The sequence below is a fragment of the Streptomyces sp. NPDC048352 genome, from assembly GCF_040651895.1.
In the GTDB taxonomy this organism is placed as follows: Bacteria; Actinomycetota; Actinomycetes; order Streptomycetales; family Streptomycetaceae; genus Streptomyces.
Genome location: NZ_JBEZKZ010000068.1, coordinates 1 through 41,431 on the forward strand (window position 1 = coordinate 1; position 41,431 = coordinate 41,431).

General features: G+C 75.1%; 35 protein-coding genes and 1 pseudogene. 14 read left to right on the forward strand and 22 right to left on the reverse strand.

Annotated features, from left to right (window positions below):
- Positions 1-154 precede the first annotated feature (154 nt).
- From AB0D45_RS27235 to AB0D45_RS27250, 4 genes are all read right to left on the reverse strand, one after another.
- Complete coding sequence (locus AB0D45_RS27235) at positions 155-646, reverse strand: hypothetical protein (protein WP_362463737.1); 492 nt, start codon at positions 644-646, stop codon at positions 155-157.
- A gap of 88 nt (positions 647-734) precedes the next feature.
- The gene (locus AB0D45_RS27240) at positions 735-1,652 is read right to left on the reverse strand and encodes an ABC transporter permease (protein WP_362463740.1); all 918 of its coding nucleotides are present in this window, start codon (positions 1,650-1,652) and stop codon (positions 735-737) included.
- On the reverse strand, positions 1,649-2,536 hold the full coding sequence (locus AB0D45_RS27245; protein ID WP_362463743.1) for an ABC transporter ATP-binding protein: 888 nt from the start codon (positions 2,534-2,536) through the stop codon (positions 1,649-1,651). The genes AB0D45_RS27240 and AB0D45_RS27245 overlap by 4 nt, the downstream gene beginning before the upstream one ends.
- Complete coding sequence (locus AB0D45_RS27250; RefSeq protein WP_361611375.1) at positions 2,533-2,922, reverse strand: GntR family transcriptional regulator; 390 nt, start codon at positions 2,920-2,922, stop codon at positions 2,533-2,535. The genes AB0D45_RS27245 and AB0D45_RS27250 overlap by 4 nt, the downstream gene beginning before the upstream one ends.
- Before the next feature lie 136 nt (positions 2,923-3,058).
- On the opposite strand from AB0D45_RS27250, the gene AB0D45_RS27255 reads away from it, so the two are divergent.
- Entirely contained in the window at positions 3,059-4,033 is a 975-nt protein-coding gene (locus AB0D45_RS27255; protein ID WP_362463746.1) for an LLM class flavin-dependent oxidoreductase, read from the forward strand.
- Between the two features lie 24 nt (positions 4,034-4,057).
- Here AB0D45_RS27255 and AB0D45_RS27260 read toward each other — a convergent pair whose 3' ends face one another.
- The 13 genes from AB0D45_RS27260 to AB0D45_RS27320 all read right to left on the reverse strand — a co-directional run bounded on the left by AB0D45_RS27260 (position 4,058) and on the right by AB0D45_RS27320 (position 18,777).
- Positions 4,058-5,062 carry a DUF4872 domain-containing protein gene (locus AB0D45_RS27260; protein WP_362463749.1) on the reverse strand — a complete coding sequence of 335 codons (1,005 nt, stop codon included), beginning with the start codon at positions 5,060-5,062 and terminating at the stop codon, positions 4,058-4,060.
- A 28-nt stretch (positions 5,063-5,090) separates the two neighbouring features.
- Positions 5,091-5,822, reverse strand: a complete 732-nt coding sequence (locus AB0D45_RS27265; RefSeq protein WP_362463752.1) for a DUF6766 family protein — start codon at positions 5,820-5,822, stop codon at positions 5,091-5,093.
- Between the two features lie 81 nt (positions 5,823-5,903).
- Positions 5,904-6,353 carry a hypothetical protein gene (locus AB0D45_RS27270; RefSeq protein WP_362463755.1) on the reverse strand — a complete coding sequence of 150 codons (450 nt, stop codon included), beginning with the start codon at positions 6,351-6,353 and terminating at the stop codon, positions 5,904-5,906.
- Between the two features lie 230 nt (positions 6,354-6,583).
- Positions 6,584-7,843 carry a cytochrome P450 gene (locus AB0D45_RS27275; protein ID WP_362463758.1) on the reverse strand — a complete coding sequence of 420 codons (1,260 nt, stop codon included), beginning with the start codon at positions 7,841-7,843 and terminating at the stop codon, positions 6,584-6,586.
- Positions 7,844-7,951: 108 nt separating this feature from the next.
- Positions 7,952-8,614 (reverse strand): spherulation-specific family 4 protein, encoded by a 663-nt coding sequence (locus AB0D45_RS27280; protein ID WP_362463761.1) that lies wholly within the window; start codon positions 8,612-8,614, stop codon positions 7,952-7,954.
- The gene (locus AB0D45_RS27285) at positions 8,611-9,546 is read right to left on the reverse strand and encodes an NAD(P)-dependent oxidoreductase (RefSeq protein WP_361610137.1); all 936 of its coding nucleotides are present in this window, start codon (positions 9,544-9,546) and stop codon (positions 8,611-8,613) included. The genes AB0D45_RS27280 and AB0D45_RS27285 overlap by 4 nt, the downstream gene beginning before the upstream one ends.
- Positions 9,547-9,553: 7 nt before the next feature.
- Positions 9,554-10,267, reverse strand: coding sequence for a nucleotidyltransferase family protein (locus AB0D45_RS27290; protein WP_361610136.1), 714 nt, complete (start codon positions 10,265-10,267; stop codon positions 9,554-9,556).
- A 52-nt stretch (positions 10,268-10,319) separates the two neighbouring features.
- A complete protein-coding gene (locus AB0D45_RS27295) occupies positions 10,320-11,321 on the reverse strand; it encodes a GDP-mannose 4,6-dehydratase (protein ID WP_362463764.1) in 1,002 nt (333 codons plus the stop codon).
- A 93-nt stretch (positions 11,322-11,414) separates the two neighbouring features.
- Entirely contained in the window at positions 11,415-12,830 is a 1,416-nt protein-coding gene (locus AB0D45_RS27300) for a hypothetical protein (protein WP_362463767.1), read from the reverse strand.
- A complete protein-coding gene (gene pelF / locus AB0D45_RS27305) occupies positions 12,827-14,464 on the reverse strand; it encodes a GT4 family glycosyltransferase PelF (RefSeq protein WP_362463770.1) in 1,638 nt (545 codons plus the stop codon). Before pelF ends, AB0D45_RS27300 begins: the two co-directional genes overlap by 4 nt.
- Before the next feature lie 92 nt (positions 14,465-14,556).
- A complete protein-coding gene (locus AB0D45_RS27310) occupies positions 14,557-16,704 on the reverse strand; it encodes a hypothetical protein (RefSeq protein ID WP_362463773.1) in 2,148 nt (715 codons plus the stop codon).
- A gap of 416 nt (positions 16,705-17,120) precedes the next feature.
- Positions 17,121-17,645, reverse strand: a complete 525-nt coding sequence (locus tag AB0D45_RS27315; protein ID WP_361611818.1) for a hypothetical protein — start codon at positions 17,643-17,645, stop codon at positions 17,121-17,123.
- Positions 17,646-17,922: 277 nt separating this feature from the next.
- Positions 17,923-18,777: a methyltransferase domain-containing protein gene (locus AB0D45_RS27320; protein WP_362463776.1), complete on the reverse strand. Its 855-nt coding sequence runs from the start codon at positions 18,775-18,777 to the stop codon at positions 17,923-17,925.
- Positions 18,778-18,883: 106 nt separating this feature from the next.
- Between AB0D45_RS27320 and AB0D45_RS27325 the strand changes: the two genes are divergently transcribed.
- Positions 18,884-19,471: a TetR family transcriptional regulator gene (locus AB0D45_RS27325; RefSeq protein WP_362463779.1), complete on the forward strand. Its 588-nt coding sequence runs from the start codon at positions 18,884-18,886 to the stop codon at positions 19,469-19,471.
- A 154-nt stretch (positions 19,472-19,625) separates the two neighbouring features.
- A pseudogene (locus tag AB0D45_RS27330) lies at positions 19,626-20,264 on the forward strand (phosphatase PAP2 family protein); the annotation flags it as partial.
- Between the two features lie 39 nt (positions 20,265-20,303).
- Here AB0D45_RS27330 and AB0D45_RS27335 read toward each other — a convergent pair.
- The 4 genes from AB0D45_RS27335 to AB0D45_RS27350 all read right to left on the reverse strand — a co-directional run bounded on the left by AB0D45_RS27335 (position 20,304) and on the right by AB0D45_RS27350 (position 26,051).
- Positions 20,304-20,999: a response regulator transcription factor gene (locus AB0D45_RS27335; protein ID WP_362463781.1), complete on the reverse strand. Its 696-nt coding sequence runs from the start codon at positions 20,997-20,999 to the stop codon at positions 20,304-20,306.
- On the reverse strand, positions 20,996-22,468 hold the full coding sequence (locus AB0D45_RS27340; RefSeq protein ID WP_362463784.1) for a histidine kinase: 1,473 nt from the start codon (positions 22,466-22,468) through the stop codon (positions 20,996-20,998). Before AB0D45_RS27340 ends, AB0D45_RS27335 begins: the two co-directional genes overlap by 4 nt.
- 51 nt (positions 22,469-22,519) lie before the next feature.
- Positions 22,520-24,694, reverse strand: a complete 2,175-nt coding sequence (gene helR, locus AB0D45_RS27345) for an RNA polymerase recycling motor ATPase HelR (protein WP_362463785.1) — start codon at positions 24,692-24,694, stop codon at positions 22,520-22,522.
- A gap of 112 nt (positions 24,695-24,806) precedes the next feature.
- The gene (locus AB0D45_RS27350; protein ID WP_362463788.1) at positions 24,807-26,051 is read right to left on the reverse strand and encodes a glycosyltransferase; all 1,245 of its coding nucleotides are present in this window, start codon (positions 26,049-26,051) and stop codon (positions 24,807-24,809) included.
- A gap of 341 nt (positions 26,052-26,392) precedes the next feature.
- On the opposite strand from AB0D45_RS27350, the gene AB0D45_RS27355 reads away from it, so the two are divergent.
- The 4 genes from AB0D45_RS27355 (at position 26,393) to AB0D45_RS27370 (ending at position 32,337) form a co-directional block, all read left to right on the forward strand.
- Positions 26,393-26,806 (forward strand): hypothetical protein, encoded by a 414-nt coding sequence (locus AB0D45_RS27355; RefSeq protein WP_362463791.1) that lies wholly within the window; start codon positions 26,393-26,395, stop codon positions 26,804-26,806.
- Between the two features lie 204 nt (positions 26,807-27,010).
- Complete coding sequence (locus AB0D45_RS27360) at positions 27,011-28,840, forward strand: VanW family protein (RefSeq protein ID WP_362463793.1); 1,830 nt, start codon at positions 27,011-27,013, stop codon at positions 28,838-28,840.
- A gap of 125 nt (positions 28,841-28,965) precedes the next feature.
- Positions 28,966-31,638, forward strand: a complete 2,673-nt coding sequence (locus AB0D45_RS27365) for a SpoIIE family protein phosphatase (protein ID WP_362463796.1) — start codon at positions 28,966-28,968, stop codon at positions 31,636-31,638.
- Positions 31,639-31,647: 9 nt separating this feature from the next.
- Entirely contained in the window at positions 31,648-32,337 is a 690-nt protein-coding gene (locus tag AB0D45_RS27370; RefSeq protein WP_362463798.1) for a M15 family metallopeptidase, read from the forward strand.
- A 14-nt stretch (positions 32,338-32,351) separates the two neighbouring features.
- Here AB0D45_RS27370 and AB0D45_RS27375 read toward each other — a convergent pair whose 3' ends face one another.
- Positions 32,352-32,699: an antibiotic biosynthesis monooxygenase gene (locus tag AB0D45_RS27375; protein ID WP_361611315.1), complete on the reverse strand. Its 348-nt coding sequence runs from the start codon at positions 32,697-32,699 to the stop codon at positions 32,352-32,354.
- A gap of 269 nt (positions 32,700-32,968) precedes the next feature.
- Between AB0D45_RS27375 and AB0D45_RS27380 the strand changes: the two genes are divergently transcribed.
- The 7 genes from AB0D45_RS27380 to AB0D45_RS27410 form a co-directional block, all read left to right on the forward strand.
- Complete coding sequence (locus AB0D45_RS27380) at positions 32,969-35,314, forward strand: Orn/Lys/Arg decarboxylase N-terminal domain-containing protein (protein ID WP_362463801.1); 2,346 nt, start codon at positions 32,969-32,971, stop codon at positions 35,312-35,314.
- Between the two features lie 234 nt (positions 35,315-35,548).
- Entirely contained in the window at positions 35,549-36,577 is a 1,029-nt protein-coding gene (galT, locus tag AB0D45_RS27385) for a galactose-1-phosphate uridylyltransferase (RefSeq protein WP_362463803.1), read from the forward strand.
- Positions 36,574-37,734 (forward strand): galactokinase, encoded by a 1,161-nt coding sequence (gene galK, locus AB0D45_RS27390; protein ID WP_362463806.1) that lies wholly within the window; start codon positions 36,574-36,576, stop codon positions 37,732-37,734. Before galT ends, galK begins: the two co-directional genes overlap by 4 nt.
- A gap of 102 nt (positions 37,735-37,836) precedes the next feature.
- On the forward strand, positions 37,837-38,226 hold the full coding sequence (locus AB0D45_RS27395; protein WP_362463808.1) for a hypothetical protein: 390 nt from the start codon (positions 37,837-37,839) through the stop codon (positions 38,224-38,226).
- Positions 38,227-38,409: 183 nt separating this feature from the next.
- Entirely contained in the window at positions 38,410-39,240 is an 831-nt protein-coding gene (locus tag AB0D45_RS27400; RefSeq protein ID WP_362463815.1) for a ribonuclease BN, read from the forward strand.
- A 191-nt stretch (positions 39,241-39,431) separates the two neighbouring features.
- A complete protein-coding gene (locus AB0D45_RS27405; protein ID WP_362463810.1) occupies positions 39,432-40,799 on the forward strand; it encodes an AMP-binding protein in 1,368 nt (455 codons plus the stop codon).
- A gap of 372 nt (positions 40,800-41,171) precedes the next feature.
- Positions 41,172-41,431, forward strand: a 260-nt coding sequence (locus AB0D45_RS27410; protein WP_362463812.1) for a TetR-like C-terminal domain-containing protein, incomplete at its 3' end; no start/stop codon positions are given.

Consider the following 41,431-nt stretch of genomic DNA (forward strand, 5'->3'; position numbering starts at 1 on the left):
GGCGGCGGCCGTCACCTGAGCCGGCGCAGGGTGCGGCCGTCGGCGGAGCGGTGCAGGTGCCGGCTCGCGGCCGTCTGTCGTACGCGTGCAGCGTCGCCGCGTCGAGGGCCGGCCGCGCGTCCGCGTCCCGGCCCGGCCCGTGCGCCCCCCCCTGTCACACCGTGTGCTTGTGGAGCACGGACAGGTGGAAGCGGTCGCGGTGGGGTGCGGGTTCGTCGCTGCCCGGGAGGGCGAACACCGCGCAGACGTCGGCGGGGCGGGTGAGGATGCTCGACTGTTCGCCGAAGGCCAGGACCGGGTTGGCCTCGTGCCGGCACCGCGCGGCGTCGAGGGCGGCGATCAGGTCCTCGCGCAGGACGGTCGCCTCGTACTCCCCGGCGTTCGCGAGGACGAGGGGCGGCAGCCTGACCGGCGCACCCGGGCGCAGCCGTATCCAGATCCCGCTGACCTTCCGCTGCGTGACGACGAGGTCCAGCCCGTCCCAGGAGTGCGGGTAGCCGTCGAAGTCGGGGCCCTTCATCCGGATGACGGGGTGCGGGCGTCCGGGGCCGAGGAGCGCCTCGGCCCCGGACAGGGGCATCCCGCAGTGGAGCGGGCCGATCCGGCCGGTCGAGGCGAAGTCCACCAGCAGGTTCATCAAGGTCACGCCGGTGACTGTGGCATCTCCCCCGGCGGTGCGCACGCCGTTTTCATCCGTGTGGGCCGGGCCCGGTGCCCGGCCCACACGGCGGGTCTCAGCCGCGCCGGGCGCGCAGGAGGCGGAACGCCGCGTAGAGGGCGGCGGCGGAGAGGGCGAGGACGAGGGAGGTTTCCATGAGTTGCGTCGGCCAGTAGTGCGACGCCGGGTGGAACTCGGCGTAGCGGGCGGTGACGTGCAGGTCGGCGAAGCATGCGGCCGCGTCGTGCTTCCGCTCGATGCAGGTGTGCGCGGGCAGCCGCCCGCCCGTGGCGGTGAGGAAGCCCACGTCCGTCAGGAGGGCGTCGTGCGGTACCAGTCGGGCCGGGTTCCCGGACAGGGGCATGGTGGCGGTCTGCGTGGACAGGACCGACCAGCGCAGGGAGCCGAGGCCCAGCAGCACCAGGCCGGTGAGGAGGCCGGTGACCGCCATGGCCGCGAGGGTGCGCCGGACCAGCTGCCCGACGAGCGCTCCGAGGGCCACCCCGAGCAGGCAGTACGCGACGAGCACCGGGCCGGTGGCCTCGTACGTTCCCCGGTCGGACCAGGCGAGCTGGTAGGTGCCGGCCACCCGGTCCCAGCCGAGGCGGTACACCGCGACCAGCGCGGCCGATCCGAGGGCCGCCACCACGGCGGCGACCAGGACCTTCGCACCGAGCCAGGCCCTGGGGGTGGTCGACTGGGTGAGGGCGAGCCGCCAGGTGCCGCTCTCCAGTTCGCGGGCCGTCATGGGACCGGCCACGAAGGCGCCCACGAGCACCGGCAGGAGCAGCAGGTAGGTGCCGCCGAACTCCATGAAGAGCCGCAGTACGTTGTACCCGCGGTTCGGGTACGGGATGCCGCGGGGGCCGGCCCACATCCGCAGGGCGACGACCAGGGCCAGTCCGGCGGCGATCAGGGCGGGCACCGCCCACGCCGCGCGCCGGTGCTGGCGGACGGTGGCCCAGTAGGGGCCCTTCAGCGTCAGCGTGCTCATGCCCGCACCCCCGCGGCGGCGAGGGAGTCGGCGGCGGCGAACGACGGGGCGTCGGGGGAGCGCAGGTGCGCGAGCAGGAGTTCCTCCAGGGACGGGTGGGCCACCTGCCAGGTGCGGCCGTCGACGGGCCCGCCCGGCCGCACGAGCGCGGTGAGCTGGCGGCCCGTCGTACGGCTCTCCACGACGGTGTGGCGGGCGAGTTCGGCGGCGGCGCCGACGGGGCCGGTGAGCAGCCGGTGTGCCGCGCCGATCTCGTCGATGGGGCCGGAGAGGCGGATCCGGCCGCCGTCGGCGAGGAGGAGGTGGTCGCAGGCCCCCTCCAGCTCGGTGAGGATGTGCGAGGACATCAGCACGGAGGTGCCGTTCTCGGCGGCGTCGGCCATCAGCACGCCCATGAGCTGGTGCCGGGCGAGCGGGTCGAGGTCGGCCATCGGCTCGTCCAGGAGCAGCAGGCGGGGGCGCTTGCCGAGGGCGAGGGCCAGGGCGACGCGGGTGCGCTGGCCGCCGGAGAGCGTCCGGATCCGGCGGTCATGGCCCAGGCTCCCGCCTTCCACGATGCGTTCGGCCGTCTTCGCGTCCCACCGGCCCGGGTTGAGTTCCGCGCCCAGGCGCAGGGTCTCGCCGACGGTGAGCTGCGGGTAGAGGGGCTTGTCCTGCCCCACGTAGGCCAGTTCCTCGCGCGGCGCCGTGCGCAGGGTGCCCTCGGTGGGGAGGGCGAGCCGGGCCGCGAGCGTCAGCAGGCTCGACTTGCCCGCCCCGTTCGGGCCGACGAGTGCGCAGATCCGGCCTTCGGGCAGCCGGAACGAGCACGCGCGCAGCGCCCACTCCCCCCGGCGTCCGTAGCGCAGGCCGAGGCCTTCCGCCTCGATCACGATGTCCGTCATGCGGTGTCGTCCCCCTTGAAGTGCTGGTCGAGTACGGATGCGAAGAGGGCGGCCACGTCGTCCCGTTCCATCCCGGCGGCTCCGGCCCGCCGTGCCCAGTCGGCGAGTTCGTCGTGCAGCGGAGAGCCGGCCGGGGCACCGCCCAGGGACTTCCGGATGAAGGTGCCCATCCCCCGCTTCGCCTCGACGAGTCCTTCGCGTTCCAGTTCGCGGTAGGCCTTGAGGACGGTGTTGGGGTTGATGGCGGTGGCCTCCACGACCTCGCGCGCGGCCGGCAGTTTGTCGCCGGGCTCCAACAGGCCCAGGCGCAGGGCCTGTTTGGTCTGCTGGACGATCTGCAGGTACGTGGCGATGCCGCTGCGCCGGTCGATGCGGTATTCCAGCACGCCCCATCACCACCCTTTCACTAGGCAAGTAGTGAAAGGGTCGGGCAGAGGGGCACCTCCTGTCAACTGCCCGCCCCCTGGCCGGAAAGGAATCACGGCGGGCGTCCCCCCGGTGCCCGCTCCCTATGCTGACGACATGATCGACATACCTCTCTCGGCGCTCGAAGTGGCGATGGTCCAGACCGGCACCCGGGCGGTGGACACCCTGCGGGACACCGCGGCCTTCGCGCAGGAGCTGGAACGCCTGGGCTACCACCGGATCTGGTACGCCGAGCACCACCACTCCCCCGCGATCGGGGCCTTCCCGCCCGTGGTGCTGACCGCCCACGCCGCGGCCTCCACCTCCGGCATCCGCCTCGGCTCGGGCGGCGTGCTGGCCCCCAACCACGCACCCCTCACCCTGGCGGAACAGTGGGGAACGCTGGCCGCGCTGCACGAGGACCGCATCGACCTGGGCATCGGCCGCGGCCCCGGCACCTTCGACGAAGCCATCGCACGGGCGCTGCGCCGCGGGGCCGGGCCGACGACGGACGCGGAGTACCGCGACGACGTGGCCGCGGTCCTGGCGTACCTGGTGGACGAGGTGGCCCTCGGCCCGCTGCCGGAGCCGTGGCTGCTGGCCTCCAGCAGCGAGGGGGCCGCTCTGGCCGCGGAGCTCGGGCTGCCGGTCGCCCTCGCGCACCACATCCGGCCGGAGAACACCCGCGCGGCCCTGGAACGCTACCGGGCGGCGTTCACCCCCTCCCGCTGGTGCGAGCGGCCCCGGGTGCTGCTGTGCGTGGAGACGGTGTGCGCGGAGACGGAGGAGGAAGCCCAGTGGCGCGGCGGCCCGATGAACGTCGTCAAGGCCGGGCTCCTGAAGGGCGTGAGCGACATGCCCTTCCCCACGCCGGCGCAGGCGGCCGCCCACCCCTTCACGGAGCAGGAGCAGCAGGCGCTGGCCGGCTTCCGCGCGCAGCAGGCCGTCGGCACCCCGGAGACCGTCGTGCGGCGGCTCGCACGACTGGCCGCCGAGACCGGGGCGGACGAGCTGATGCTGACCACCCCCGTCTACGACCTCCGCGACCGCGTCCACTCGTACGAGCTCGTCAAGAAGTACTGCGGGACCTGAGAGGGGGGCGGGGCCGCTCGGGCGCTACTTCTCCAGCGCCCGCACCGCCCGGCGCTCCAGGTCCACGCAGCGGTCGACGCGTTCCGCGCAGGCGTCGAAGAGCGCCCGGCGTTCCTGCGCGCCGGCCTGCGGGTCGGCGTCCCGGGCGAGCAGGGCCAGTTCCGACCACTGGCCGGCGGACTCGCGGAACAGTCCGGCGGCCTCCGGACGCCCGGCGAGGTCGAGGAAATCGGCGTACAGCGGCCGGGTCGCGCCCGGGGCCGTCCACTCCTCCTCCAGGCAGGCGTACAGCCGTCCGGTGCCGGCGCGCAGGGCCTCCGGCGAGCTGCCGAACCGGTGCTCCCAGCCGGCCGGGGTGGTGCCGTCGCGCAGCTGGGCGGCGAGCTTCTCCATGCCGCTGAAGCCGAAGTTCACGTCGAACTCGTTCCCCAGCACGGGCCCGGTGAGGTGCGTGACGGTGGAGGCGATCGCCCCCGCCACGTCCGGTTCGCCCTCGGGCGGCCCGGTGGGCACGATCAGCTGGTGGCGGCCCTTGCGGTGCGCGGTCCAGGCCGCGCCGAACTCCTCGCGGTCGATCCGGTAGGGCGTCTCGGCGCCGTCCTCGACCAGCAGGTCGTCGCCGTCGTAGCCGGCGATGACGACGGTGTAGGGGTCGGTGCCGGTCATCGCGGCGTCCGGGTCGGCCGCGTGCCAGGGCAGCGAGGAGCGTTCGACCACGCAGAACGCCGGCTGCCCCTGGTCCAGGGCGGCGCGTACCCGGCCCCAGCGCGGGTTCATCGCGCGGGTGGCCTCGTACGGGACGCGCAGGCGGCCCAGCGCGACCTGCACCCAGGGCTCGGGATGGGCCTGGGCCACGATCGAGAGGATCGGCAGCCGCCCCTCGTACTCGAAGACGAAGTACATGAAGCCGATCCCACCGGCCAGGCCGGCCACCAGCTCCTCGTCGTGGACGCTGCCCAGGGCGTGCCTGATCAGCGAGGCTTCCCGGTGGCGTCCGGTCCCGAAGTCTTCGTATACGAGCACAGTCATGGGCCGAGCCTAACCGTACGGGACGGCCTCAGCCCTCGACGCCCGTGGCGGTGTGCGGGGCGCCGACCGGCTTGGACTCCGGGGAGCCGCGCTGGCGCAGGTACACGGACAGGATCGCCATCGACGCGACGGCCAGCAGCTCCGACTGCCAGTTCTGCAGCGACCGGTTCCAGAAGTCGGCCGAGGCCAGGTAGGCGCCCCAGCCGACCGGGTCCTGGAGCTGCCGCAGCTGCTCGGCGTCGTACGCCGCGACGCCGGTGACGGACTGGGTGAACCAGGACAGCAGGAACAGCACGGCCATCACCGTGCCGAGCGAGCGCGCGTACAGGTGCTGGCGCCAGTCCCCGGTGCCCGCCCAGCGCGGCGAGTCGGCGCGGGCGTGTCCGCCCATGCGCTGGTCGCGCTCGCTCTCGGGCCCGGCCTTGTGCAGTTCCTTCGACTCCGGGGAGCCGCGCTGGAGGAGGTACACGGTTCCGAAGATGTAGAGGAAGAACTGCAGGAACTCCGACTGCCAGTTCTCGGTGACGTCGACCGCGAAGTCGGAGGACATCAGGTAGGGCCCGAAGCCGACGCTCTCCAGTCCGTCGACGGCGAGCGCCTCGTTGAACTCGGCGTGCCCGGCGATCGCCTGACCGGCCAGTACGAGCAGGAACGCGGCTCCGAAGGCGAGCGTGAGGCTGTTGTCGCGCCAGAAACTCCGCCGGCCGCCGCGCCCGCCGCCCTCGTCCTTGCCGTCGGTGTCGTCGGCGGCCGCGCTCACCGGTGCATCACCCCGATGGCGAGGAAGTAGCCGAGGCCGCCCAGGATGAGCGTGAGACAGCCGGCGAAGAGACCTTTCATCTCATTCTCCCTTCAGCGTGCACTGGTACGGCCGGTCCGGGCGCGGCGTACATCCCGCGGCCACCACCTTCCAGCCGCCGTGGAACTGCGACAGGAACAGCGTGTCGTCCGTCAGCCGCAGCATCGCCTGCCTGCCGTACACCTCGGTGCCCCGTACGGGGCCTCCGCGCGGCAGGTCCTCACCGGACAGGGCCTCGGCGCAGGAACGCTTCTCCTCCTGCTCCAGCTGCTCGCGGGTGGCGGGCGCCAGCAGTTCGCACGCCCCGGCGTAGTCGGATGCGGTCAGGGCCCGCTCGAAGGCGGCCGCCGCGTTGCGGGCCGCATCCTGCCGGGGCGCCGGAGCCCCGCACCCGGCCAGCAGCGCGGCCCCGGCGGACCAGCCGAGTACGGCCGCCAGGGTGCGGGCGGTACGGGGCGCGGGGCGGGTACGCGGAGGTGGGGTGGTGTCCAAGCTGCTCCTCCTGCTGCCGGGCCGCGGGCGCACCCCGGGGTGCGCCGCCGTCCGGGGAGGGTTCCCCGGCGCGGGCCGTCCATCCCCCGCCGGAGGGGGAAAAGCACCCGTGTGCGGTACGGCCGGAAGCGACGGTTCACCCGGTCGGCCACGGGCGCGGCGGGCGCCGGCCGCCGCCGAACGGCCGCGCACCGCACGGCCGCTCACCGCACGGCCGTGCGCCCGGGGCCTCAAGGGCCGCCTGGGGTGAAGGTCACCGGGAGGCGCTGGGGGCCGCGCAGGCCGCCGGGGCGCCACGGGATCTCGTCCGGCGGGACGGCGAGGGCGAGCCCGGGGAGCCTGCGCAGGGCCGTACCGATGGCGATCTGCCCCTCCAGCCGGGCCAGCGGTGCGCCCAGGCAGTAGTGGATGCCGTGCCCGAACGCCAGGTGGGCGTTGTCCTGCCGGGTGATGTCCAGGCGGTCGGGGTCGGGGAACCGCGCCGGGTCGCGGTCGGCGATGGCCGAGGCGATGAGCACGGTCGAGCCGCGCGGGACGGCCACCCCCGCGATCTCGACGTCCTCGCGGGCGAACCGGGCGATGCCGGGGCTGACCGGGCCGTCGTAGCGGAGGAACTCCTCGACGGCGCCCGGCAGGAGCTCCGGGTCGCGGCGCAGCCGGTCGAGCTGGCCGGGGTGGGCCAGCAGCATCACGAGGCCGCCGCCGATCAGGTTGACCGTGGTGATGTAGCCGGCGGCCAGCAGCAGGAAGACCATGGCGATCAGCTCGTCCTCGGTCAGCCGCTGCTCCTCGTCCCGGGCGGTGACGAGGCCGCTGAGCAGGTCATCACCGGGGTGGGAGCGCTTGTCCTGGATGAGCGCGGTCACGTAGGCGCGCATGTGCTGCCACGCCTCGTTCACCACGGCGGGGTCCGGCGGCTCCTCGCCCCGGGTGATCAGGCGGTCCGTCCAGTGCTGGAAGTCGTGGCGGTCGTCCACCGGCACCCCCAGCAGTTCGCTGATCACCGCGACCGGCAGCGGCAGCGCGAAGTCCGCGACGAGGTCGGCGCGCCCGGCCGGGAGGACGGCGTCCAGCAGCCCGTCGGTGAGGGCCTGGATGCGGGGCCGCATCGCGGCCACCCGGTGGGCGGTGAACGCCTTGGAGACCAGGCGTCGCAGGCGGGTGTGGTCGGGCGGGTCGCTGCGGAGCATGTTGCCCAGCATCGCCTCGCGCTCCGCGCCGGGCAGCTGCCGCAGGAGGCGGGTGTCCGTGGCGTCGCGCACGTCGCTGCTGAGGCGGGGGTCGGACAGCGCCGCGAGCCCGTCCTCGTAGCGGGTGACGAGCCAGGCCTCCAGCCCGCCCGCGATGACGGCGCGCCGGACGGGGCCCTCCTCGCGCAGCCGCCGGTACAGCGGGAAGGGGTCCGCGACGAACGCCGGATCCGCGTAGGGCAGCAGTACCGGTGGCTCGCTCGTCCCGTCCCGGGGGGCGTCGCCGGTTTCCGTCGTCACCCGGCCATGATGCCGGGCGGAGCGGTCCCGCGGCGGCAGCGCCACGGCCGCGCGTACGACCGCCGGGGAAGCAGCCGCGCACCGCCGTCGGGGCTCGCGGGGCCGGCGTCAGGGTGGCGGGGCGGTGAGAGCCGGGGTCGGGCGGCTCCAGGGGTTGGGGAGTTCGCCGGTGACGGGGCCGCAGACGGCCGCGCCCCGGTCGTGGGCGGTGCGCACGGCGAGGGGGACGAGCGCCTCCGGGACGGCGTGGACCAGGTGGCAGAAGCGCTCGGGCGGATGACGGGCCGTCCACCCGGGCCGGCTGAACCGCGTGACGTACGTGGACCAGTCGCCCTCGAAGGTGACGACCAGGTCGGCGAGGCGCAGGTACCCGGGCGCGGGGTGGACGCCCGGGTTCAGGACGACGGTCCCCGCGCCGAGCCGGCGCAGCGAGCGGACCAGGCGGCGGCAGCCGCGCAGCCCCTCCACGCCGGCGCTCACCCGGTCGAGGAAGCAGCCGTCGGCCCCGTACCACTCCTGGTACCGGAGCATCTCGTAGTGGGCCTCCGCCGCGTCCCGGGCCCCGTAGGCGGTGTCGACGTAGCCGAGCAGCCGGGCGCCGGCCGCGCGCAGGGCGGCGGCCGCCGCCGTGAACGCGGGATCGGGGCGCGGGCCCGGACCGCTCGCGGGGTTGAGCACCACCGCGTAGGTCCGGGACGCCGCTCCGATCAGCAGGGCCCAGGCACCCGGGTCCTCCGCCGGATGGACGTACAGCGGCACGAGCAGGCTCATGGCACGCGGCTGCCGTCGCGGGCGGCCGCGCGGCCACCGCGGCCCGCGTCCCACAGCGAGGCGAGCATCTCGTCCAGCCGCCGCTGCGGGCGCCACCCCAGCGCCCGGGCCGCGGCGGTGATGTCGGAGCACTGCCACGAGACCTCGGCCGAGCGGGCGGAGCCGGCCGTGCCGCCCGGGTCCTCCTCGATCCGCCCCCGGAAGCCCGCCCGGTGGGCCAGGCCGTGCACCAGCTCGCGCACCGGTACGGCCTCGCCCGCGCCGATGTTGAGCACCGGTGGCAGCGGCCCGGGCACGGTCGCCGCGAGTGCGGCCGCGCGGGCCACGTCCCGTACGTCGACGAAGTCGCGGTACGCGGACAGGTCTCCGAGGCGCAGCACCGCCCGCGGGTCCTGGCCGGCCGCGCCCAGCAGGGCGGTGATCCTGCCGGGCAGACCGGTGGCCGGCGCGCCGGGCCCGACCGGGTTGCCCACGCGCAGCACCACCGCGTCCAGGCCGGATGCGGCCACGGCGACCGTCCCGGCCAGCTTCGTGACGCCGTACGGGGTGACCGGGGACGCGGGGGCGGACTCCCCCACCCGGACGCCGAAGGCGCCCGGGCCGTACTCGGCGGCCGAGCCCAGGTGCACCAGGCGGGCCGCCGGGGCGGCCTCGCCGAGGGCCGCGCACAGGACGGCGGGGCCGCGGGCGTTGGCCTCGGCGAGCGCGACCGGGTCGCCCGCGGTCGCGCCCGCGCAGTTGACCACGGCGTCGGGGGCCGCCGCCGCGAGGGTCTCGGCCAGCCGCCCGGTGCGGTCGGCGGCGAGGTCGATGCCGTACTCGGCGCCGGGCGAGCGCCCGCCGTGGAGGACCCGTACGTCCGCCAGGGCGCGGAGCCGGCGTGCGACGTGGGCTCCGAGGTAGCCGGTGGCTCCCAGGACGAGGATGCGCATGAGGTGCTCAGGCTCCCTTGAGCAGCAGGGACTTGCGGCTGGTGAACTCGGCGTTGGCCCGGTCGTAGTCGTCGGGGCGTCCTATGTCGAGCCAGTAGCCGTCGAACTCGTAGGCGTGCGGCGGGTTCTGGGCCCCGAGCAGGTCGAGGACGAGCTCGTCGAAGCCGAGCGGCAGCCCGGGGGTGTAGCCGTCGAGGGTGTCGCGGCTCAGACCGTACACGCCCATGGACACGCGGTAGTCCATGCTCGGCTTCTCGGTGAAGCCGACCACGCGGCTGGCGTCGGTGGTCAGCACGCCGAAGTCGATGCGCACCTCGCGCGCGTACGTGGCGATGGTCAGCGGCGCGCCGGAGGCCTCGTGGCGGCGCAGCACGTCGGCGTAGTCGAGGTCGGTCAGGACGTCGCCGTTCATCACCAGGAAGTTCTCCGGGAGTCGGTCCCGGAGGTTCAGCAGCGGGCCCATGGTGCCGAGGGGGCTCTCCTCGGTGGCGTAGTCGACGCTCATCCCCCACTGGGAGCCGTCGCCCACGTAGGCGCGGATGATCTCGCCGAGGTGGCCGATGGCGATGGTGCAGCGGGTGAAGCCGGCGGTCGACAGCTGGCGCAGCACGATCTCGAGGATGGCGTGCTGGTCGCCGATGGGGACGAGGGGCTTGGGGAGGGCAGTGGTGTAGGGGCGCAGCCGGACGCCCTTGCCGCCCGCCAGGATCACTGCGTACACGGGTTCCTCCATGGGGTGATGAGCCGGTGGGACCTGGGGTGGGAGGGGCGGGTCAGACGTTGTAGATGCCGGTCTTGTAGCGGGCGAGGTTGGCCGGGTCGCGGAAGAAGGCGACGGTGTGGGCCAGGCCCTGTTCCAGGGTGTGCCGCGGTTCCCAGCCGGTGGCGGCGGTGAGCCTGCTCGCGTCCGCGACGAGCCGCATCACCTCGGAGGCGGCCGGCCGCAGCCGCTCGGCGTCCTCGCGCACGTCGAGGGGGACCTCCATCACCTTGCCGATCAGCGCGACCAGGTCGCCGACGGAGATCTCGGTGCCGGTACCGGAGTTGAAGGTGCGGCCCACCACCCGTTCGGCGGGCGCGGTGCCGACCGCGAGGAAGGCCTGGGCGGTGTCCTCGACGTAGCTGAAGTCGCGGGTGGGGCGCAGGTCGCCGAGGGTGATGACGCGCTCCCCGGCCGCCACCTGGCCGATGACGGTGGGGATCACGGCGCGCATCGACTGGCGCGGTCCGAAGGTGTTGAAGGGCCTGAGGGTCACCACCGGGGTGCCGAAGCTGGCGTGGTAGCTGTCGGCGAGCCGGTCGCCCCCGGCCTTGGAGGCGGCGTACGGGGACTGGGTGTTGACGGGGTGGTCCTCGGTGATGGGGACGGTCCGGGCGGTGCCGTACGTCTCGCTGGTGGAGGTGTGCACCAGGCGGGGCGTGCCGAGGGCGCGGACCGCTTCGAGCACGTTGAGGGTGCCGGTGACGTTGGTGTCCACGTAGCTGTGCGGGGCCTGGTAGGAGTACGGGATCGCGATGAGGGCGGCAAGGTGGTAGGCGGAGTCGGCGCCTTCGAGCAGGCCGCGGACGGAGCCGGGGTCGCGCACGTCGCCGAGGACGATCTCCACCTGGTCGAGGACGTCGGGGGCCAGGGTCTCCAGCCAGCCGTAGGAGGAGAAGGAGTTGTACTGGACCATGGCCCTGACCCGGTGGCCGCGGGCGACCAGGGCTTCGGTGAGGTGGGAGCCGATGAATCCTTCGGCGCCGGTGACGGCTGCGAGCGGTGCGGAGGTCAACCGACCTCTCCTTTCGGTGGACGGGACGGTACGGGTACGGATGCGGTGGTGCGGCTGGGGCCGGCCGGGCGCCGTCGGGCGCCGGCCGGGTCGTCAGGCATGGGCGGCCGGCCGGCCGAGGAGCCGCAGCGCGCACCCGGTGAGGCACAGGGCCGCGCCCGCGCAGCAGAGCGGGAGGGCCGGCGGCCCCGGGAGCGGGCCGGACAGGGTGAGCGCGCCGGCGGTGACCGCGGCCGCGAGGCAGATCAGGGCGGGGGGCCAGGCGACTCCGAAGGCCTGGAGCAGCAGGGCGGTCCACAGGGTGGCCGCGAGCAGGGGCAGGGTGGCGGGGCCCGCTCCGGTGAACAGGGCGGCGGGCAGCAGCGGGAGGGCGTAGCCGAGCAGGCACAGGGCGAGGACCCCGGCCGAGCGGAGCCGGAAGGCGGCGGGGGTCGCGGACGCGCCGAGCGCGGCGGCCGACAGGCCCCGGTAGCGGTAGAGCAGCCATTCGGCCGGCCCCATGCTGACGGTGAGCACGATCACGGCGTACGGCTCCCGGCGGCCGGCCAGCAGCACGAGCAGGGCGGCGGCCAGCCCGAACAGGCCGTAGGGCAGGGAGCGCAGCAGCGGGGGTCCGGCGCCCTCGCCCGCCGCGCCCTGGCCGGCGTATTCGGTGCGCAGGGCCCGGCCGGCGGCGGCGGCGGTGGCGGCCAGCGCGGTGACGACCGCTCCGGTGCGCAGCGCGGGCCCCGGTTCCCACCAGGGCAGTGCGGCCGCGCCCGCGGCGAGCGGGGCGAGGGCGGCCAGCAGCAGCGGCTCCCGTCCCAGGACGAGCAGGACGCCGGCGGCGGCCAGGTACAGGGACTGCGCGGCCGCCGCCCAGATCACCGGGGAGCCCTGGGCGGGGATCGCGGCGGCGGCCGTGGCGAGCGCCGCGCCGAGCGGGGCCCCGCGCAGCAGGGTGCGGGCGGCCTCGCGGCGGCCGGCCGCCATCCTCAGGTAGGCGCGGTGGCCCAGGGCCTGGCCCCACGCCCAGGAGAGGACGCCCGCGGTGACGAGCGCGGCGGCGTGCTGTCCGGGCCGCCACAGGGGTGCGGTGAGCAGGTAGGCGAGGGCCGGCAGGGCGAACAGCACCCCGCGCAGCAGGCAGCGCAGGTGGTCGGGGCGCCAGGGGTCGGCCGCCGGGGGCGGCTCGGGGAAGGTGCGGGGCACCCGTTCGTACAGCGCGGCGGCGAGGGAGAAGATGTCGGGGTGGCCGTAGCGCCGGCGGATCGTGTCGGCGGACAGGCCGTCCGCCTCCAGCAGCGCGGCCACTTCGTAGGGGTGTACGGCCGGTCCGACCCGGTCGGCGAGTTCGGCGGCCAGCTCGCTCACGGCCTCGTCGTAGCCGTCGGCTCCGGGCGGCGTCAGCCCGAGGGTGACGGGGCCGGCGGGTTCCCGCGGCGGGGCCGGCCGCTTGGGCACGGCCAGCCGCAGCGCCAGGGTGTCGTCCTGTCCGCGGCGCGGTTCGAGGTCCAGGGGCCCGCTCATCCGGCGAGGCTCCCCGTTCCGGATACCGCCGCGGTGGCGGTGTCCTCGGGCGAGGGGCCGTCGGCCTTGGCCCAGGAGGGCACGGGGCGGGGCGGGCGGGCGCCGGCCGGGGCGGGTACCCGCGCGACCGGGGTGTCCGCGGGGGCCTCGTGCGCCGCCGCGAGGAGGCGGGGCGGGAGCGCGGGGGCCTTGGCGAGCAAGGGCAGTTCCAGGTAGACGGACCGGAAGGTGTCGATGGTCTGGCGCAGCGTGAACTGGTCGACGACCCGCAGCCGGGCCGCCTGGCCCATCCGCGCGCGGCGGGGGGTGTCGGCGAGCAGTTCCAGGGCTGCGGCGGCCATGGCCTCCGGGTCGCGCGGGGGGACCACCAGTCCCGTGTCACCGACGGCTTCCCGTACGCCGCCCACGTCGGTGGAGACGGTCGCGCGGCCGCACGACATGGCTTCGATGAGGGTGAAGGGGAAGCCTTCGCTGATGCTGGAGAGCATGACGACGTTGCCCGCCGCGTAGGCGTCCTTGATGTCGTCGACCCGGCCTTCGAAGACGACGGCTTCCGCGTGTCCGAGTTCGCGGGCGAGGCTCTCGCAGCGTTCCCGGTAGGCCTCCCCGCCGCGCGGGGTGCCGCCGAACAGGCGTAGCCGGGCTTCGGGGACCTCGCGCCGGACCAGGTCGAAGGCGCGGATCAGGGTCTCCAGGTCCTTGATCGGGTCGACCCGGCCCGCCCAGCTGAGGGTGGGGACGTCCGGCTCGGGTCCGGCGGCGGGGAACGCGGCGGGGTCGACGCCGTTGTACACGGTGCGTATGGAATCGGGGTGGGCGCCGCCCTCCTCCTCCCAGAGCCGGTTGTAGCGGTTGCCGGGGGTGATCAGGGCGGCCCTGCGGTAGCTCTCCTCGGCCAGCAGCCGGAAGAAGCCCAGCACGACGGCCTTGACGGGCCAGCGGTAGGGCGCGGTCCGGTAGCCGAGGTAGCGTTCGCGCAGGTAGACGCCGTGTTCGGTGAGCAGCAGCGGGACGTCGTGCCGGTCCAGTGCGGCGAGCCCCGGCAGGACGGCGACGCCGCCGCTGACGGCGTGTGCGACGCCGTGTTCCGGCGGCGGGGCGGCGAGCGGGCGCAGGGCGTGCTCCAGCAGGGTGGTGGCGGTGAGCGCGTCGCGCAGGGTGGGGCGGGACTCGCGGACGGCCAGTCCCGGCCGGTTCCACGCGGAGGCGAGGATGGAGACCGCGCGGTCGGCCCGCAGGAAGGGGCTCAGGTGCCCGTCCGCCGCGGCGCGCGCCATGGTGTACAGCGCCGGGGCGAAGCCGGCTTCGGCGAGCGGGTCGAGCAGGGCCGTGACGAAGCGCTCGTACGCGGCGGCCAGGCGCCGCTCGGCGCGCCCGCGCGGGCGGCGGCCTTCGGGCGGCGCTCCCCACATGGGAACGGAGCGGACCCCGAGGACGTGCGCGGGCAGGTCCCAGGCGAGGGACTCGCGGCCGGTGCCGGTGACCGCGATGACGTCGAAGCCGATGTCGGGCATGCCCTGGACGAGTTGGTCGCACCAGACGCTGACGCCGCCGTGGCTGTGCGGGTAGGTGCCTTCGGTGAGCAGGGTGACACGCGCCGCGACGGAGGGCCGCGCGCCGTGGTGAACGTGCATGGGTGGGCTCCACGGCCGGAGTGTGGGGTGGCGGAAGGGTCGGCGCGGCGGGTCCCGGCCGCGCAGGTGCGGCCGGGACGCGCGTACGCCGGTCAGCCCCGGGGGGCGGTGGAGCTGCGCTCGCGCACGCCGTCGGGGACGTGGGTGCGCGGGGCGGGGAGGGTCCCCGGGGCGGTGGCGGCCACGCCGCTCCGGTCGCCGGTGCCCGCGGTGGCGGCGGCCGCGGATGTCGGGAGGGTGAGGGCGATCGGCGTACCGGCCGCGGCCGTCCAGCCGGAGACCCGTCCCGCGTACGGGGTGCCGAAGGCGGCGGCGCCCTGGCGGGTGCCGGCCGGCAGGGTCGCCGGGGTGGCGAGGCCGTTCGGGGCCTCGACGGTGGCGGTGTCACCGATGCGGTACGCGGTGACGCGCCCGGCCCGGACGGCGTCCTTCCAGGCCGCGCGGCGCTGGAGTTCGACGCCGATGTCCTTCATCCGCGGGTTCTCGACGGGCGTGTTGTCCGCGAAGAGGGCGCCGTACCCGTCGAGGACCCCGTTCAGGACGGGGTAGGCGATGCGCTCCTCGGCGAGGTTGGACTGGTGGATGAAGTGCGGCTTCGGGTCGTTGGACAGCACGTGGCCGAGGGTGGTGCGGACCTCCTGCGGCACGATGTGGGCGGCGTACCCGGTGGCCGTGTCCAGCGGCGCGGGCAGGCAGGTGGTGGTGTCGGCGTGGTCCTCGCAGATGCCGCTGCCGCCCTGGGAGCGGCGCGTGTAGATCCAGTTGTACTCGTCGGTCTGCTCGACGGCCCGGCCCGCGTTGTAGAAGACGTTGATCGGGTAGCGGGCGACGGTGGCGGCCGGGCCGACGAGCCGCTGCTCGGGGTCGCGGGAGTTGTCCGAGGCGAGCCACTTGACGCCGTTGTCGGCGAGGGCCGGACCCAGGTTGGGGTTGTCCTGCGGCTGCTGTGGGAGCAGTTTCGTCCCCGAGTGCTCACCGGTGACCAGTTCGTCGTCGTGGAGGGGCAGTCCGGCGCTGTGGCCCCAGACGCGGTTGAGTGCGATCTCGTCGCCGATGGCGGTGCGGCTCACCCACTTGGTGGCGCCGGCGGGCGTGGTGGCGCACTTCCAGGGCACGGCGCTGACGTCCTGCTCGCAGCCGAGGTAGGCGTGCGTGTAGGTGTGGTTGACCCAGCGGAAGCGGTCGCGCTGGGCGAGGAGGACGTCGGCGAGCCCGTCGGCGCCGTTGTTGTCCTCGCGCTGGTCGAGGCTGCCGGCGCCGTTGTAGACCATGTCGAGGGTGAGGCCGCGGGCGCTCTGCCAGTCGGCGGCGTAGGCGGCGTCCTGGCCCGTCATGCGGATCGGGTTCGGGGTGCCGGCGCCGTTCGCGCAGTCCACGTCTCCCGGCGTGCAGTTGAGCACGCTGTCCCAGCGGTCGTCGGCGGCGAACACGTCGTCGACGTGGACGGCGAAGTAGTTGCGGGCCGCGCCCAGGTGGACCCCGCCGGTCATCCACTCGACGATGCCGCGGGCCAGCAGGCGGAACTGCTGCTGGTAGCGGTTGTAGACGAAGGTGACGACGAGTTCGCGCCGCCCGTCGTGGCGGTACTCGCCGACGAGGGAGCCCCGTCTGGGCGTGCCGGGTATGGGGGCGTCGACGTAGGTGGTGAAGTCGGCGCCGGGGGCGGGCTGGGCGAGGTAGGCGTAGCTCTCCCCGATGGCGGGCGCGTTGTCCTCGAAGGGCACGGCGCCGTCGAGGTAGCCGAAGGGGCCGCCGAGACCGGCCGGGGTGACGCCGGCGCGCACGCCGTCGAGGCTGCCCGCGTAGCCGCCGGAGGCGAAGTACTGGAGGCCGACCTGCGGGCGCGAGTAGGTGTACGCGTCGACCTGCGGGATGCCGTACGTCCGCTCGTAGGCGGTCAGGGCCGCCATCTCGGCGGAGCCGGCCGGGAAGGGGTTGTCGTTGGGCAGGACGACGGCCTGGTACCTGGCGCGCGGCCGGCCGTCGACGGTGTCGGCGAGGAAGGCGGTGTCGATCTGGGGCCGGCCCGCCCGGGTGAGGTCGACCTCGGTGTACGGGGTGCCCGCCGAGTCCAGCTCGGCCGCGATGGCCGCGGTGGTGGGCCCGCCGTCGGTCACGACGAGCACCCGTAAGTCGGTGCGCTGTGCGGGGGTGTCGGCCTGCGCCGCCCCCGTCGGCAGACCGAGTGCGGCGATGAGCGCCCCCGCCGTGACCACGGCCGTGCGAATGTTCCGCTTCATGCGGTGAAGTCCCCTCCCAGGCAGGGGTGAGCACGGCTCGTCACGAGCGGACGCACCCCCTCGCGCGACGCCGGCGCCCCCTCAGAAGCCAGTCGTCGACGCATCCGTCGCGTCACATGGTGATGTCTGTGTGTAGCGTTTGTGAGGGTGTCGCAAAAACCGGCGCAAAAGAGCGGGCGCACAAGGGGGGCGCACGCGGGGGACGGCCCGGCGGCGGTGTGCGCCGTGCGCCCGGACGCACGCGGGGCCCGGCGGCGCGCAGGGAGTTGCGCGCTGGTCCGGGCCCCGGGTGGGATGATTCGGCGGACCTCGGCGGTCCGCGCTCCGGGCTCCGGGCTCCGGTGGCGGCTGCCCCCGGTGACCGGTCGACGCTTATTTCAGGCCATCGCCGGACGGGACGGTGGCCGGGCGGTGCCTCAGGCGCACAGGACGCGCGTCTCCGGTGTGAAGACGGGGCCGCCGGTGGCGTTGCTGCTGTCGCTGAACTCCGCGTAGTAGTAGCTGTAGAAGCCGATGTTGCCGTTGCAGCCGGAGTCCGCGGCGATCTGCAGGGTCAGCGTGACGGTGCGGCTCTGGCCGGGCGGGATGGTGGCGCCGTAGTTGCCGCCGAGGTTGGCCGGGCCGGTGCCGGAGCAGGCGGTGCTGCCGGAGGCGGTGGCCACGGAGCAGCCGGTGAAGGCGTACTTCAGGTCGGGGCGCTGGGTGGTCAGCCAGGTGGGGTCGATCGTCTGGTAGACGAACCAGACGTCGTAGCTCTTGTTGTTGGTGAGCGTCATCGACAGCTGCACCGTGCCGCCCGGCGTGGTCGTGGCACTGCTGGTGCTGAACGTCAGCGCGGCCGGCGCGGGGTCGGCGCTCGCGGCGGGGGCGAGGCCGAAGACGGCGAGGACGAAGGCGAGGACGGCGGCGAGGCCCAGGCGGCCCGTCAGAGGTGATCTCATGGCCCGGGAGGCTAGGCAGAACATCCGTACGGCGTCTGCCCCGTGGGGGAAGAGCCGGACGGGGATCGGCCGGAAGTGCTCCTCCTGCGAAGGTCCCGCGGGGATCCCGTGAAGGAAGATCACACACCGTATACGGGCAGCCTACGCGCCGTACCGGAACGGAAACCCGCGGCGGGCCGCGCTGCGGGGGCCGATCCGCCTCTTTGGCTCGCACCTGACGGGTGAACGCGTCGGGCGCACCCTGCGGGGGCCCCGGGCGCCGTGGAGGCGGTACGGGTCAGGCGGCGCGGGTCGCCGTCAGCAGCCGGCCGGTGCTGCGCAGCCGGACCGCGCCCTCGGCCTCGTACGCACGGAAGGTGTCGGCCAGGCGGCGGCGGGCGCTCGCCCGCGCGTCGGCGCCGACGGCGTTCAGCAGGTGCCGGCCGGGGCCCGAGTCGAGGAGGAAGTCCGCGGCGTCGCGCGCGGTGCGGCCCCAGACCCCGTGCGCCGTCACGCGTTCGGCGCGGACCTCGCACAGGCCGGCCGCGCGCAGCAGGCCGGTCGCGGTGTCGGGGTCGGAGAGGGAGAACATGCCGGGCCCGCCCGGGGATCCGAACCCGGCCGTCGGCAGGACGTCCGCGAGTGCGGTGAGCGCCGTCAGCCAGTCGTTCCCCTCGGGCTCCGCCGCGCACAGGAAGGCGACGCGGCCGCCCGGCTTGAGGGCCCCTGCGATGCGGGCGAAGGCGGCGGCGGGGTCGGAGAAGAACATGATGCCGAACCGGCTGATCGCCACGTCGTAGGCGGCGTCCGGCAGCGGGTGGGTCTGGGCGTCGCCGTGGACGAAGGAGACGTTGGCGAGGTGTTCCCGTGCGGCGGCCGTACGGGCCTGGTCGAGCATCGGACCGGAGAGGTCGAGGCCGAGCGCGTGACCGCGGTGGGCCTGCCGGGCGGCCAGCCGGGTGGTGGCGCCGGCCCCGCATCCGATGTCGAGGACGCGGTCGTCGGGCCGGATCGCCGCGGCGGCGAGGAGGGGCCCGTCGAAGCCGGCGTTGACGGCGTTCCAGCGGTCGTGGTGGGCGGCCCAGTGGGAGCCCTCGTAGCCGTTCCACGCCTCGGCCTGGGCGGGGTTGGCGGTGTGGATGGCGGGCTGCATGGCGAAGGACCTCCGTGGGAGCGGGTGCACCCCTAGAATGGGCGCACGCCCAAACAGTATGGGCAGGTGCCCATACTGGCAATCCCCTGACGTCGGAAGGATGTTGATGTCACCTCGAGGTGTGGCCATCGAAGGCCTGCGGGAGAGGCTGTTCGCGGCGGCGGACCGCGTCCTGGCCCGGGACGGGGCTGCGGCGCTGACCAGCCGGGCCGTCACCGAGGAGGCGGGGTGCGCCAAGGGCGTGCTGCACACGCACTTCGCCGGCCTGGACGAGTTCGTCGCCGAACTCGTCCTCTTCCGCTTCGGGACCGCCGCCGCGCTGTGGCGGGAGCTGCCCTCCAGGGCCGGCGCGGGCGAGGTCGCGGACCACCTCGCGGACGTGGCGGCGGCGGTGCTCTCCCTGGACCCGGGGCTCGTGGGGCTGGCCGTGACCCGGCCGGCGGCGGCGCGGCGGATCCGCGAAGCCTGGGCGGCGGGCGCGCCGGGATTCGCCGCCCTGGAGGACGCGGTGAGCGGCTATCTGCGCGCGGAGCAGGGCCTCGGGCGGGTCGCGGCCTCGGTGGACGCGGAGTCGGCCGCGCTGGCGCTGGTGGGGACGCTGCACCACCTGCTGATGACCGGGCCGCCGGACGCGGTTCCGTCGTCCGCGGCCCGGGTCCGGCGCCTGGTCCGCGCGGTGCTGGGCACGGCCTGATCCGCGGTCCGGTCCGCGGTCCGGTCCGCGGTCCGGTCCCGCGCGCGGGGACCCGTCACAGCGCCCGGGCGACGTCAACCCGGACGTTCGTCGGGGGTGCCGGCCCCCCGATCGGCCAGGGCGGGCGGAGCGCGGTGTTCTTACTGTCGGCGGTATGGATGCGATCGAGCGATGGACATGGGGGCGGCGCCTGCCCGCGGCAGCCGCCTCGGCCGGTGCGGGGGCGGCGGCCGTGGTCTGGGCGGCGCCCGGCGCGACCCCGGGTACGAACGGGCCGGCGCGCGTCACCGCGGGCTGGTCGGCCGGCGCCTACCGGACGCTGACCGGGAGCGTGGCGGACGGCCCTTCGTGGTCCACGGCCTTCGTGGAGGCGGCGAGCGAGGGCACCGTACTGGTCCTCGGCCTGCTGCTGGCCTGGGCCGGCTGGGGCGCCCTGCGCCGCCGGGACGCGCCCGGCCTCGCCGGGCTGGTGGCGGCCGCCCTCGGGACGGTCACCGCCTACGCGCTCAGTGAGGCGGCCAAACTCCTCGTCGACGAGGAACGCCCGTGCCGCGCCCTGGCCGGGGTCCCGGCCCTGGCGCCGTGCCCCGGGCCGGGTGACTGGTCGTTCCCCAGCAACCACGCCACCCTGGCGGCCGCCCTGGCCGTCGGCCTGGTCCTCATACGACCCCGGCTCGCCGCCCTCGCGCTGCCGTTGGCCGCCGCGGCCGCCCTGCTGCGGGTGCTGGCCGGGGTGCACTACCCGCACGACGTCCTGGCCGGCGCGGCCCTCGGCGCGGCCGCCGCGGTCGCCGTACCGCTGCTCGTACGGCCGCCCGCCGAACGGGTGGTGTCAGCCCTCCTCGTACGGCGGCCGGCCGGACGGCACCGGGAGCACGCCGGCCTCGTGCGCGACCACGGCCGCCGCGGCCCGGTTGTCGACGCCGAGGCGCGCGAGGATCGAGCTGACGTGGGCCTTCACCGTGCCCTCCGCGAGGCCCAGGCGGCGCGCGATCTGCCCGTTGGCGAAACCGGACCCGAGGAAGCCGAGCACCTCCCGCTCCCGGCCGGTCAGGGCTTCGACGCGGGCCCGCGCCACGGCACGGCGCCCGGCTCCCGCGCCCGCACCGCCGGCCGCCAGATGCGCGACGACCCGGGCCGCGACCCGGGGTGACAGGTAGGCGGCGCCGTCGGCGACGGCCCGGACGGCGGCGACCAGCTCCTCCGGCTCGCCGGACTTGGTCAGGAACCCGGAGGCTCCCTCGGTCAGGGCCCGCAGGATGTACTCGTCCTCGCCGAAGGTCGTCAGCATCACGACCCCCGTCGAGGGCACGGTCCGCCGTATCTCGGCGGCGGCTTCCAGCCCGCCGGTGCCGGGCATCCGGACGTCGAGGACGGCCACCTGCGGGCGGTGGGACTGGACGAGTTCCACCGCCCGGCGGCCGTCGGCCGCCTCCGCGACGACGGTGATGGCGGGATCGGTGGCCAGGACGGCGCGGACGCCCGCGCGGCTCATGGGCTCGTCGTCGGCGATCAGGACCCGGATCATCGGACGCCCTTTCCCGTGTAGGAGTCGGTGGAGACCAGCCGCCCGGCCCGGAAGCAGAGCCGGTAGAGGTCCCCCGAGCGGTCGTCGAACGGGTCGCCGGTCTGTACGTAGAACTCGCAGACCGCGTCCTGCGGCGTGGGAGTGGGCGCCGCCGGGCGGCGGGTCGTCTGGCGCTCGGGCAGGTACGGGACCACCTCCGCGCGCGGTTGGCCGAGGCGCAGGCGGGCGTAGTCCCCGGGCGAAAGGACCGATTGACGTGCCGTCACCGTGTCCCAGGCGCGCACCCCGCCGATCAGCAGCGCGCAGGTGGACAGCGGTACGAGGACGGCCGCCGCGGCGGTGCGGCCCAGCCGGCGGCGTGCACGGCGGTGCTCGGGCGGCAGGGCGCCCGCCGGCCCTCCGGGCGGGGCGGGCACGCCCTCGGGGCGGTGCGGGAGCGTGGCCCGTACGGCGAATCCGTCTCCCTCGGGGCCGGAGGTGAAGGCGCCGCCGGCCAGCCGGACCCGTTCGTCGAGCCCGATCAGCCCGAAGCCGTGGGGCTCCGCGGGGCGGCCGGCGGGGTCCCGGGAGGGGACGGCCGCGCCGGGCGCCGGCTCGTCGGTCACGCCGACCACGGTCCGGTCCCGGCCGTGGCGGACGTGGACCGTCGCGCGGTGCCCGGGCGCGTGCTTGGCGACGTTCGTCAGCGCCTCCTGGACGACCCGGTGGACGGCCCGCCCGACGGCCGGGGGCGGATCGCCGGGGACGGGGTCCCCCTCCACGCGCAGCCGTACGTCGAGGCCCGCCCCGGCCGCCCGGTCCACCAGTCCTCGCAGCTCGCCGAGCCCGGCACCCGGCCCGGAGCCCGGGACCGGGTCCGACGGCTCGCGCAGGACGCCGATCACCTCCCCGAGCCGGTCCACGGCGGCGCCCGCCCTGGCCCGGATGTCCTGGGCCGCGGCCCGGTGGGCGTCCGGCAGGCCGGGGGTCAGCTTCAGCGCCCCGGCCGACAGGGCGATCAGGCTGAGGTCGTGCCCGAGGAGGTCGTGCATGTCCTGCGCGATGCGGGTGCGCTCGCGCAGCCGGGCCTGCTCCGCGACCAGCCGCTGTTCCCGCTCCAGCCGCGCGGCCCGTTCCCAGCCCGCCCGGACCAGTTCGCGGTACTGGCGCAGGAACCGGCCCGCGAACCACGGCAGCATCGCCGCCACGAGCAGCAGCCCGACGAACCGGCTGGCCCACCCCAGCCACGCCGGCACCAGCAGTACGGCGACCACGGCCGCGGCGAGCACCGCGGCGAGGGCCGCCGCGGCGCTGCGGTTGCGCCCCGGCTGCCGGCCGCCGAGGAAGGCGCAGACCGCCGCCGGCAGGCCCCACCACAGGGTGGAGACGCCGGTGCCGACTCCGGCGACCGCGCCGACGAAGAGCCCCGCGGACAGTACCGGTGCCGGGACGGGTACCGGCACCCGGGAGGTGATGGCCGTTCTTCTCACGGAGGCGACCCTACGGAACCGCACCGGGTGCGCGGCACTGCCGAAAGTCCACTACCGCCCGCCGGGTCCGGTGAGGATGACGAGCTGGCGGGTCGCACGGGTCATCGCGACGTAGCGGTCGACGGCGCCCTCGACGCCCGTACCGAACCCCTCGGGGTCGACCAGGACGACCAGGTCGAACTCCAGTCCCTTCGACAGCGTCGGGGTCAGCGACCGGACGCGGGGCCTCGCCCGGAACCCGGGAGCGCCGATGACGCAGGCGACCCCTTCGGCGTGCTCGGCGAGCCACGCGTCGAGGAGCGGGTCCAGCTCCTCGGCGGATCCGTGGACGACCGGGACGCCGCTGCTGCGGACGGAGACCGGCACGTTGGCGTCCGGGAGCGCGGCCCGGATGACCGGCTCGGCTTGCGCCATCACCTCTTCCGGCGTGCGGTAGTTGATGCTCAGGGAGGCCATGGTGATCCGGTCGAGCCCGATCCGCTCGAGCCGTTCCCGCCAGGACTCCGTGAACCCGTGCCTGGCCTGGGCCCGGTCGCCGACGATGGTGAAGCTGCGGGACGGGCAGCGCTGGATCAGCATCTGCCACTCGGCGTCCGTCAGTTCCTGGGCCTCGTCCACGACGATGTGCGCGAACGGGCCCGCGAGCAGGTCCCGGTCGGCGCGGGGCAGGGCGCTCTCGTCGACCAGGCTGTCCTGGAGGTCCTTGCCGCGCAGCATCGTCACGGCGCCCTCACCGTCGGCGTCGGCGGCGAGCACGCTGTCGATGACCCCGGCCATCCGCTCGCGTTCGGCAGCGACGGAAGCCTCCTGCCGGCGCGTGCGCAGGGAGGCGTGCGCATCGCCGAGCCGCAGCCGTGCCGCGTCCAGGAGCGGCAGGTCCGACACCGTCCACCGCTCCGTGTCCTCGCGCTGGAGCCGCTGCACGTCCTCGCGGCTGAGCCAGGGCGCGCACCTGCGGAGGTAGGCGGGTACCGACCACAGGTCGGCGACGAGGTCGGTCGCCTCGAGCACCGGCCAGGCGCGGTCGAGGGCCGCGTTCAGCTCCCTGTTCTGCCGCAGCGACCGGCGGAACAGCTCGGGCGACATGTCCTCGTCGCCGTCGCCCTCGGCCTCGTGCTTGTCGAGCAGGATCGTGACCAGTTCCTCCCAGATCTGTTCGCGCGCCTCGTTGTGCGGGGTGCCCGGTTCCACCGCCTCGAACGCGGCGGCCCAGTCGTCGGCGCTCAGCCGGATGTCCGACCAGTGGGTGGTGACCGTCATCCCCTTGGCGGGCGGCTCCTCGTAGAACCTGACGGCCGCCTCGACGGCCTTCACCAGGTCCGCGGACGACTTCAGGCGGGCGACCTCCGGATCGCTCTCGGCCGCGGCCGCGGCCCCTTCGGCGACGAGGTCCCGGACGGTGCAGGTCTGTACGCCCTCCTCGCCGAGGCTGGGCAGGACGTCGGCGACGTAGGCCAGGTAGGGGCGGTGGGGTCCGACGAACAGCACGCCGCCGCGACGGTGGCCGAGACGGGGGTCGGAGTAGAGCAGGTGTGCGGTGCGGTGCAGGGCGACGACGGTCTTGCCCGTACCGGGCCCGCCGTCCACGACGAGGGCGCCGCGGGAGCCGGCCCGGATGATGGCGTCCTGGTCCGCCTGGATGGTGCCGAGGACGTCCCGCATCCGGGAGGAGCGGTTGCCTCCGAGGCTGGCGATGAAGGCGGACTGGTCGTCGAGCGCGGCGTGCCCGTCCAGCCCGTCGGCGGTGAAGACCTCGTCCCAGTAGTCGCCGATCCGGCCACGGGACCAGCGGTACCTGCGGCGGCTCGTCAGACCCATCGGGTTGGCGTGGGTGGCGGCGAAGAACGGCTCGGCCGCCGGGGAGCGCCAGTCGACGAGCAGCCGGCGGCCGTCGTTGTCGGTGAGGCCGAACCGGCCGATGTACAGGGGCTCGGGGTCGTCGGCGCCGACGATGCGGCCGAGGCACAGGTCCAGGCCGAAGCGGCGCAGGAGGCGCAGGCGGGCGGTCAGGCGGTGGATCTCCGCGTCCCGGTCCATCGCCTCCCGGCCGATGCCGCCGGGCGCCCTGCGCTCGGCGTCGAGCCGCTCGGACACCTCGGCGATCGTCTGGTCGAGGGTCTGCGCGATGGCCGCGAAGTGCTGCTCGTCCGTGGCGACCAGGGCGGGGTCGGCCTTGGCGGAGAGGCGGTCGGGAAGGTCAAAGACGCTGGTGGTCAGCGGGGGCACGGATGCGGCTCCGATCTGCGGCCGCTCGTCGGCGGCCTTGGTGTGCGGTGGGGGTGGCGGGGAGGGTGGGCGGGGCGGGCGGCGGGTGCGGCGGGCCGGCGGCCCGCCCGGTTCACGCGGAGGCGGCGGCCGGCGTCCTGTTCCGGCCGGCCTCGTCCAGCAGCAGCCGGGCCGCCACGGTCGTTCCGTCGCTGCGGACGGTGGCGGCCACGGCGGCGGCCCGTTCGCGGACGCCGGGGGCCAGGGCGGCCGTCAGCGCGGCCGACAGGGAGTCGGCGGTCGGGGCCGGACCCTCGTGTTCCGTACCGATGCCGAGGCCGGTCACCCGCCCGGCCCAGTACGGCTGGTCCGCCCCCTGGGGTACGACCACCTGCGGCGTCCCGGCCAGGGCGGCGGTCGTCGTGGTGGACGCGCTGCCGTGGTGGACGACCGCGGCCACCCGGCGGAACAGGGCCTGCTGGTTCACCTCGCCCACGAGGAAGCAGTCGTCCCCGTCGTCGGGCAGGGCCAGCCCGGCCCAGCCGCGCGAGAGGACCGCGCGGCGGCCCTGGGCCCGGATCGCCCCGACGGCCGCCCGCGCGACGTCCCCGGCTCCGGTCATGGGCATGCTGCCGAAGCCCGCGTAGACCGGCGGCTCGCCGGCGTCCAGGAACGCCGCCAGATCGGCGGGCAGGGGGCGTTCGTCCGGAAGGATCCACGCGCCGGTCTGCACGACGTCGAGCCCGGTCGGCTGCCACGGCGCGAGGACCGGGTCGGCGGCGAGCCACGGCCGGTCGCCGAAGGCGTAGTCGCGGACGTTGTCCACCGGCGGCAGGCCGGCGTGCGCGCGGTGGGTGTTGAGCATCTCGCCGAACATCGTGTGCGCGATGCGGGCGTCCTCGTCCCACAGGGTCCGGTTCTCGATGTCCTGCGACGGCACCGGACGGCCACGCCGGACGGGCGGCCGGTGGTGCGGCGACGGCAGGGCGACGGGCTGGTGGCCGGCGTGCACGTAGCGGATGCCCAGCAGGTCGGCGACCGACCGGGCCGCGGCCGCCACCGGCAGGGGACCGGTCACCACCAGCGCGTCACACCCCCGGGCCGCCTCGGCGACCGCGCCGAACTGAACGGCCATCAGGTCGGACGCGCGCTGCGCCAGGCCCGCGGCCGACCCGGGGGTCACCGTCGTCACCAGCGGGCGGACCGGCTCGCCGGCCGGCAGCATCTCCAGCCCGACCTCGGCCAGCCGCTGTGCGAACTCCTCGTCCGGCGGCGCGCACACCCGCACGTCGGCGCCCAACTCCCGCAAGCGCACCGCGAGTGCCACGATCGGCTCGACGCTCCCACGCGACCCGTAGGCCGAGAACAACACGCGCATGCCTGACTCCCCCGTCTTGATGATCTTGGCTTAGGCCGGTGATTCTGCTGCATCACCCGGGCCTTGCGGCAAGCCCCCCGGTGCGTTATAACTTGAGCATGGCAAGGAGCCGGTCTGCTCCTTGCCTTTGTTGTTTTCCGCCCTCGTCGGCGGATGCCGCGCCCCACCGCGGCGCGCATCGACGCACTCCGGCCCCAGGGCCGTTGAGAGCAGGCCTTCGCCACGGCGGCGCCCCGGGCACCGGCTTCAGCATCGACGCGGCGTCGGGCCGAGGGGGCGGATCCGCAGCCGATAATGGCAGCGCCCCCTCTGCCCGCACTGCTGCGAGGAACGAAGGATCCATGACGCTCGAGGAAGGCCGGCGTGTGACGCTGGCGGTGGACATCAGACTGGCCGGCGAGTTGGCGGCGGACATCGGCCCGGCCGACGCGCCGGCGGTCCCGGTGGCCGGGTTCCTCGCGCTGGCGGCGGGCGCGGCGGGGACGGTCGAGCGGGTGGACGAGCAGCAGCGGCAGGAGAGCCGCGAGGTGCGCGAGTACGAACGCCTCACCTCGCTCCTCGAGTCCTTCGGGCGGGACATGCCGCCGGAGAGCAAGCGGCGGCTGGAGGAGCAGGTGGCCTCCCTGGAGCCGGCGTGGGCCGCCTTCCAGGAGCAGCGGCCCGGCTCGACGGTCCGCGTCCGGTTCGACAACGGGTTCGTCCTCGACGGCGCACCCGAGGACGCCTTCACCGCCTCGGCCGGGGAAGGGCGCTGACCCGGGTCCGTCCGGCGGCGGGCCGGTTCCCCGCCGCAGCGGCCGGCGCCAGGAGCCCTTTGCCCGGTTTGTGAGACCCGTTACCTTCTCTCCCGAATGGCACGTCTCCAGGGTCATCATGGGTGACCGGAACTGTCATCTACGCGCCTCCCCGCCGCGGCCCGCGTGCCGCCCGGCGGGCCGTCGGCGCCACAAGGGAGAGCCGTGCGACCTGCGGGCAGCTGGACGGGGAAGAACTGGCGCATCGCGCTGCCGGTGGCGGCGGGCGCCGTCGTACTCGGCGTGGGCGGCCTCTACGCCGCCGGACTGGCCGTCGGCGACGACGTCGCCTCCGGCACCCGGGTGCGGGGCGTCGACATCGGCGGCATGAGCCGCGCGGCGGCGGAGCGCACCCTGGTGCGGGAGCTCGGGCCGCGGGCCGGCGCCCCGATACCGGCGCAGATCGGCGACCGCGTCGAGCAGGTCGACCCCGCCTCCGTCGGGCTGTCCCTCGACGCCGCCGCGACCGCCGCCGGCGCCTCCCGTACGGGCTACGGGCCGGTCAGCGTCATCGGGCGGCTGTTCGCCCCGGGCGACCCGGACGTCGAGCCCGTGATCCGTACGGACGAGCGGGCCGCCCGCACCGGGATCGGCCGGCTCGCCGCGGACACCGGGCAGCCGGTCCGCGACGGATCGATAGCCTTCGACGCCGGCAAGCCCGAGGTCGTCACCGCGCGGACCGGCGTCAGCCTCGTCCCGGACCGGGCCCTGGAGACCCTCCGGGACGCCTACCTGCGGCCGCGCCCGGCCGCCGCCCCGGTCGTGCTGCCGGTGCGGCGCACCGAGCCGCGCGTGGGGGCGCAGGAGACCGGCCGGGCCCTGCGGGAGTTCGCGCAGCCGGCGGTGTCCGGACCGGTGACGCTCACCGTGGCGGGTACGCGGATACCCGTCAGCCCCGTCGTCCTGGGCGAGCACCTGAAGATGGAGGCCGACGCCGGGGGCCGCCTGGTGCCGGCCCTGGACTCCGGCGGCCTGCTCGCCGATCCCGCCGTCGCCGCCCCCCTCACGGAGGCCGCCGCGGAGCCCCGCGACGCCGCGCTCGCCACGGGCGCGGACGGCCGCGTGGTGGTGGCGCGGTCCAGCCGGACCGGGCGGCAGGTCACCGAGGAGTCGCTGGGCCGGGCCGTGATGCCCCTGCTGACCCGCAAGGGCGCCGCCGGGCGCAGCGCCGAGGTGGCCACCACGGACGTCCAGCCGCAGCTGACCGACGCCGAGGTCCGGCGCCTCGGCATCAAGGAGCAGCTCTCGTCCTTCACCGTGCGGTTCCCGGCCGCGCCGTACCGGTCCACGAACATCGGCCGCGCCGTGGAGCTGATCAACGGCTCCCTGGTGATGCCGGGGAAGCAGTGGAGCTTCAACCGCACGGTCGGTGAGCGCACCAAGGAGAACGGCTTCGTCGACGGAATCATGATCAACGACGGCCGGTACGTGAAGTCGCCGGGCGGCGGGGTCTCGGCGGTCGCCACCACGATGTACAACGCGATGTTCTTCGCCGGCCTCAAGCCGCTGGAGCACGGGGCGCACTCCTTCTACATCGAGCGCTACCCGGAGGGCCGCGAGGCCACCGTCGCCTGGGGCAGCCTCGACCTGCGCTGGCTCAACGACTCCGGCCACGCCGTCTACGTGAAGGCCGAATCGACCGACACCTCCCTGACGATCACCCTCCTCGGCACGAAGAAGTACGACGAGATCCGGGCGACGAAGGGCCCCCGCACCCACGTCAAGCCGCCCGCCAAGGTCACCGGCACCGGGCCGGCCTGCGAGGTCCAGACGCCCCTGGAGGGCTTCGACGTCACCGTCGGCCGGGTGTTCGTCAAGGGTGGCAAGGAGGTCAGGCGCGAGGAGCACACCACGCACTACACCCCGCGTGACGAGGTGACCTGCGAGCCGCAGACCCCGCCGGCCGCCACGCCGAGCGGGGCTCCCACGGCCGGTGGCGCCGCGGCCGGCGCCCCGGCGGCGGCCGCCCCGGCGGGTGCCGGAGAGGGCCGCTAGGGGGAAAGAGCCGTCACCCGAGGTGACCGGCGGCGCGCAGCTTGCGCCCGTCGGGGGCCGGAGGGCGCCGGAAGTGCTACAACTGGGGACGTGACCCTTCCTCGCCAGCCGTCCCGGGCCATTCGGTGCGGTCACCCCTGAGCAAGGGATTCAAGAGCGTCGCCGGACAGGTGTTCGTCCTCCAGGTGGCGATCGTGGTGTTGCTCGCCGCCGGGGCCCTGCTCGCGCTGCTCCTGCAGTCCCGCCACGACGTCGACCGGGAAGCGCGCAACCGGTCGATCGCCGTCGCGCAGACCTTCGCCCACTCCCCCGACGTGCGGGAGGCGCTGCGGACCCCCGACCCGTCCGCCGTCCTCCAGCCGCTCGCGGAAGCCACCCGGAAGGCCGCCGGGGTCGACTTCATCGTCGTCATGGACACCCACGGGATCCGCTACAGCCACCCGCAGCCGGACCGCATCGGCAAGCGCTTCGTGGGCACCATCGAGCCCTCGCTCGCCGGCCGGGTCCACACCGAGAGCGTCCAGGGCCCGCTCGGCAAGGAGATCCAGGCCGTCGTGCCGGTCACCGCGCCGGACGGCCGGGTGGTGGGGCTGGTTTCCGCGGGCCTGACGGTGGAGAACGTCAGCGGCGCCTTCGACCGCCAGCTCCCGGTCATCCTGCTGTCCATGGCCACGGGCCTGGCCCTGGCCACCGCCGGCACGGCCCTCACCAGCCGCCGGCTGCGCCGCCAGACCCGCGGGCTCGGCCCGCAGGAGATGACCCGGATGTACGAGCACCACGACGCGGTGCTGCACTCCGTCCGCGAGGGGGTGCTGATCACGGACGGCGACGGACGGCTGGTCCTGGCGAACGACGAGGCCAAGCGGCTGCTCGGGCTGCCGGAGGGCGCCGAGGGCCGCCGCATCGGCGACGTGCCGGGCCTGGACAGCCGGATGGCCGACCTGCTGCTGTCGGGCCGGGTGGCCACCGACGAGGTGCTGGAGACCGGGGACCGGATGCTGGTGGTCAACCAGCGGCCGACCCACCCGCGCGGCCGCCCCGAGGGCGCCGCCGTCACCATCCGCGACTCCACCGACCTCCAGGTGCTCACCGGTCGCGCCGAGGCGGCCCGCAAGCGGCTCAGGCTGCTGTACGACGCCACCGGGGACATCGGCACCACCCTCGACGTGGAGCGGACCGCCCAGGAGCTGGCCGACGTCGCCGTCCCCCGCTTCGCGGACTTCGTCACCGTCGACCTGGCCAACCCGGTGCTCGACGGGGAGGAGCCCGGCCCCGAGTCCGACATGCGACGCACCGCCGTCAGCGGCATCCGCGCCGACCACCCCCTGTACCCGCTCGGGCGGCTGATCGGGTTCAAGCCCTCCACCCCGCAGGCCCGCGGCTACGACACCGGCGAGACGGAGCTGGTGACGGACCTGTCGGACGCGCCGGGCTGGCGCGTGCAGGATCCCGGGCGGGCCTCCGACATCGTCGACTACGGCATCCACTCGCTGATCGCGGCGCCGCTCAAGGCCAGGGGCGTCGTCCTCGGCGTGGTCAACTTCTGGCGGGCGGGCAAGCCGGAGCCCTTCGACGAGGACGACGTCTCGCTGGCCGAGGAGCTGGTCGCCCGCGCCGCCGTCGCCATGGACAACGCCCGCCGCTACACCCGTGAGCACAACCTCGCGGTCACCCTCCAGCGCAGCCTGCTGCCCCGCGGCCTGCCCGAGCAGAGCGCCGTGGACGCGGCCCACTGCTACCTGCCCGCGCAGTCCGGGGTGGGCGGCGACTGGTTCGACGTCATCCCGCTGCCGGGCGGCCGGGTCGCCCTGGTCGTCGGGGACGTCGTCGGACACGGCCTGCACGCCGCGGCCACGATGGGCCGGCTGCGTACGGCGGTGCACAACTTCACCTCCCTCGACCTGCCGCCCGACGAGCTCCTCGCCCGCCTCGACGACCTCGTCCAGCGCATCGACGAGGACGACACCGACGGGGGCAGCGGCGTCCTCGGAGCGACCTGCCTGTACGCCGTCTACGACCCGGTGTCCCGCACCTGCACCATGTCCCGGGCCGGGCACCTGCCCCCGCTGGTGGTCGCCCCGGACGGCACCACGGAGATCGTCGACCTGCCGGCCGGCCCCCCGCTCGGGCTGGGCGGCATGCCCTTCGAGACCAGCGAGCTGCACCTGGCGGAGGGCAGCCAGCTCGTGCTGTACACGGACGGGCTGGTGGAGCAGCGGACCCGGGACATCGAGGAGGGGCTGGAGATGCTGCGCGCGGCGCTGAGCCACCCGGACCGCGCCCCGCAGGAGAGCTGCCACGCCGTCCTGGAAGCCATGCTGCCGTCCCGGCCCACCGACGACGTGGCGCTGCTCATCGCCCGGACGCGGATCCTGGGGCCCGACCGGGTCGCGGAGTGGGACGTACCGCCGCGGGCAAGCGGTGTCGGCGTCGTGCGGAACCTGGCCGTGGCAAAGCTCGAGGAGTGGGGGATGGAGGAGCTCGCCTTCACCACCGAGCTGATCCTCAGCGAGCTGATCACCAACGCCCTGCGGCACGGCAGCCCGCCGGTCCGGGTGCGGCTGCTCCACGACCACACGCTGACCTGCGAGGTGTGGGACGGCAGCAGCACCGCCCCGCACCTGCGGTACGCCGCCACCACGGACGAGGGCGGGCGCGGGCTGTTCCTCGTGGCGCAGCTCAGCGAGCACTGGGGCACCCGCTACACCGCAGCGGGCAAGGTCATCTGGTCGGAGCAGTCGCCGGCGGGCTCCCCGGACGGCCTACCCCTGGAGGTCTTCGAGGAGCTGGGGCCGTAGCGTGGACGCGTGCGCCCGACGCGCCCCGTGTCCGCCTGCCTGACCGCGGTCGCCGTGCTGTGCGCGAGCGCCGCGCCCGGCTGCTCGCCCGCCCCGCGGCCAGAGTCCGGGGTGCCGGTACGGCCCGTCGCGCCGGGCCTCGCGGCGCGGGTGACGGGCGTCCCCGCGGTGAAGCTGGGCGCGAGCCTGCGGGACGGGTGCCCGGTGGGGGCGCGGGAGCTGCGGCTCATCCGGATGAACCACTGGGGCTTCGACGGAAGGCTCCACCGGGGCGAGCTGGTCGCCCACCGCGACGCGGTCGAGCCGCTGCTGTACGTCTTCGGCCGGGCCTTCGCCGCCCGTTTCCCGATCCGGCGGATGCGCGTGGCGGCCGTCTACGGCGGTGACGACCGGGCGGCCATGGCCGACGACAACACCTCGGCCTTCAACTGCCGGCCGGTGACCGGGGACCCCGGCAAGCTCTCGCGGCACTCGTGGGGCCTGGCCGTGGACGTCAACCCGGTCGAGAACCCGTACGTGGACGTCCACGGGGTGGTCCACCCGCCGGCGGGCCGGCCCCACCTGCGGCGCCACCCGGTCCGCCCCGGGATGGTCACGGAGGACGGCGTGGTCGCCGCCGCGTTCCGCCGCGTCGGCTGGGAGTGGGGCGGCAGCTGGTCCCACCCGGACTTCCAGCACTTCTCGTCCGACGGCGGCTAGGGGCATGTCAGTAACTATTGATCTGCCGGCCGGAGGAATCCGTAGGCGCGCTCGACCTTGGCCACGTGGACCGCGAAGGAGGCGTACCAGTGCTCGCGCCCGTGCGCACGGGTCAGCGCGTGCTCCGCGTGGTCCCGCCAGGCCGCGATCGACTCCTCGTCGCTCCAGTACGACACCGTGATCCCCAGGCCGTCCGCGCCGCGAGCCGAATCGACGCCGAGGAAACCCGGCTGGTCGGCAGCCAGTTTCAGCATCTGCTCGGCCCTGTCCCCGTAGCCCTCGTCACCAGCGGTCCGCACGGAAGTGAACACCACCGCGTAGTAGGGCGGGGCGGGCAGCGATGCGGGCGCAAGATCGGCCACGAAGGTCCTCCAACAGACAACGACGGGAGTATCGCCTCAAACGATCTCGCGTACCGACCTGAACCCACAACCCCATTGCCCGTCACCGACCCACGCTCCTGGGGCTGTCCGCGAAGCAGCGCCGGCCGCGGCCCGCGCGTCACGGGGAGTCCGCCGCCACGCCCACCTGCGGGTGAAGCCCCGTCCAGCACCGGCGCAAGCGGGCCCGCGGCCGGGAGACTGGGGCCCGGTGCGGGCTGCTGCACCCGTGAGCACGTGGAGCGGAACACATGACGAACGGCACGGTCCTGCTGGCGCTGCGGGAGAACCCGATGGGCGGCGGTGTCAGCTCCGAGCAGCTGCGGCGCATCGGCAAGGAACTGGAGAACCAGGGTCTCGAGCTGCGCTGGGCGCCGAGTGCGCGGGACGCGCGCGCCGCCCTGCACACCGAGGCCTCCCTCGCGGCGGCAGTGGTCTCCTGGGACCTGCCCCGGACGGCGGGCGGCGCGAGCGAGGAGGGCGGCGGGGGCGAGGTACTGCGCTCCGTCGAGCGCCGCTTCAAGGACCTGCCGGTCTTCCTGGTGATGGCGGACGAGTCCGACCAGGACCTGGAGCGGCTGCCGTTGTGGGTTTCGGAGACGGTGGTCGGCTACATCTGGCCGCTGGAGGACACGCCGTCCTTCATCGCCGGCCGGGTCGCCACGGCCGCCCGCGGCTACCACCGGGACCTGCTGCCGCCGTTCTTCAAGGCCCTGCGCCGGTTCGACGACTCCCACGAGTACTCCTGGCACACCCCCGCGCACTCCGGCGGCGTCGCCTTCCTCAAATCCCCGGCCGGGCGGGCGTTCTTCGACTACTACGGGGAGCGGCTGTTCCGCACCGACCTGTCGATCTCCGTCGGGGAGCTCGGGTCGCTCTTCGAACACAGCGGCCCGATCGGAGAGGCCGAGCGCAACGCCGCCCGGGTCTTCGGCTCCGACCGCACGTACTTCGTCCTGCACGGCGACTCCACCGCGGACCGGATGGTCGGCCACTACAGCGTGACGACCGACGAGATCGCGCTCGTGGACCGCAACTGCCACAAGTCGGTGCTGCACGGGCTCGTGATCTCCGGGGCCCGCCCGGTCTACCTGGTGCCGACCCGCAACGGCTTCGGGCTCGCCGGGCCCCTGCCGCCCGCCGTGACCGAAGCGGCGGCGGTGGCGGCGAGGATCGCCGCGAACCCGCTGACGGCCGGCGCGCTCTCGCCCCGCGCCCAGTACGCGGTGGTGACCAACTCCACGTACGACGGCCTGTGTTACGACACGGTGGCGGCGGCGCGGGCCCTCGCGCCGAGCACGCCGCGGCTGCACTTCGACGAGGCCTGGTTCGCGTACGCCCGTTTCCACCCGCTCTACGCCGGCCGCTACGGGATGGCCGTCGGACCGGAGTCCTTCCCCGACGAGCGGCCCGGGGCGGAGCGGCCGACGGTCTTCGCGACGCAGTCCACGCACAAGCTGCTGGCCGCCCTCTCCCAGTGCGCGATGGTGCACGTGAAGTCGGCGCCGCGGGCCCCGGTCGAACACGAGCGGTTCAACGAGGCGTTCATGATGCACGGCACCACCTCGCCGCTGTACCCGGCGATCGCCTCCCTGGACGTGGCCACGGCCATGATGGACGGTCCGCAGGGCGAGTGGCTGATCGACGAGGCGGTGACGGAGGCGATCCGGTTCCGCCAGGCCGTGGTCCGCACCGGGCGCCGCATCGCCGCCGCCGGCGACCGGCCGGACTGGTTCTTCGGGGTGTGGCAGCCCGAGGAGGTGACCGATCCGGCGACCGGGGAGCGCCTGGCGTTCGCCGACGCACCGCCGGCGCTGCTGAGCCGCGAGCCGTCCTGCTGGCACCTGGAGCCGGGCGCCGACTGGCACGGCTTCGCCGGTCTGGGCGAGGGCTACTGCCTGCTCGACCCCGTCAAGGTCACGCTGACCTGCCCGGGGGTGACGGCCACCGGTGAGACCGGGGAGTGGGGCATCCCCGCCCGCGTCCTCACCGCCTACCTGGCGGCGCGCGGGATCGTCGTGGAGAAGACCGACAGCTACACCACGCTGGTCCTCTTCTCGATGGGGATCACCAAGGGCAAGTGGGGCACCCTCATGGACGCCCTGATGGACTTCAAGGCCCTGTACGACGAGGACGCCCCGCTGGAGCGGGTCCTTCCCGAGCTGGCCGGGCGGTTCCCGCTCCGGTACGGCCGCACCACGCTCGGCGCCCTGTGCCGGCAGATGCACGAACACCTCACGCGGGCCGAGCTGATCACCTCCCTCGACGCGGCCTTCCGGGAGCTCCCCGAGCCGGTGGCCCCGCCGCGCCACTGCTACCAGCAGCTGATCCGGGGCGGCACCGAGCGCGTACGGCTGGCCGAGGCGGCCGGGCGGGTGGCGGCGGCGATGGTGACGGTGACCCCGCCGGGGATCCCGGTCCTGATGCCCGGGGAGTCCACCGGCGCTCCGGACGGGCCGCTGATGCGGTACCTGCGCGCCCTGGAGGCCTTCGACCGGGAGTTCCCCGGCTTCCACAGCGAGGCCCACGGCGTGACGGTGGATCCGGCGAACGGCGACTACCTGATCGAGTGCGTCCGCGCGGCCGCCGGGGAGTGAGGGACGCGGTGCGGGCCGCCGGGGCGTGACGGACGCGGCGCGGTCCGCCGGGGTTCCGTCCGCCCCGGCGGGCCGGCCGGCATCCCGGGGGTGGTCCGTCCCCCGGACGGCCGTATCATCGAGCCCACGCCGGGCCGGTCCGGGACGGGGCCGCGGCGGGCCCGCCCGCCGGGGAGCGACCGCCCGACCGCCGCCCGCGAACTCCACGACCCCGACAGAGGCGAGGACGCGTACGTGCACAGGACCGTCACCGAGCTCGCGGACGGCCGCGAGCTCATCTACTACGACAGCGCCCCCGGCCGGGACCGCGCGGCGAAGGACCAGCGGCCGCTGGAGCGCGTCGAGAGCACCCCCGAGCTGCGCCGGGATCCCGCCACCGGCGACTGGGTCACCATCGCCGCGCACCGGCAGTCCCGCACCTACCACCCGCCCGCCGACGCGTGCCCGCTCTGTCCGTCCCGGGACGGGCGGCTGAGCGAAATCCCGGCCGCCGACTACGAGGTGGCCGTGTTCGAGAACCGTTTCCCCTCCCTCTCCGGCGACTGCGGCCGCTGCGAGGTGGTGTGCTTCACCCCCGACCACGACGCCGGCTTCGCCGACCTCGGCCCCGAGCGGGCCCGGCTGGTGCTGGACACCTGGACCGACCGGACCGCCGAACTCTCCGCCCGCCCGGGCGTCCGGCAGGTGTACTGCTTCGAGAACCGGGGCGCCGAGATCGGCGTCACCCTCCCCCACCCGCACGGCCAGGTCTACGCCTTCTCCCACCCCACCCCGCGCACCGCCAAGCACCTTGCCGCCGCGGCCGCCCACCGCGCCTCGACCGGCCGCAACCTCTTCGAGGACCTGCTCGCCGAGGCCCGCGCGGCCACCGAACGCGTGGTCCTCGCCGGGGAGCACTGGACGGCCTTCGTCCCGTACGCCGCGCGCTGGCCGTACGAGGTCCACCTCCACCCGCACCGCAGGGTCCCGGACCTGACGCGGCTCACCGAGGCGGAACGCGCCGAGTTCCCCGGGCTGTACCTCGACCTGCTGCGCCGTTTCGACCGGCTCTTCGGGCTGTCCGCGCCCACCCCCTACATCTCCGCCTGGCACCAGGCACCGCTGACCGGCGGCGGGGAACTCGCGCTCCACCTGGAGCTGTTCACGGTCCGGCGGACCGCCGACAAGCTCAAGTACACGGCCGGGACCGAGGCCGGCATGGACGCCTTCATGAACGACGTGGCCCCGGAGACGGCGGCCCGGCGCCTGCGGGAGGCCCGGTGACGGCCGACGCCGTGCTGAACGCCGTGTGCGAGGACTTCCGGCGGATCCACGGCCGTGCCCCGGCCGGGGTGTGGGCCGCTCCGGGCCGGGTCAACCTGATCGGTGAACACACCGACTACAACGACGGCTTCGCCCTGCCGATGGCCCTGCCGCAGACCACCGTCCTCGCCGCCCGCCGCCGGGACGACGGCCTGCTGCGGCTGCACAGCGCCCAGGGCGACGGCCGGGTCACCGAGCTGGCCGTGGCGGACCTCGCCCCCGGCGGGGCCGGCGGCTGGACCCGCTACCCCGCCGGGGTGGTCTGGGCGCTGCGCGAGCGGGGCCTGGCCGTCGGCGGCGCCGACCTGCACCTGGACAGCTCGGTGCCCGCCGGCGCCGGGCTGTCCTCCTCCGCCGCGCTGGAGTGCGCGGTGGCCCTCGCGTACGACGGGCTGTACGGGCTGCGGCTGTCCGGCCCTGAGCTGGCGCGGGTGGCGCAGTACGCGGAGAACGCCTTCGCGGGCGTGCCCTGCGGGGTGATGGACCAGATGGCCTCGCTGTGCTGCGCGGAGGGCAGCGCCCTGCACCTCGACAGCCGCAGCCTGGAGGTCCGCCAGGTCCCCTTCGACCTCACCGGGCACGGCCTGTCGCTGCTGGTCCTCGACACCGGGGTCGCGCACGACCTCGGGGACGGGGCCTACGCCTCCCTGCGGGACGGGTGCGAGCGGGCGGCGCGGCTGCTGGGTCTGCCGGCCCTGCGGGACCTCTCCGAGGGGGAGCTGCCCGGCGCCCTGGCCGAGCTGCCCGCCGGACTGGTACCGCTGGTGCGGCACGTGGTCACCGAGAACGCCCGGGTCGGCCGGGCCGTCGGCCGCCTGACGGCCGGCGAGCCGGAGGCGCTGGGTGCGCTGCTGACCGCGGGGCACGCCTCGCTCCGGGACGACTACCGGGTCTCCTGCCCGGAGACCGACCTCGCGGTGGACGCCGCCGTCGCCGCGGGCGCCCTGGGCGCCCGGATGACCGGCGGCGGATTCGGCGGCTCCGTGATCGCCCTGGTCCCGGCCGGCCAGGCGGCGTCCGTGGCCCGGGCCGTGACGAGGGCGTTCGCGGCGGCCGACTTCGCCGCCCCGGCCGTGCTGGAGGCCGTACCCTCGGCGGGCGCCCGCAGGATCGCCTGAGCCGGACCGGGCGCGGCCGGGCCGGAAGGGGCGTTCCTACTCGGGTGGAACTGAGTACCGGCGCTCTGCCGGGGCGGCCGGGCGGGACGGAACACTGGGGCCATGAGCAACGGAACGCACAGACCCGTGTCCGAACTGACGGCGACCCTGGTGCTGGCCGCGGTGGCGATGGGCGCCTGGGCCGCCTGGCTGGGCTGGGACCAGCACCGTGACGTGCAGCCCGACGGGTCCACGACCGGCCCCTACCAGGCATGGCAGGTGATCGGGCTCGGGCTGACCCTGCTGGCACCGGTGTACTGGGCGGCTTCGCGGCAGTACGTCGTGGCCGCGGTGCTCGGCACCAGCGCCGGGCTGGGCGCGGCCTCCCTGCTGGACTGGTCGGACGACGGGAGCGGGCTCTACGTGATCGGCGTGGGCATGGTCACGGTCGGGAGCCTGCTGGTGACCGGCGTCCTCTCGCTCGCGGTCTCCGCCTGGAAGCGCAGGGCCTGACCCCCGCCGGGGCGCGCGGCGGTGGAGTCCCCGTCCGGGACGTCCTACGGTGGGAGGAACAGCGGCTGGAGCGGCCATGCGCCTCACACCACTCCCCGCGGCCCGGTCCCGCCCGGCGAGCGAATGCGCCCCGGCGGGATGACCCGGCCCCGGGAGCCCCGGCGGCTGTCGGTCGCCGGGCGGATGGCGAGCGCGTACCGCCGGGCGCGGGCCGGCGGCCTCTGGGCCCGTGTTCGCGGACTGGACCTGTGGCAGCGCTCGCTCGGCTTCGCGGCCCTCGGGTTCCTGACGCTGGTGCCGCTGCTGGTCGTGGTGTCCGCGGCGGGTGCCGTCGGCGGGCAGGGGTTCGCCCAGTGGCTGGGGGACGGGCTGGGCGTCTCGGCGAGCGCCCGGCTGGAGATCGAGCGGCTCTTCGCCCTGCCCGGCCAGGCGTGGCGCACCACGACGGCGTTCGGCCTGGCGCTGCTCGCGGTGTTCGGCCTGTCCTTCGGCACCGTGCTGCAGAGCGGGTACGAGAGGATCTGGGACCTGGGCCCGGCCCGCTGGTCCGCCAAGTGGCGGCACGTCCTGTGGCTCGGCGCGCTGATCGGGGTCCTGTACCTGTGGGCGTTCTCGCCTCCGTGGCACGACTCCCCGGTGCGCGGCTTCGTCACGTTCATGACCGGCACGCTGTTCTTCTGGTGGTCGCAGCGGCTGCTGCTTGCCCGCCGGGTCTCCTGGCCCGCGCTGCTCCCGGGAGCGCTGGCCACCATGGTGGGCCTGCTCGGGCTGCGGGTCTTCTCCCGGTTCGTCTTCTCACCGCTGATCGCCTCCAGTGCCGTCTCGTACGGCCCGTTCGGGACGGTGCTGGTGATCCAGTCCTGGCTGCTGGGCGTCGGCGTGGTGGTGTTCGCCGGCGCGCTCGCCGGCCGCCTGGTCCATGACGAGCTGGTACGCCGGGTGGCGGCGGACCCGGTACGCCGGTCCGCCCGGCTGCCGGACGAGGGGCCGGGCGAGGGGCCGGGCGACCCGTAGGTCCCGGGCCTGCGGGTGCTGCCGGCCGGTGGCGCGCATTGGATCTTCCGCCGAGGGCCCGCAGGTCCGGTGGTGGGGAAAGCGCATTGCGCACAGGTGTGCTGACGGAATGGAATGCCGAGGTCAGGGCCGTCACCGCGCACCACGACCCGCACGGCTTCCGGCCCGGGAGCCGGCACGGAAGGAACCGCATGGCATCGATGCTCGACGGCTGCACGCCCTGGCCCGAGGCCTTCGTCGACCGCTACTGGGCGGCCGGGCACTGGAGCGGCTACACCCTGGACAACCTGCTGCGCGGCTGGGCCCTGCAGTACGGGCCGCGGACCGCGCTCGTCCACGGCGGCACCCGGATCACGTACGCGCAGCTGAACCGGCGCGTGGACCGTATGGCCGCCGGATTCCGGCTGCGCGGCCTGCGGCCCGGGATGCGGGCCGTCGTCCAGTTGCCGAACGTCCCCGAGTTCGTGATCACCTCGTTCGCGCTGATGCGCGCCGGGGTGGTACCCGTGTTCTGCCCGATCACGCACCCCGCGTCCGAGGTGCCGGAGCTCGTACGGGTGACCCAGGCCGTCGGCTACGTCGCTCCCGCGGTGTACGGGGGCTTCGACCACACGGCGCTGGCCGCGGACATCGCGGCCCGATGGCCCTTCCTGCGGCGGGTGTTCACCTTCGAGGCGCCAGGCACCTCCTCCCCGTACGGCGGTATGACGACCGACCCGTCGAACTGCCAGTACGCGCCGCTGGGTTCCATCGACGCCGCGCCCGAGCCGGGGCCGGCGCCGAGCTCCGGCCAGGTGGCCTTCTTCCTGCTCTCCGGCGGTGCGACCGAGGGGCCGGGGCTCGTCCCGCGCACCCACGACGACTACGCCTGCCAGGTGCGGGCCACCGCCGAGCTGGTGTCGCTCACCGAGGACGACGTGTACCTGGCCGCGCTGCCCGCCGGCTCCGACTTCGCCCTCGGCTGCCCCGGGATCATCGGGACCCTCTCCGTCGGCGGCACCGTCGTCCTGGCCGACGGCCCGGACCCTTCCGCATGCCTGCCGCTGATCGAGCGGGAGCGGGTCACCGTGACGTCGCTGACACCCGCTGCCGCCGAGCTCTGGCTCGACGCACGTGCCACGGACCGGGCCGACGCGGGCAGTCTGCGTCTCGTCCAGCTCTGCGGCGCGTCCCTGGACCGGGCGACCGCCGAGCGGATGCGCGCCGCCTGGGGCGACCGCGTGCAGCGGGTCTTCGGCATGCCCGAGGGACTGCTCACCCTGACCCGGCCCGCCGATCCGGACGAGACCGTGCTCACCACGCAGGGCCGCCCGCTGTCGCCCGACGACGAGATCCGCATCGTCGGAGCCGACGGCCGGGACGTGCCCGCCGGGGAGTCCGGCGAACTCCTCGCCCGCGGTCCGCACACCGTCCGGGGCTACTACCGCGCGCCCGAGGACAACGCGCGCTCCTTCACCGCCGACGGCTACTTCCGCACCGGCTACCGGGCACGGCGCACCCCGGACGGCAACCTGACGGTGACCGGCCGCCTCGGGGACCCCCGGCAGGAGGCGGGCTGACCGCCTGGTCCTCCGTAGCCGACCGTGAAGCGGCGCTGGACGAAGCGGGGCAGCTCCGCCTCGTCGACGAGGCGCCGGTCCGGAAGCGGCCGGTGCGCTCTCCGGGGGCGATGTCCATCGCGGGGCTGAAGTAGGTCCAGAGCGGGTTCGAGGTGCGCAGGACGTTCAGGGCGTCCCGGGCGCCGCGCACGGCGGCCGCGTAATCCCTCGGCAGCCCGAGCGGATCCAGGGTGCCGAACAGGTGCTCGTCGGAGTCCGCCATCACGAGACCGGGCTCGACCTCCAGGCTGCCGGCGAGCAGCGCCCGCGCGGCGGTGGCGTACACGGTGGGGTCGGCGACGGACCGCCGCACGGTGTCCGCAGGCGGACGCCGTGGACGCCGCCTGGGCGGCGGCCCCCGCCGACGATCCCGCCGGCCGCATCCGGGCCTGGGCGCACGCCCTGCGCGACTGGGCCCTGGCGAACCCCGAGGGCTTCCGCCTCGTGTATGGGGCCCCCGTGCCGAGGTATCAGGCCCCGGCGGGCGGCGCGGCCCCGGAGGCCGCCGGCCGGGTCTGCCTCGGGCGGCGACTTCCGGTGGTCCGACTTCGAGGCCCCGCTCCTGGGCAAGGTCCGTCCCGCGTTCCACGGCC

Bases quoted from the DNA above. Each gene is read 5' to 3' on its own strand.
- AB0D45_RS27255 (WP_362463746.1), top strand. From the start codon at position 3,059: ATGATCGACATACCTCTCTCGGCGCTCGAAGTGGCGATGGTCCAGACC.
- AB0D45_RS27405 (WP_362463810.1), top strand. From the start codon at position 39,432: ATGGCATCGATGCTCGACGGCTGCACGCCCTGGCCCGAGGCCTTCGTC.
- AB0D45_RS27400 (WP_362463815.1), top strand. From the start codon at position 38,410: ATGGCGAGCGCGTACCGCCGGGCGCGGGCCGGCGGCCTCTGGGCCCGT.
- AB0D45_RS27245 (WP_362463743.1), bottom strand. From the start codon at position 2,536: ATGACGGACATCGTGATCGAGGCGGAAGGCCTCGGCCTGCGCTACGGA.
- AB0D45_RS27325 (WP_362463779.1), top strand. From the start codon at position 18,884: ATGTCACCTCGAGGTGTGGCCATCGAAGGCCTGCGGGAGAGGCTGTTC.
- AB0D45_RS27260 (WP_362463749.1), bottom strand. From the start codon at position 5,062: ATGACTGTGCTCGTATACGAAGACTTCGGGACCGGACGCCACCGGGAA.
- AB0D45_RS27285 (WP_361610137.1), bottom strand. From the start codon at position 9,546: ATGCGCATCCTCGTCCTGGGAGCCACCGGCTACCTCGGAGCCCACGTC.
- AB0D45_RS27350 (WP_362463788.1), bottom strand. From the start codon at position 26,051: ATGCGCGTGTTGTTCTCGGCCTACGGGTCGCGTGGGAGCGTCGAGCCG.
- AB0D45_RS27310 (WP_362463773.1), bottom strand. From the start codon at position 16,704: ATGAAGCGGAACATTCGCACGGCCGTGGTCACGGCGGGGGCGCTCATC.
- AB0D45_RS27280 (WP_362463761.1), bottom strand. From the start codon at position 8,614: ATGAGCCTGCTCGTGCCGCTGTACGTCCATCCGGCGGAGGACCCGGGT.
- AB0D45_RS27300 (WP_362463767.1), bottom strand. From the start codon at position 12,830: ATGAGCGGGCCCCTGGACCTCGAACCGCGCCGCGGACAGGACGACACC.
- AB0D45_RS27395 (WP_362463808.1), top strand. From the start codon at position 37,837: ATGAGCAACGGAACGCACAGACCCGTGTCCGAACTGACGGCGACCCTG.
- AB0D45_RS27240 (WP_362463740.1), bottom strand. From the start codon at position 1,652: ATGAGCACGCTGACGCTGAAGGGCCCCTACTGGGCCACCGTCCGCCAG.
- AB0D45_RS27315 (WP_361611818.1), bottom strand. From the start codon at position 17,645: ATGAGATCACCTCTGACGGGCCGCCTGGGCCTCGCCGCCGTCCTCGCC.
- AB0D45_RS27335 (WP_362463781.1), bottom strand. From the start codon at position 20,999: ATGATCCGGGTCCTGATCGCCGACGACGAGCCCATGAGCCGCGCGGGC.
- AB0D45_RS27380 (WP_362463801.1), top strand. From the start codon at position 32,969: ATGACGAACGGCACGGTCCTGCTGGCGCTGCGGGAGAACCCGATGGGC.
- pelF (WP_362463770.1), bottom strand. From the start codon at position 14,464: ATGCACGTTCACCACGGCGCGCGGCCCTCCGTCGCGGCGCGTGTCACC.
- AB0D45_RS27355 (WP_362463791.1), top strand. From the start codon at position 26,393: ATGACGCTCGAGGAAGGCCGGCGTGTGACGCTGGCGGTGGACATCAGA.
- AB0D45_RS27320 (WP_362463776.1), bottom strand. From the start codon at position 18,777: ATGCAGCCCGCCATCCACACCGCCAACCCCGCCCAGGCCGAGGCGTGG.